Consider the following 56,915-nt stretch of genomic DNA (forward strand, 5'->3'; position numbering starts at 1 on the left):
TCGATACGGTTGCGCCGGCGGAACCGCTCAGATTCGGACAGGTCGTCCGGGAACCGAAGTGCGATATCGACGTCCGATGACTCGTCCGCTGTTCCCCTTGCGTGTGACCCAAACAGCACTGCGAAGATGACCTCGGTTTGAGCGAGGTAGTCTCTGATCTCCTCGAGGTCGATTGTTTCGACAGCGGATCCATCTGGTTTGGGCATAGTGATACTTCACGTTCCTGCTTAATATATCTCCGTAGATTCCTCTACTCTGAGGACTCAAATCATCACCTGTGCCACAGGACCTCGTGAGCAGAGCCCGTCACAGCGATGACGCTCACGGGATCAGTCCTGAAACCTCAGTAACGCCTCCTGTGTGAGGCACCGACTCGGTGAGGATGTCACTCCGGATGGTCTTCCTACGGCCGTAGGTAGGCCCTTGGTTCAGCAAGAGTTGGTCACGTTGAATGCAATGACTTGCGATGAGAGAGCCTGTCTTGAAAAACGAGAGGCGATGACTCGTCGCAGGGTGGGTGTACTCGTGGTAGTGCCGCGATCCGCCAGAATCCGAGCGAGAAGCCCTCGTGGTTGACGTTTCTGGCGTAGTTGGATCGAAACCCGTTCACATTCTCCTGTGGAGGATATCGTTCCGTCTCGGAACGTGGGATATCACTCCGGGTATGCGGGCACTCCTCGATCAGATGGAGTTCGGACAGCACGTACCGCTCGCCGCATTCCGCCCTCCGCGTCGCTCGCGACCGACCATTCCGGGCTGTCGCGGTCTCGTTCCTCCGTCACTCGACCGCGTTCCGGGCTAAAGTGTATGTGCCCTCGACGCCAGCGGGTATCCCCGTCGGTTGCGCCCCTCGCGGGCTTTCGCGTTCCAGCGCTTTGTGCCGCCTGCGCTGTCGCGCGCCACACCGCGGCGCGCGTTCTCGGCGACAGTCGCCCTGGACACGGACCCGCCCATCGGGCCGGACACGAGCGGGCATATCGGTATCGGCACACCTCTGCATTGACTACGTCGCCGGTGGTTCTTTTTGCGCCTGCAATGGGTGCAGGCGCGAAGCGATCGTGCCTGCATAGTAATACAGGTGATTTCTGATGGAACAACGCCACCAGCGACAGGTGTATCGTCAATCAGCGGGGGACTGGCCGGATGTCCGTTGACCTTAACGAGATTGAGCAGGTCGAAGACGAACTGGAAGACTGGCTGGTCGACCAAGCCGAATCCGGCGTTCCCGAAGTCGTCCTCATCGGGCTCCTTCGTGACTACGCTGACGACATCGAGCATCTCGGCTATGTCCCGCGGATGTGGGGCCACAGCGACCGATGATGTGACCCCAAATCGACTTGCTGGTGTTGGTTTTTCGCGCCCGGAACGGGCGGAGGCGCGACGTGATCGTGCCTTCACCAGAGAGGGATTGAAAATGAGACGACGATGCCAGACCAAATCCGACAGTAGTTTTCCGAGAATCGTGCAGTCAACTGGAATCGGCGAAGGCGTGCCCTGGATGCAATATCGTTCAGAGCTCTGAAACGAACGAATACGTTCGATATCGCTCCCGACTCTGATACAACAGAAGAGATCCTTATGCGAGTGTTAGACGCCTCGGCAAGCCTCTGGATTGACATCCTCCCGCGCCTGAAGACGCGGGAATCCCACGGCACCGCACCGCTGAGTTGGGATATTACGGTTCGCGGTTCACAACCTGTTCTCGTGGGGTGAAACGGCCCTCACTACGGTCGAACAGGTGAACCGCTGGCTGTGCCAACCAGCCGTTATCCCTATCACCGCCATCCGTGGCGAGACTTGGGAGTACCTTTTGCCGAATATTCTCCGCACCATTTACATCAGCGTTCGCAACCGTATCGCACTTCTCACACACGTACAGCCCACGTTCAACTCGCTGGTTGTCATCTGTGTGGCCGCACGCCGAACACGACTTCGACGTATCGCGTTCGGACACCAACTCAACGTCAATGCCTTCCGCTTCCGCTTTGTAGTCGAGTAGCGTCGTGAAGCGGTCGAATGCCCACCCGTGCAAGTCGAGATTTCCGTGGTCGCCCCAATTCTGAGGTTCACCGTTCTCGTCGTCCTCACGGATCCCGCCAAGATCGCCAACGACAAGCGTACCGACACCCCGTTCGACACACTCATTCACGATGGATTTCGAGAGCGCGTGCAAGAAGTGTGTCCGCCGACCAGCCCGTTTCCGGTCAAGACGAGTGGCTTCACGGGATGAGGAATCGTCGCATTTGGCTTTCTTTTTCGTGAGGTAGTACTCGTCTTCTTTCAGTGCGCCACCGGGATACAACACAGATTCACCGCTGAACGAGACGGCCGCAAAGTTGCATATCCCGAGGTCAACACCAGCCACGTCGTCGCCCGGTGATTCCGGGTCGATGGTAGTGCGACAGACGAATTGAAGCCGCCACTCGTCCCGTTTGTAGACGGCGCGAACCTGTTGAATGTCCCACTCAGTCAGGTCAATATCCGGGCGAGTCTGGTACTCGCACAGAATGAAATCTGAACGGTGTTCTTTGAGGTTGCGACCTTTCGAGAGGCGAACGCGGGTGAACTGAGCGTCGTGCTTGAAGCCAGCCGCTTTGAACGACACCGTTGAACGCGGGTGGGAGTCTCCGTTTTTGCGGTAGCCGGGCGGTCGAGCACGGTCGTCGCCGTTCCGACGCTTGCCGAACCAGCCGTTGAACGCTTCAGCGAGTTCCTCGAGAACGCGCTGACTGGATTGAGAATGCAAGTCCGTGTAGCGTTCGTGGCCTTTGAGTTCGGCTTTGAGTTCCCCGTCATCGGGGATTTCGCCCGTATCATCCCACTGTTCTTGTGCGTAATAGCGACCGACATTCCAGAGTTTTGAGGCGGCCCATCCGAGTTGGTCGAGGTCGTCACGAACCTGTTGCTGGTTCGTGATGGTGGCCTCGAATGTTCGGACGGTACGACTCATTTTCTGGCTTCATAACTGGTTATGAATGTTATTTTGTTAATAGTGTCGGTTGGCGTGGAATATCCGGCCTTGCTATCGACGGTGGATTGTATAGGAGTTGTCGGATTCATCCTGACTCTAAAGGGTCAGGTATTCTCCTTGCTTGTGTATAAACTCACCTACGACCGCCGCCAGCAGTTCTTCGACGGCGAAAGTGTCTGGGAGTGTGATGGCTACTACGACGAGTACGTCGACGTGCTAAGCGGAGCGACGACCCAACAGATCGCTCGCGTGAACGATACCGCGTGGCGATCCTTCTTCGAGCTTCTCGACGATCCTGAGTACGATCCGAATCCCCCCGGCTACTGGGGTAATCAAGACGATGGCCGAGAACTCCGGACCTACATTCGAAACGACTCGTACACCATTCAGTGGAATAGTCGGTCTCGACTGGAGATTCGCATCGGCATGGACCTCAAGGACCAGTACGGGTTCGGGATGTACGAGCGGCTTCGGCTACCGGTTCGGGGCGATCCAAAATGGAGTGGAGACGCTGGCCGCCTTGAAATCTCGTACGACCCAGTCGAAGAAACGTACCGTGTGCATCAGTCCATAACCGTCGACGACGTCAGAAGAAGCGACTCAGATGGCTCTGAGGCCGCTGCACTCGATCTCGGCGCAAACGTGCTCGTTGCTTGTACGATAACAACCGGTGGGCAGTATCTCTACAGTGGCCACCATCCGTTCGAGCAGTTCCGAGAGACGACTAACGCTATCGCCAACGCCCAAGCGAAACTCCCCGACGGACAACACACGAGTCAGCGAATCAAACGGCTCTATCGCAAACGCTCGCGGCGACGTGACCACGCAGTGAACGCACTCCTTCGGAACTTAGTCGAGCGCTTAGAGGCGGCTGGTGTAACGACGCTCTATCACGGCGATCTCACCGGCGTTCTCGGTGAGTACTGGTCAGTCGAGGCGAACCTCAAAGCACAGACCTTCTGGGCCCATCGCCAGTGTATCGACCGACTCGAATCAGTCTGTGAAGCATACGGCATCAACGTGGAAACGCTCTCGGAGGCGTGGACGTCCCAGACGTGTCCAGACTGCGGTGAGCGAGAACGAACGCGTCGCCATCGAGAGACGCTCACTTGCCCGTGTGGTTTCGACGGCCATGCGGATCTCGTTGCGTCGAGAACATTGCTCGAACGGGCGACGGACAAACCAGTCAGGCCGACGGCACGGCCCGTGCGGTTCCAGTGGGACGACCACCAGTGGTTTCCCGTTGAGGGAAGCACAGTGACGCCCAACGAATAGCGCACAGACCCGCGAGGTGCCGCCGTAGCGTCCTTAACGCTAGCGAGCGGACGCTCCCACGTGTGGAGCGGATGTCGACCCGCTGGTCGCTTGCTTTTCGAACGGATACGCACCGATGAACAGTAAATCAGCTGTTCGGGCAAGCGTGTGTAGTCCATAATCAATAAGCGCCCTACAACAACTTTTCAGAATATGCCCTCCGAACTAGGTACACTTGCCCGAGAATTATCGCGCCCATATTACGAGGACGCCTTCCCGGCGCACGATATTTTCCATGCAAAACGAGTACACGCTATTTCCCAACAGCTTGCGGACAAACACCCCAGGGATGTTGACCGAAGCGTTCTAGCTGCAGCTGCGTGGTTTCACGATATCGGACGGCCGCTCGAACGCGTCGGAGAGATCGATGACCATGACAAATGGGCAGCTAAGGAAGCTACAAGCCTGCTTGAAGCTGAGGACGTGAGAACTGACCAGATTACAGCTATCGAGCACTGTCTCCGAGCGCACAGCATCAGAGCAAACTCTCCTGATCCAGAAACGATTGAGGCAAAGCTTCTCTTCGATGCTGATAAGCTCGATGCGACTGGTGCAGTCGGGCTCATTCGACTCGCCTGTATCGTGGGTGAACGCTCGGGGCGGACTGGTGAACAGTTTGCTGTTATCGATGACGTATCCACACTCAGCATAGACCGGCCTGACTTGCCAGACATCAACGTCCTACGTAAGTGGGCACGCGAGCGACTTGATGCGTTATACACTGAAGAAGGCCGACGCCTTGGAGAATCCCGGTGGGACTTTATGGAGTCGTTCTTAGAACAGTTTTCTCTCGAAACTACCACGACCGCAAACCCGTGAAATAGCTGTATCCAGCACGGAATTCCTCACGATTACTTCGGGATTTCAGAACCAGACCACAAGTTCGGTAAGTGTAGACGCACCTATGCAGACTCCATTTTGAGATTTACGTAACGGTCCACCCGCTACCCGCGGGACGGGGGTGTGTCCGATGTAAACTCGGGATTATTGTACTTGCCCGCCCCGCTCGCCGCAGTCCGCCTGCTGGTGAGCACAGCTCACCGACGTCTCGTTCGCTGCGCTCACGAGACCTCCGCGTCGCTCGCGACCGACCATTCCGGGCGGGCTTCCACTCCAGTGGGTGCGGTTCCTGCCGGGCTGAAATGGATGTGCCTTCGACGCCAGCGCTTCACCCGTTCGGGTCCAAGGACCTCGGCGAAGCCGACCCCGACGGACGTAGTTGCGTCGCGGCGAACGGGGAATGCGCTGGCCGCTTGCTCCAGGCGGGTTGCTGTCGCACTCACTACGTTCCTGCGACAAGCCTCACCTCGCTGCGCTCGGTGAGACGGCGCGCGGTTCTGGTTGGGTGACCTTCCTTTGGCGCTCTCGCTCGCGCCCCAGGGGGCGCTCACGAAGGCGCGAGCGAGAGCGCGTAGATGGTTCTGTCGGGCGTTGTCGTCGAAGAACCGCGATGTATGAGCATCGCGGTGTCGGGCGCGTGAGCGCCTTCGGATCAGTGAGATCCAATGTCAAGTAATAACGCTACCAGTAATGTAGTTTCGGTCGATGAACAGGCATTCGAAAAAGCGGACGAAGCGGCGGTCGACGAAGACGGCTTCGAGGTCGTCGATGAGACGCCGGAGTTCCAGGCGACGGTGCAGATGGAGGTGCAGGCGAAGGTCGACGCGAACCACCCGGACGGGATGGTCGACACCAGCGACGAGCGGATCTACGGTGCGACCCTCGAACAGGAAGAGCGCATTCGGGCGCGGGAAGCTGAACTGGAGCGCATCAGTGCCCAGGCGGAGATGGGGACGCAAGAAGGTCGGGAGAAGCGCACGCGAGACATCGCAGCGAAACGGAGCGCTACGCGGCGTGCAGAGTTCCAAAAGCGGGCGGCGAGCGTGGATCTATGGGCGGACCCAGAGCGGGACGACCCTCGTGCAGAACTCAGGCAGGAGCAGTTGGCGGCGGTGAACAAGCAGTCGATGCGGCTGGCGGAGAAGCTGGATGGCTGGTCGCGAGCAGCGATTGGTCGGCGGCTGGGTGAAGCCGTCGTCGGTGGGAAAGACCTGACGAGTTCAGTTGTCGGGGTGTTCGAGGAGTTGCAGACGGCGCCGGGACAGGTGGTTCCCATCGGGATGCTCGAGAACGTCAATCGCAAAGAGGTGAGCATCGAAGGTACTGTGACGCAATTGTGGGAGCCATCAAGTTCAGCCATTTCCCAAGTGGGACTTATCGAGGACGAGAGCGGTCGTACAAAATTGACGAGCTGGAAGGCATCGGATGCTCCGTGGATCGAAGAGGGCGAGCGTGTTCGCATTCACGGCGCGGCGAAGAACTGGTACAACGGGCGCGTCTCCGTGGCTCTGACCGGGTGGAGCACCGTGCATTTCCCCGAGCGCGGTCAGTGGTGGGAATAGCCAGTCGTCGCAGCTCTCTTTTTTGCTACGTGCCGGACCGACCCTGACCCCGCCTCCCCACCCTCCGCTCCGTGCTCGCTTCGCTGCGCGCGCAGCCACAACCTCGACGACCACCGGTTTATCAGATACGCAGATCACTGAGAGTCGGTCGCCTCTCGAATTTTAAGGAGAGCCTCATCTATAGAGAAATCTCCGGGCAGGTTCGCCTGTTCACGATGCCAACCACTGGGCATTTCCTCTGGAGGATTGAAATTCACACGTTGCGTCTTTCCCATTTTATGAGCAGGCACGTATATCGCCGTACCCTCTTCGTGGATGGCACCAGCGAATATATCGACGGTACCATCGGGGTACCGCTCTGGAGAGATTTCCAACTCGTAACGGTATTTGTCATAATCGCTCGCCGTCTTTACCTGAACTCGTAACAGCCCCCACCCAACGTCGGTTATCAGGTCGTACTTCTGCTCGTGACCATGGGGATAAGCTACACCATACCCATTTCGAAGGATGTCTGCGGCGACTAAGGCTTCGGACGCATCACCCCGCCAACCTCGTTCCAAATCCATACTAACCTACTGATGGTACTACTACAGAAAAGTACGTTCGATTAGGTGACTGCCTCACTCCGTTGTAGAGGACTGCAACACCGTAATCCAATCACGCCAAATCTTAGTAGATGCGCCAGTCCTGCACAGAGTCTTTCATCCCCTCAATGGGTGAGGGGCTCGCTGTACTGGCGAGTTCCCTGTACACGATGAGAACGATGGCAACCAGAGACATCTACGAAACAGGCTTCGACGAGGACGTCCAGACGGAATCGAACGCTAACCAGTGCCCCGAGTGCGACGGGCGTGTCACGACGAACACGGTCGAAACTGTCTGCGAGGACTGTGGCCTGGTAATCGATGAACAGCGAATCGATCACGGGCCGGAGTGGCGGGCGTACGACGACGAGGAATGCGAACGAACGGGCGCCCCGCTCACTGCGGCCCGTCATGACCGAGGGCTCTCGACGGAGATCGGTCGGAGGACCGACGCGAAGGGGAACGAACTCTCAGGGAAGAAGCGGCAGCGGCTGGCTCGAATGCGCCGTGAACAGACTCGTGGTCGGTTCCAATCGAAAGCCGAGCGAAATCTCGCACACGGGCTGGGTGAAGTTCGAAGAATCGCGAGTGTCCTCGAGCTCTCAGGTTCGGTCCGTGATCAGGCGTGTCAACTGTTCCGGAGCGCTCAAACCGAAGATCTGCTTCGAGGCCGATCAATCGAGGCGATAGCGGCAGCAAGCATCTACGGAGCCTGTCGCTGTAACGGTCACTCGCGGTTACTCGACGACGTCGTCGACGCGGCACGCGTTGAACAATCGAGAGTCGCAAACGCGTACAAGACGCTGAATACAGAACTCGGACTGCCGATCCAGCCTGCTCGACCGAGCGAATTCATCCCCCGTCTCGCGTCAGAACTTAACATTTCAGACGCCACCCGGCGTCGAGCAGTGGCACTCTCGAAGCACCATCGAGAAACGGCTATTTCAAACGGATGTCGTCCGAGTGGCGTCGCGGCGGCCTGCATATACAAAGCTGCACAAGAACACGGAAGGTCACTCACACAGCAGAGAGTTGCGGATGCTGCAGGGATGTCACCTGTAACAGTTCGTGCGAGGAGAGACGAACTCAACGCGACGTAAGCCGATTTGCAACGGCATCAACTTCATACGCTGCGAGATGAGTTACCCAATTATGACGCTCACAGAGACGGTCGATTATCTCGCCGAGGAGCTTGATCTGGAGCGGAGTGAACACGTCCGGCAGGTCGGAAAGGCAGTCGCAAGACTACGTGATTGAACAAGACTGGTCCTGCCCCTCTAGTAACCCAACACAGCACCTATTTGCATATATTTGAAGAGCCCGAAGATATATTGAGAGCGGCTGCCTACAGATACGTATGACCGAGTTCGATCCGGCCCCCACGTCCGATGATACTCAGCGCCGGTGGCAGACGGGGACAGACACGTTTGGTCGTGTCTACGACGTCGTCCTCGGCGTTACCGCTCCGACTGCCTACACCGAGATCGCTGAGCTTGCGGACTGCTCTCCGAATGCCGCGAAAAAGCACCTCGACCGCTTGACGGAGATGGGCATCGCCCGAGCCGAGAGAGACAGCCGTCCAGCAACATACGAACGTAACGAGGGGTATCTCGAATGGCAGGACGCCAGTCGAATCGCAACCGAGCTCTCTATTGAAGCGATCATCGACCGCGTGGAGGCGCTTGAAGCCCAGCGAACGGAATACGAAGCCCAATTCGAAACGTCAGACCCAGCGGCTGTCAACGTGTTTGATCACGATAGTCACGAAACCATCCACGAGCGGATGACCGCAGTCAGCGAGTGGCAGGGCGTGATTCGAGACATCCGGCTATACGAACTTGCTCGCCAGCTCTCCCAGAATGATGGGCATCTGATTCCGGCCTAAATGAGTCAGCCACCGGAGGATCCGGCCCCACACTCGACGGGCCCGCCGGATCGACAGACGCTGCGCCTGCTGGAGCGACACCTCTCGTCGGATTCACTCGTCGCCGAGACTGCGTTCGATCCGGATTCATACGAACCTCGACTGCTTCGTGGACTGCTCGACGCTGGACGATATCCTGACACAGTAACAGCGATCCGGATCGACATCCGATGGTTCACGACTGGCGATTTCTCAGTCCACTACGTCGAAGAGCACGAGGACGGGGACTGCTGGGAGTGTCGCTGGGACCGGCATCCGAACACGCACAACACCCGGTTACACTTCCACAAGCCACCGTCTGCCACCGAAATCACCGACCTCGAACTCCCGTCGCGCCATCCACTCGAAGTATACTCCACCATCCTCACGACGATCGAACGGCGCATCGAGACACTGTGGTCCTAGCAGGTGCTGAGAACAGTCGAAAGAGACCTACTGGAGGAGACACCTAAGGATCTCGTACCAGCGTGTCATAGAAAGATCCGCATAGGTGTCTGCGTATTCAGCGTTAGCGGCTCCTAGATCGTCATCTCGGTTCTCACAGCAGTTGTGCGCGCCACGTTGAATCGCCGTTGATATTGATGAAATATCAGTATCAGAGCGTGTTATCTCTGACTGATTCTATAGCCCGTGCACTAAGTGCACGCTCTTGTACACCTGTAACGGCTAGAAACAGTACTCAGTGAGACCAAAGTGTGGGATGGACTCTATGACACGCTGCACGGGGTATGGGAACTCTATAATCGGACGTATTGGCCCTTCATTCGTCCGGATTGACTGGCCCTTTATATTTGGATGTGACTTTGTCCCCCTCTCTCCACTGCCAGTAGTAGTAGCGGTTGTCGTTGATCTCCTTGATCGTGATCGTGGCCTTCGACGGGACGTCGTCCGGAAGGTCGTCCGGCCCCTCGTCGATCTCGTCGTCCTCCGACTGCTCCTCGAGACGGGCTTCACGAGCTTTGTGCTCTGCCAGCTCCTCGGCGTAGCGCGCGACGTGCTGGAGCTGGTCCGGCGAGTGGCCGTTGAGTGTGTTGACGAGATCTGTCGGAAGTTCCGACGGTGGGGTTGGGGGTTCGTAGGACATCAGCGGTCGCCTCGTATTAACCAACAGAGAGCGTATCGGCATAGATTTGTTGGTTAATCAGATATCGTCTCGTCACGGGCTAAAGAGTTCGAATAGCAAACTATTCGGGAATAGAACGGGCCGTTAGACGTCGTCGGGGCGGGGCGCGTTCTCGTACTTGACCATTTTCTCGGGTTTGTCAGAGATGGTGTCGTAGATCTGCTGGAGCGTCTCCTCCGCTGCGAGCAGGTTGTGCTCCTCCAAGAACTCCAGACCACCCTCCGTGAGTCCATAAAACTTCCAGGGGTAACCCTGTCGGCGCTGGTCGTCGTCCAGGGCGACCTCTTTGACGATGCCGGCGTCGGTGAGCTTCTGGATGTGCTTGTAGACGGTCGCATCGCTCACACTGGGATTCAGCTCCTCGAGTTCGTACATCGATGGGAGTTGTTGAGGGTGGGCGAGGATATCGGTGATGAGCGAAAACCGTGTCTGCTGTGTAATGAAGTGGACGAGTTCGCGTGGTGTCGTGTCGTCCTCATCGCCCAAACTGGCGCCCATAGCTTTGTGTTCGACTGAGAGTGACAAAGTAGTTTACCTTAGAGTAAACTACGAATGGTCCAATCTGTTTAACCAACAAACTCGTCCTATCGTATCCTATGTTGGTTAATAGAACTCACCGCCTCCCCACGACTGATAGAGGCGCATTCGCTACGTTGTCTCCCCGCAGATACACTCGTGCCCCTGTCGTGACCGCCCGGTAACGTATGCATGAATCTCGGTGGCGAGTTCGTACATCGCGTCAGCACGTGCTGCTGAGGCGAGCCCATCCTGATAGTACGTTTTTGCTCGGTGGTCACGCCAGAGATCTGCGAGATCAGCCGCCATCGATTCACCGAAAACACCGGCCGCCGCCGCCTCTCGGTAGACACCTGAATGCGTGCCAGGGAGATCGTCCGGTTGCATCGTGCCACGTTCGAGGAGCCGGAATTCCACGGTCCGTTCGATGGCGACGAACGACGCTTCGATGACGAGGGTATAGTAGCTTGCATCCTGAAGTGCCTCGGCGCCGGCGAGCAAGCGACAGGCCTTCCGCAGCTGAAGGAGGGCGGTATCCTCGACATCAAGCCCGGTCTCGATGTCTGTTGGGCGGCGGTCGAACGCAGCTTGCACGTTGTCGATGAGTTGCTCGATTCGCGTACTACTCATCGGCGACGACCTCCTTTCGGAGCGGGTTGAGGTCGTCGCTGCCGTACACCGTAATGCCCTCCGCGAAGATTTCGCGAAGTTTTGTCCCGGCTCTGCGTGCGCTCTCGGCGGATTCAACATACGGCTCGAACGCGAATCGATCACCGTCGAAGCGGTCAGACTGGAGATCTGCAACGACGTCAGTAATCCGCCGGCGGGCTGTCGTCCGGTCGCCATCGACGACGACGAAACAATCGATGTCGCTCTGGCGGTCAGCCTCGCCCCGAGCGACGCTCCCGAAAATAACGATACCGAGGAGGTCGTCGACGTCGTCGGCCTCAGTGAGCGTGGCATGCACGCGCTCAACGAATGCCCGGATCGGTGTATGGAATTCCGACTGCGGAATAGCAAGTATCGGATCGTCCTTCTGGAGTCGGTCGGGGTCGATCCCGATGTAGTTTCGTTGTGGCGTCTCTCGAATTTGAATAGCACCGACACTGTCGAGGAGGTCGACAGCCCGCCAGACCGTCGAGCGGGTGACACCCGTGGCGTCAACGAGTTCGGGGATCGTAAACTCCGTATCGTGGGCGTCGGCGAGCAGTCGAAGGATGTCGTCTGCGGCACCGATACGAAAGATATCGGTATCCGGGTCGGGATACGCATCGATGCAGACTGTTATATCCTGTTTCGCAATTTCAGACACTATCTGATTTTGTGCAACGACATATAAATAGGTGGCGGCATCAGGGAGGCGGGCGCTCTGCTCCGCGAGTGATCCGGTTAGGATTCCGTAGTCGAGCGTGTCATAGAAAACCTCCCAGGGGAGGCCGCAGGGTTTGGAAACTGTGTCCAGCAGTACCAACGCCCTGCAAGACGTAGCTTCGGTAGACGACTTCTTGAATGCGGCGGCTACCGAGACAGTACCGCTGTTCGAACATCTTGAGTTCGAGTTTCTACTGGAATACGACGTGTTCGCCCCCTCGAAGCGGGGGCGAACACGAGTGCATCAGCCACCGGATCTCTTTCGCGGCTTTCTGCACTGCTACTACGAGAATGTCTACGGTACACGTCCAGTTACACGGGAACTTCAGAACGGTCTCGTCTGGTACTACTGCGGACTCGACAAACCGCCATCCAGAGACACGGTTGACCGCTTTCTCACCGACCTCGAACACGTTGTTGACGATATCTTCGACAGGCTCGTCGAGCAGGCCGCCGCCCGCGGCCTGCTCGACTCCACGTATTCTATCGACTCGACCCACGTCGAAGCGATCCAATACAACGACGCTGCCTCGTGGAACTACGATCCAACAGCCGAGGAGTACTACTACGGCTTCGGCTGTACGATTGTCTCAACCGGCGCAAAGATCCCGATAGCGGCTGAATTCACACAGACCAAACAAGCGGATCAAGAGACGGCGATGCGCGTCACGCGTGACGCGCTCGCCGTCGCCAAGCCGATTTGGATGCTTGGAGACAGCGCCTATGACATCCTCGATTGGCACGACCACCTGCTGGCTGCAGGGGTCGTGCCAATCGTTCCGTACAATCCGCGAAACACTGACGACCCGAAAGACATCGAGTACAGAGTTGAAGACCGGATTGAGGAACACAGTGAGGACGTTCAGCTGAAACAATCCATCTTGGAGGAGACGTACAACCACCGGACAGGGGTCGAACGAACCAACGACGCGGTCAAGGACTGCGGCCTCGGGCACGTCCGCGCCCGAGGCCGCGTCCACGCACGAACAGAAGTGTTCCTTGCGCTCTGCCTGCGACTCGTCGTTGCCATCACCAACTACGAGCGAGGGAACGGTCCGGGTTGTGAGATGCTATGAGATGGTTTCTATGACACGCTCTGAGTACCAGTAGATGTGTAGCAGCAGCGCTATGGTGACACAGTAGCCCCTGAAATCCACGACCTTAGTATACATATTCATATACCTACTATACAGAGAAGTCGTGCCGGCGTTCGCATATATACTATTCGCGCTTAATCTTCCACGGGAGAGGTCGCACAGCCCCTACGTATACTCACTATAAAAACAACTATACCAACAGGGACAGATAGTGGTATCACCGAGATGTCCACGAAAGAGCTTCCCGATAGTGCGCCGGGAAAATACGTCCCCTATCATCCGAATCCATACTATTCACCGGAGCCGCTCCCAGTAGAGCCGGAGCTCGAACTCTCCGACCAGGCACACGATCTGGTGGCCGATGCAGCGTATCAAATTGGTCGTGTCGACGGTATCAGCTCGACCGTCGACTTCTCCGCAGTTCTCTACACCTCTCTCATTCGTATCGAGGCCGTCGAATCAGCACGTATCGAAGGGGCAGACGTCGCGTATCAAGACGTCGAAGCATACCACACAAAGCACCCTGCAGGCGGGGCTGGCACGACAATCGAGAAAGACCTGAAAGAGGCCCTCAATTACGAGACTGCGCTCACGTACGGACTCGAGAAAGTCGAGAGCGGAGCATCGATAACGCTCTCACTAATCAAAGAACTCCATTCGATGCTGCTTGAGGATGTCCGAAACGAGGGTGACGTCGTCGGTGACTTCCGCGACCATATGGTTCATCTCACGAGCCCACAGCCAGGACAGCGTCCGTTCGTCCCACCGACTCCGGAGGGGCTCACTGGACTCATGCACTCACTTGAGTCGTACATCCAGATGGGTGGACAGTACCATCCGCTCGTCGACGCCGGCATCATCCACTATTTCTTTGAGACGGTTCATCCCTTCTCGGATGGGAACGGCCGACTCGGTCGATTACTCATCATTCTGTATTTAGCGAGCGAAGGGTACCTCGAAAGTCCATACATCTACCCGAGCGCGTACTTCAATCGGCACAAAGTCGAGTACGTCGAGCGGATGCGTGCGGTGAGTGAGGACGGTGCGTGGGACGAGTGGCTCACGTTCTTCCTCGAAGGACTCCGAAGTCAAGCTGAGATATCGTACGACCGGACGCACCGACTTCGCGATCTCCAAGGGCGCTATGAGAAGGAGTACTCAGGCAGTACGAATACGGACGCGTTCGCTCGGCAGTTACTCCAGTATCCGTATTTTACGGCTCCAGATCTCGTGGAGTATCTCGACGTCTCACGCCGGACCGCCTACAAGGTCGTCGACGACCTCGAATCGGATGGTGTCATTGAGGAAGTGACTGGGAAAGAACGCGGGAAAGAGTACAAAGCAGTCGAAGTCTTCGACATTCTCCAATAACGCGGAGCAAAGCGACAGTGGCGACGTGTACACCAATACGGTGTTCGAGGAGTTACAGATGACGCCCGGACAGGTGGTTCCCACCGGGAAGCTCGAAGATATCGATCGCAACGAGGTGAGAATCGACGGTCGTGTGAAGACTCCCTGAGATCCGTCCAATCCAACCATCACTCAAGTCGGACTCGTTGCCGACGACAGTGGCCAAACCCGTGTGATCGTCAAAAGACTTCGGAGGCATCGTGGATCGAAGAGAGCGAGCGCGTGCGTATTCACGGCGCGGCGAAGAACTGGTACAACGGGCGCGTCTCAGTAGCCGTCACTGGGTAGAGCATCTTGATGCTCCCTGAGCGCGGTCGATGGTGGATATAGCCAGTTGCCGCACCTATATTTTGTGCTACGTGCCGGACCGACCCAGACCCCACCTCCCCACCCTCCGCTCCGTGCTCGCTTCGCTGCGCGCGCAGCCACGACCTTGACAACGGATCCACCTGTGAGTTACTGAGAGTTTATTTGCGCACCGAAGGGTGCGGCGCAATAGTCGCCGCAGCATATAATGGCTATAACCCTACTCAACAGCCTCGAACCAACGAATCGTGTACTCAAACGTGCTCAGTACGAAGCTTTCGAATTTTCTCTTCTAGACGGTGATATCCGTGTTCGGAACGAGAGTCATCAAAATCCAGCAGATCATGAATACCGCGTCACTGTTGTTGACGGCATTCCAGCAGCTTGTGGGTGTCCCGCTGACGCAGTCTACGATGGTCCGTGTAAGCATCGAGTTGCCGTTGCTATTCGACCTCAAATTCTCGATATCACAAAGAAGGTGCGAGCTATAGCCGATAGCGGCGTTGTAGCAGATGGAGAGCAGCAAGGAGACCAATCCGACACCGTAGACACAACGCAGTGCAATTCTGATGGGCTGTCTAACGATTTTCCCTGCTGGGAGTGCGTGCGGACAGATCGCAGAGACCTCCCCAAGTAGCCCAGCAGACATCCTCACACCGCTCTGTCCGCGGCTGTTTATTTCCCCAAAAAGGGGTGCGGGGTGTAGACAATACACCTCACAAACTACCGATGGCAACTAGAGAAATCTATGAAACGGTCTTCGACGAGGACGTCCAGACAAACTCCAGCACCAACCCGTGTCCGGAGTGCGATGGCCGGGTCACTACCAACGCGGTTGAGACCATCTGTGAAGACTGTGGACTCATTATTGACGAACAACGAATCGACCACGGTCCTGAATGGAGAGGTCACGACCAACACGAGCGAAAGTGGACGGGCGCTCCACTGACTACGGCACGATGACCGAGGCCTCTCGACGGAGATCGGTCGCGGGAAAGATGCGAACGGAAACACTCTCTCTGGGCAAAAACACCAGCGTCTATCCCGAATGCGGCGCGAACAGAGTCGCGGTCGGTTCCAGTCGAAAGCCGAGCGCAACCTCGCACACGGCTTGGGCGAAGTTCGAAGAATTGTGAGTGGCCTCGAAATCTCCGAGTCAGTTCGGGGCCAGGCGTGTCAGCTCTTCCGGAGCGCCCAGAACGAGGATCTGCTTCGTGGCAGATCTATCGAAGCCAGCGTGTACGGGGCCTGCCGGTGCAACGGCCGCTCGCGGTTGCTGGACGAGGTCAGCGAAATGGCCCGCGTCGCGGAGTTACGAATCACGAACGCGTACAAGGTGCTGAACGAAGCGCTGGGCCTTCCCGCTGAGCCCGTCTCCCCCAGTATGTTCGTGCCGCGACTCGCCTCGGACCTCGAGTGTCCGGACGAGATCCGTCAACGGGCCCGAACGTTCGCGGAGCAGGCCGAGGAGCGCGGCGTCACGATGGGCGTCCATCCGGCTGGGTTCGCTGCGGCCTGCCTCTACAAGGCCGGTCGCGAAGAAGGCCGATGGCTGACGCAAAGTGACGTCGCCGAGTCCGGGAACGTCACGCCAACGACTGTCCGGACACACCACGAGACGCTAGAGGAACAAGTAGCCTGACGACGCCCCTGTACAGATACTGCCGTTAGATATTTTTCTCAGGAAATTATTTGTTCCTCGGCCGCGTAGCACCCAGTATGACCGAGACGTGGGACGACGTCAACGAGCAGGTCAAAGCGGACTGGAAAGACGATACCACGCCGTTTGAGCGGGTGTACGAAATCGTCGAACAGACCCACGATGGGCAGTCAGCCGCCGAGATCGCCGATCGAGCGCTCGTGAGCGAGCCGACGGCACGTCGCCACTGCAAGACGCTCGTGAACACCGGGTTCGCCGAGACGGAACAGGACGGCCAAACAACGCTGTATAAGCGCAATAGCGACCGGGTTTTGATGTCCCGAATCCGTGAGCTGCGTGAGGAAGTCAATCGGCCAGAGTTGCTCGACAGCATCCAGGAGATGAAGGCTGAGATCCGGCGCTACGAGGATCGCTACGATGTGGTCTCACCCGAGGAACTCGCCCAGCAACTCGACGCTGATGAGACAGAGGGCTGGGACGATCTCACCGCGTGGCGAACGACGCGGCAGAATCTCGCCGTTGCCCAAGCAGCACTCGCCTACGACGAGGCCAGCCACCAGCTCGCTGTATGAGCGATGACGACCGCGCCGGCGAGTTCGGACCGATCTATCTTCCGGCACTCCAGCGGATTCGTGACCTCTGGCTCGACCTCGAACCGCTTGTAGACGAAACAGCGTACGACGACGTCGTCGCCCCCACGGAACTGCAGATCAGTCTCAGCGACGGGCTTGGCAACGCCGAGAGCGCTCGACTCGATATCCAATGGAGCGAATTGGGGATGTACTCGTTCCATTACGTCGATAGCGACGACGTCAATTGGCGCTTCGATCGCCACCCGAATACACACTCTCCCGAGACCCACTTTCATCCCCCGCCCGAGGCTGCCACAACGGCAGCTGAACCGTCCTGTATCGACGTGACCGAGGTGTCACTCGTGACCCGTGCAGTCCATACAATGTGGCGAGCAGCGTACGAGGACAATGATGTCGACCACCTGAATAGCGCATCAAACCCGCCGTGAAGATGACCATAGGAAGTGACCCTCCCGAGAGCATGGAAGAGATGTCCCCTGAAGAAGCGCGGCAGTCTCTCATTCGGTTCCTGGGACAACAAGACCTCGACGAACACGAGGAAATCTACGACGAGCTCGCGACAGAATAGGGCGCAGTCTAGTAGTCTCGGTACGTCTGCTGGTTTTTCGATACAACGCTTGTCTTCCCGAGACTCATCTTTACAGAGAACATCTCACAGAAGTATGAGCACATCCCCGAGGTTCAAATACCATCCCAGTGGAAATCCTGAGCCAATCGATGAGCAATCACTACTCCGACTTTGAGGAACTGCGGCCGACCGGCGAGGCGTCCCACATTCCGGACACGAGGCTGGACGACGGGTGTGAAGGTAACCCCCGACGGCAACGCGTTGCGACGAGCTCTGGTGGCTACCCTGATGCGCCGACGGTAACCGACGGCGAGTGCCGGTCCTGTGGGGCGTCAGTCCCAGACGGCCAGACGAAATGCCGGTTCTGTCTCACCAACCATCTCGGTAGTGACGCGACTAGCACGGACGAGTCAGCGTCGACGTCGTTTCTCGGCATCGTCCACCTGGTCGTCGAGTCGACCACGTTCTACGGCGCCGTGGCGAAGGGCGGCGCCGCGGCGAACCTCCTCTCTGCCAACGAGGCGGAGCCGGCCGTCGACGACTATACGCTCATCTACGATCTCGACGAGTCGCCTGCGCGCCAGCTGGCCGATCAATGGCCCTCACTCCCCGACGCGGTACAGCTGTCGTCAGCGGAGGGAGAGCGGGTGCTCAGTGCCGCCCGTGGCCGGACTGGGTGGCACGGGGAGGAAGCGTCGGAGCGTCAGGAACAGGCCCCGACGCGGCTATACGACCAGCGGGGGAACGGCATCCGCGACGCGTCGCGTCTCGACGCGGTCCTCGACGACGCCGACGACGCGGTATGGCTGGTTCCAGTGATGGCGTTGACCGAATCTACTGGTGAAGCTGCGGCTGATCGGCAGGAGTCGTCGGTACCGACAACTCGGGAACTCGAGTGTCAAACCTGTGGACGGGCGACCGACCATCGGTTCAACACCCACGAGTCGATCCCGGATGAAGCGTGGACGGGACAACCGATCTGGGTGTGCGGGGTGTGTGGCTCGGCTCGCTACGGCCCCAATCTCGAATAAGGCCAGTGCTGGGCATCGATTAACCAACAGACTGCGAGTACCGTCGAGGTTCGTTGGTTAAGGCCGCGAGCTCCTCCAAGCCCGACGCCAATCTCGATGGGGCGTCTTTCCGCGCCGGCGAGCAGTGAGGCGCTTTCGATGGAGCAAGAGTTCAAACAAGGATACCGGATGCATCGTATACTCAGCAATCTCAACCGACTCGACGTCGACCGATTGGACGACGCGGATCGAGAGCGAGTCGAGACCGCGAGAGACCTCCTGGAAGAGGTGAGCCTTCTCACGCGGCCGAGCGACGGAGCCGGGGCGGACGCCCACGCAGATTCCTGACTGGAGTCCCCGGCCACGACCAGGGAGGCAACTCTCGCGTCGGTTTATCGCCCCCGACAGGGGTGCGGGGGCGACCCCGTGAACTCCAGACATGGCGACACTGCAAGCTGCGACGACGTCGACTGGCGCGATCGTATCGGATCCGCAGGCAGTCCGCGAGCTCTGTGAGAGCTACTGCTTCGGGACGCTCGACTGGGAGGTGACCGAAGACGGAGAGCTCACCATCTGGGGGTACGACGACTTTGAGGTGTACGAGGCGCGGGAGAACGGCCTCCCAGACTACGAGGGCGGCATCGTGACCCACGAATTCCTGCGAGAACTCGCCAACCACCTCGAAGCCGACGAAGAGTTCGATATCCAGACGGCGGGGTTCACCAAGTGCCGCTTCCCAGTCCTGGCCAAGCGGTACGTCGTTCGCGACGGCGAAGTCCTCCACGCGGACCTCAGTTCCCTCGACCCGATCGACGAGTAGCGTTGTTCGTCCCCCGGGAGGGGTGCGGGGCGATCCAGTCGCGGTCGCCCTGTGAGGTGATTGCTCGATGGGACATCGCGCACTTGTTGCGTACGAACGCACGGACGGACAGTACACGCTCCACTACAGCCATTGGGGCGCAGCGAACCTGAAGCTCAAGCAACGAATCTCGGCTGAGTCGCCGTTCGGTGGCGACGACACCGACTCCAAGTGGGCGAAACAGCTCGTCGCAGAGCTGGCCGATGGCCTCGAGGCAGATGGCGTCGACGGCTACCTCGCCGGCGAAGACCGCCCGTCGACGGTCGTCGAGCCAAAGCCCCGCGCCACCGACCTCACCCTCGAGGAGATCATCGCTGACCATCTCGACTACCTCCATCACGAGGCGTTCTACGTGGTGTCTCCGACCTTCGAGGTGACCGCCTACCGGACGCTGTGGTTCGGCCTGCAGTACGATTCGGAGACAATCGACCACGGTGAGACGGTCGGGAACGGGGCGCTCGCGACCGTTCGGTGGCACGACGGCGAGCCGGTCGGCGACGGCCATCTGAAGGGGCAGTTCCGGGCGCTGAAGGACGTCGTCGGCGACATGCTCGACAAGGGCGTCTTCACGCCGTCGACGGCTCGCCAGTACCTCAAGCAGAAGCTCGACGAGTGGGTCGGGAAGCGGCAGGAGTTGCGCATCCCGAGCGGTGAAACACCGTCTCCGGACGCGACACTTAGCCGCTCGTAGGCCGATTTGCGTCGACGCAGATGGTGTTTTTCTGGGACAGAAAGGACTGAGCCCCACCATAGGCTCGTGATTGGATGCCCGAGAAACCAGACGACGACCCATTCCACGATTGTGAGTTCGGTCCCGACGCAGTCCTCGGGACGCGCACCTTCCACGATGTCCTGTTCACCGACGACACGGAGACGCCCGTGAACGTGCTAACCGGTGAGACGCCCGCACATTCGCAGGCGACCGTCGAGGAAGCGAAGGCGTTCGCTGCGAGCATCGATACCGACACACCACAAATCGCGCTCCCGGCCTCTGTCGAGACGCAGGTCGAAACCCAGAGCAAGCCCTACACCTCGGCTGCGTTCTTCCACTTCAAGGCGACCGGGTCGCTCGAACTGCACCGTGCCTACCACGCCGCCTACGACTCCGACGCGTTCAGCGTCGATTTCGAGGCCGACTACGAGTCGGGCAATCTGACGATCACTGTCGAGCGGACACGCGACCCCTGAACCCGGTCTCTCGAAGCGAGTTTTTCGAGCGCCGGCGATGGGTGCCGGCGCACCGAGCAGACAAAGCTGAGCAGTGCCCGGTGAGTCGGCGCTCCGAGGTGAACAAAGATGCATATGGTCATCTACGCGTTGGTCGAGGCACCGACACAGCACGATGCCCTGGTCGAAGGGAAAGCGGTCTTCGACCGTCTCGTCGGGGCGAACCCCCACGGCTGCGCCGTGTTTGACTACTACGTCACGTTCGACGAAGACGAGACGACGGTCGCCGGGAAGGATCGCTGGGGAGACCTACCGACGGCAGCACCCATCAATTCAGAGGAGGGCGGTGAACTGCTTGACCGAGCCTGGAACGCCACAAAGGAAGAGTTCCAGCGGAATCTCGATCGCGCGAAGGAGGCGCTCGACGAGCTCAGCGACGAGGCGATCATACGCGACGAGGACCTCGCCCGACACGCCTTCCATCAGGTCGGCGCCTACGAGGGGCCATCAATCCCGATGTACGACCAGCACGCGATGGGGATTCGCCACCGCGATCAGCTCGATCGTGTCCTCGAGGAAGAGGAAGACAGCCAGACACTCTGGATTGTCCCCGCAGACGTCCACTTCTGATTGACAATGCCCAGAATCACAAACTGGTCCCGGGAGAGTCGTACACCAACACTCGCGTATCGAAACACCGAGACTGGAGCGCGAGCCGTTCTACACCGGGCGCCGGATTCATACCGGTACAAGTGGCGCGGGGCGATCCTCGTCGACGGCTACCCAATCTGGTCGCGAGGCTTCGAGACGAAAGAGGCGACAACGTTCCGAGATGCACTTCGAGGGCGGCCAGCGCCCGAACTGAACTGTCCGGAGTGTCCGAACGACGACGTCCTCGTCGGTGAGAAGACAGCTGATGGAGCGAAGGTACAGCGCTGGTACGACTGTCCGGACTGTGGGTACGAAGCCCCCTCGCGCATCGTCTACGGCCCTGAACGCTGAGAACGTACACACGCAGGGTGTTTTTCGGCCGGGGCGGAGAGAGTGACCCGGTCGAACCGGGTCGGTCCAACAATGAGTCTCGAAGTACTCGACCGACACAGCGAGGCACTGTTCGAGTTCCTCTGGTGCCCCGTCTGCGGGCAGGAAGTGTTCACCCACATTCCCTTCGAGGGAGTGTTCTGCAAGAACTGTAACACGCAGGTCGTCCTCCGAGAGTCCCGAGAAAACCGTGGCTACGAGGAGGCTGTGCTCGCGTGCTTCGACACCGACTCGACGTGGAACCTTCACGTCGACGAGAAGCTCCGTCGCGACCTGCCTGACGGCTCGGCACGGGCAAAAATCCTCGGTGCACCGGATGCCTATGAGATCGACTGGTGGAGTCCAGCACCTGGGGAGGATTGGGAGCCGGTCGAGCGTGGTGAATTCGACGACGTGGAGGAACCAGACGAGGTGTCACATCTCGCTTAGCGGATTGCAATCCCGCTACGACTGTGTGGTGTTGTTTCAGCGCCGGCGATGGGTGCCGGCGCACACGCGCCGGCGAGTACCGATGTCGACACGGAGCCAACTCCGATTCGTCCAACGAGTCGAACAGACCGGTGAGACAGATGGCAGCGCCGACCGCGTCGCGCAGGTGTACCGGCATTCGGACGGGTACCCCGGGAGCGTCCTCCGGGATCTCGCACAACTGAAAGAGCTTCTCGATGCGACCCGCGCAGAGCGTGGCCCGGGCTACACGGCGGCGACCTTCGTGTTCCTCGACAAGCTCTCGACGGTCGACCTCTACCTGGATGGCGACCCAGAGCGAACGATCGACGCGGCTCAGCCAGCGGATCTCCTTGAACCGGCCAACATGGAGCATCTCGACCAGCCGCTGTTCCTGCTGGGCCACGGCGTCGAGAATCCGGCCGACGGCATCCACGGCGACGAGGAATACCTCTACGTCGTCGAACTCCCGACGGAGAACCCGTTCGACAAGCCGACCGAGTGGACAGTCAAAGTGAGCGGTCACTCCGCGTTCCCCCGCTGGGACGGCCCGACCGACGAGGCCTTCGAGCAGGCGAGCTGGCAGTTCCACGGGTCGCTCGAGGACGCGCTCGCAGAACTGGTCCGGGACGAAGCAGTCGTCAAGTAAAATCCCAAATCGTATTTATATGGTTCGGGTTTAGAAAGACCCAGATGATTTCGAAGGCCGGACTCGCCGTGCTTGACGCGCTGGGTACCGGCCGTGAAGCAACACCGGCGGAACTCGCGGCCGAAACCGGATATTCACGAGAACATCTGTACGACGTACTCGACGAATTGCTCGCAGCGGGATTGCTCACAGAAACCCGTGGGTCCAGCAATCAGCGTCGTGTCCGCATCGCGGAACATCCAGTTACCGAAGCGTATCGAACGCTGCAGTCGGAGTTCAGCCACGTAGACTGGACGGAACTGCTCTCCCCAGCCACACTCCGCGTGTGTTGGTATCTCGATAGACCACGTTACATCGCTGATATCGCAGACCGGCTCGGAATCACTCGACAAGGTGTCCACAGCGCGTTATCGCCGCTCAAGCACCGATCACTACTCTCCAGAGCCGATTCGAAGTACGCCCACCATGACGAAGTCTCGCCGCTGTTGGCGTTCGCCCGGGCTACCGTAGAGCACGAACATCGAGCACGAGTCCGGGAAATCGCTCCCAGTGCCACGATCGCGTGGTGCGATCCGAAGCGAGCACTCGTTCGCCTGCAGACCGACGAGGATACGGACGCACTCCAAGCAGCTCCGGACTGGGAGATGACCGGACTGGGTCGGTTTGCAGCGTATGGTCTACAGTTTTTCCTCGCCGGCGAGCCTCCGTTCTGGTATGCTCCAGATGAGGAGCTAACGGCTGCTGAAGTCGTATGCCATACGCTCCTTCTGGATAGCGGATCCCGGCGGGTCAGCTATTCGATGCTGCTGATCGAGGCGGAGGACATCGATCAGGAGACACTCGTCGGGACCGCACGGTGGTACGACCTGGAACCCACTGTGAAAGCGTTGTATCGGCCACTTCGGGGCGACTTCGACAGGACAGATGATCTGCCCGTCATCCTCCCAAAGAAGGACGAATATATGGCACTCAAAGAGCAGTACGGAGTCCCCTAACGCTAACCTCGCAGCCTGGCGGAAAATTGCGACTGGTTAGATGATGCCGCCGATCACGAGTAGTCCGACGACGAGCAAAAGCGTCGCAACCACGCTCCCGCCAGCCAGCAGCTTGTTCTCCATCGCCTTCTCGTGAAGGGGCATCTCGGCGTACTCCTTGCGGAACGCGTCGAGGTTCTCCTCGTCGTAGAAGTACTTCGTCTTCAGCGCGAACCCTTCGGTCACCGCACAGCCGGTACAGACCGGCTCCCCTTCGAGCCGTTCGGTCTTGCTGTGGGTGTCGCAGGCGATCGCCCCGCAGTTCGGACAGTAGGTGTACGTCTCGTCGACGCCGCTCGTCTCACAATGGACGCACCGATGAATCCTGTCCTCCAGAGTGACCCGCGAGGGGCCAGCAGCATAGTATTCGTACGGATACGAGTACTCCAGTATCTCTGTCGTCTGCCGAACCTCAGGTAGATACACCGGCTCAATCGATTGCACTGAGATGTCCGAGGGGTTCGGCTCACACGTCTTGTTGTATGTGACGTTATTGTCGCCGGTGTAGGTTACCGTCGTCGTGTGATAGTCCTGAAGGCGGTCGACAGCCCACTCCTTGTACTCCGTTTGGGTCTGGCCGAACCGGCGCTCCTCGACGTCGTCGAATACCTCGGTAAACTGCCCGGTATCGAGGGGCACCGTCGTGTGGAAGTTCTCGGTGACCAGCGTCGCGACATCGTTATCTGCCACCTTCGGATGGCCGCGTTCAGCGTGGACAACGAACTGTGTGCGGTCGTTGATCCGGTGGATGACACCGACCGAGGTCTCGAAGACAGCGTTCGTGTCGGCGGTGATCGCAACCACCGGTCGGAACGTCACTTGCGAGTGCGGCACCGGCAGATCCGCGGCCTCGATGTTCTCGATGTCGCGGAATGCCTCCTGGACAGGTGCGTCGACATCCGCCGCCGGGTCGTACGGCCGCAGGGTCTCGTCACAGAGGATCTCAATGCGGCCGTTGTAGAGATCCAGCCCGATCTCGTCGGCGATCTCCCGAAGGTCCTGCCCGTCCAGTAACTCGATAGGATAGGGATCGTCGTTCTGCTGGAGCTGTTCGGCGTACTCCTGGGCAGGGTTCGTGAACCGGCCGGTCGTGACGACCATCCCGCGTTTGGGACCGTCGAAGTCGAATGTCGCGATCGCCGAGTGCAGTTTCTGGACGACCGGCCGCCCGACGGTCACGGTGTGCTTGCACTCGACGATGATCGCCCGTCGCGTGCCGTCGACGACCTCCTCCATCAGGACGTCTCGACCCTCGTCGCTCGTTTTGGCGGCCTGCCGAACGTTCTCGTAGCCGAGGGTGCGGAACACGTCCTCCATTAGGTCCTCGAACTCGAATCCGGAGAGGTCGTCCAGGACAGCCATCCTAAGGTAATTGGACAGTACGTTGCAACTGTCAAATACGTTGCCGAACGCAGCTCGCCCTGTTTTTCGAGCCCCGAAAAGCGTGAGGGCTCCTCTGAGGGTCCTCACGCAGAGGTGACTTCCAGTGAGTCAACAACAGAATCCGGAAACCGTCTCGATTGATGACATCCCAGTCGATATCGGAAATATGCAATCAGCAGAGATCAATCCTACCAACGTCCCCGACGAAATCGAATCCATCACCCGTGGGCTTGCCGGCGACCAACCGCCGACGAATCCCATTGTGGTTCTCAAAGCAGCGCGCTGGTGGTACCTCCACGGGAAGGGCGGCACGGATCCTGCCTACCGATGGGCGATCGAATGGGCACGTCACCTTGCGGCTGACACGCCCAGCGACAGCAACCTATACGAGGAATTCCTTGCGTACCTCGTCACGGTCGGCATCGCTAAGGAGCCAGCAGCGCTGCGCTGATCAGAACTCGTAGTATACAATCTCGTCAGCGCCACAGCGTGGACACTCCTCGGCGTCCGCAGAGAGGGTCTCGCCACAGTTGCGGCACTCCCACAGCGTCGAGGATTCCCCGTCGATGGCCGTCCGGAGCCTACTCAACAGTCCCATTCTACTAGCGGCGACGTCCGCTTGGGTGGTAATAGCTTCCTTTGATCTTCCGAATCACCTCGGTGTCGTAGAGACGTGTTTTTTGTGCGCCCCAGAGGGGTGCGGCGCGTCCTGATGTGATGCAGTCGCTGCGAACTCGATTTGGTTCAGTGAACACTATGGCTACGACCAGCAATGCGTCGGTCTCCTTCGAGCAGACCGACACACGATCCGACGAGATGAACAGTACGATCGAACAGTGGATTGACGACCTTGCCGCCAGGGTCGACGATGCGCAGTCCAGCGCGGAGTTCCAGGAGTGGCTCGATGTCCAGAGTCGCTTCCACGACTACTCATATCGGAACACGCTCCTCATCAAGCGGCAGTGTCCCGAGGCAACTCGGGTGGCGGGCTACCGGACGTGGCAGGAGGAGTTCGACCGCCACGTCGCGGAAGGCGAGTCGGCCATCTGGATCTGGGCGCCGATCATCACCACGCAGTGCCCGGAGTGCGAGAACTCGCCGAGCTACCACGAGGACAGTGAATGTGAGTACGACGAGACGCCACCCGAGGAGTGGTCGAAAGGATTGGTCGGGTTCAAACCCGCGCCGGTGTTCGACACCTCCCAGACCGAGGGCGAGCCGCTTCCCGACCTGAACACGGAAGCGACCGGGGCCGCCGGCGACCTCGTCGAACAGTTGATTGTCGCCGCTGATGAGCTCGGCGTGACGGTGCGAATCGTTCCAGCCGAGGAGTGGACCCACGGCGAGGCAAAGGGCATCTGCGAGCAGCTAAGCCTCGTCGACGTTCAGCCGCTCGTCGAGGTACGTGATCGGGAGAACGAGGCCGACCTCGCGCGGACGCTGATTCACGAATACGCCCACGCCCTGCTCCACTTCGACGTCGACGACGACACTGAGCGGGTGAAACGCGAAGTCGAGGCCGAAGCCGTCGCGTACGTCGTCGGGCGGTACTGTGGGTTGGATACCAGCGGGTCGGCGTTCTACTTGGCCGCGTGGGAGTCGGACAATCCCGAGATCGTTCGCGACCGTCTCGACCGGATCAGTTCCACAGCAGAAGAGCTCATCGACGGAGTCGAAGACGGCGCTTGAATCCTTAACCAACGCACGGTTCTATACCCGATTTTGTTGGTTAAGTCTGCTCGTCTCCGCCGTCCGCGGCAGTCGCAAGGCTAAAGCAGGCCTATGTTTATACTCTATGTAAGAAACGCAGGTATAAGTACCATAGAGCAAACACAAAATATACGCCAGGGTCTCTCGACTCGAGAAAGTCGACTCCTTGCACGACTCGCTGGCGCGGGTCATCAGATCATCTCCGTCGACGACATCGAGACGACGCTGGAGGTCCCCCCAAACACCGCCCGCGAGATCGCTTCCCGGCTCACCGAGAAGGGCTGGCTTGACAGACTCGTTCCGGGGACGTATCTCATCATCCCACTGGCTGCCGGTGAGGAAGCCGTCTACACAACCCACGAGTACCTCATCGCCGCCCACGTCGCCGAGCCGATGTACATCGGCTACTACAGCGCCCTCAGCCACCACGGGCTAACCGAACAGGTCCCCCGGACGGTGTACGTCGTCACGCCGACCCGAGCGCAAAGCCGAGAGATCCACGGCGTCCCGTACCGCGTCACGACAGTCACCGAGCGGAAATTCTTCGGCTGTGAGCCGACCTCGATCGAGGGTACGACCGTGCAGGTCAGCGACCTAGAAAAGACGCTGGTCGACTGTGCGGACCACCCCGAGTTCTGTGGTGGTCTTCGGAAACTTGCGACCGCGATGCGCACCGCCGACGAACGGGGTTGCGAGTGGAACACTGTCGGCGAGTACCTCGAGCGCCTCGACAACGGCGCTGCGACCAAGCGGATCGTCTACCTCGCCGACCAGCTCGGCATCGACCTCCCCGCCCGCGAAGAACTCGTTGCGTCGTTCACGAGTGGGTACTCCCTGTTGGACCCCACGCGGCCCGACACCGGATCGACCGACAGTACGTATCGCCTCCGAATCAACGTCGAGCCAGCCATGCTGGAGCCGACGGAGTCCTGATTGCGATGATCAGTCAGGACCGGCTCCGGATTCTCGCTCGCGAACTGGGCGTTCGGCAAGGGTACGCCGAAAAGAACTACGTCAATTCGTGGCTCCTCTGGGGCATCTTCACGAACGGCTACGGCGACAACCTCCTGTTCAAAGGCGGGACCGCGCTGTCAAGCTGTATTTCCCGCAATCGTAGCGATTCTCGGAGGACCTCGATTTTGGCGTCGAAGGGGAGTACCAGGGGTCCAAACAGGAGCTCCGAACGGTCCTCGATACGATTGCCGACCGCTCTGGCATCGAATTCGAGATTCGCGAGCATCACGAATCCCAGCAGGACCCATCGGTGTTCGGTTAAGCCCGAGCCGACAGTTCTGGAGGGTTTGAGTATCGCTCGATTCCGCCGTCGATGCCCGGCCCAGGCAGTCTCGAACCCCATAGAATATTACTGGGAGTGTTAACCGAACACGGATGCAGCAAGACCACTACCCGACCCACTACGTCGACATCAGCATTCAGTACCGCGCCGTCCTCAACCACCCCAACACGACCAGCATCGACGTGATGGTCGACGAGCACGTCGCCTTCGACCCTGTTCAGCACACGCACGCGTACGAAGACGTGCCCGAATTCGATCTCCAGGCGTACAGCGTCGAGGAGATCTTCGCCGAAAAGCTCCGAGCGATCTACCAGCGCGGGGCCGCCCGTGACTACTATGATCTCTATCAGCTGCTCGAAACCGATTCGGTCGCGATCAACTTTGCCGACGTGGGGCCCGCCTTCGACGCGAAGTGCAAACACGATGGGCTCACCGTTGATCTGAACAAAGGACTCCCGGACGAACAACAAGAAACGATCCGCCACCAGTGGGAGACCACGCTGCCGGACCTGACCGGTGATCCGCCGGCGTTCGAAATGGTCTGGGAACAGTTGGACACGGTGATCTCCCAACAGGGATCGCCGTAGGCAACGGCCGATGTCGGTGTGGATGACTGATGAGTGTCGCATTTGGAGCTCTGGGGATTAACCAACAATTTGGGATGTCTGGCTGGTGCGTTGGTTAAGTTTTTGAGCGCCCGCCGAGGGGCGGAGGCGCATTCCAGCCTCACCGAATCATCTTTCTACAAGCGGGAAACCCCGCCGTTCACGGCGGGGAGGAACGCGACACGGTGAGAAAACAACCGCCGTTCGGTGGCTGACCGACTCCCCACACCAAACGCAACTTATATGAATGTGAGGTGCTACATATGAAATATGGCGGAGGTGCGTCGCACGGTTGTCGTCAAACTCGATCGCGCTATAGTATTGTGAGACCCTGTCACCGTCTGAATGCTGTTGGGTGCATACCCAACACACTTATGGTGTTGGGAGACAACCCAACGGGTGAGGGATGGGCCACGAACTCACGCACCGCTACACCCACGTCGAGGCCGGACTCGTCGAGAACGTCGTCATCCGACGGACGACCGATACAGACGCCTACCCGTCCGGCTGGAAGTACACACTGCACCTGGGAACGCTGCAAGATCTAACGCTCATCCGCTACGATAACGCCCACGAAGACACCAAAGGTCACGACCTCCACACCGCTGTCGGGGAGGCAGACGTCGAGTTTCCTGGTATGGAAGAACTTATCGTCGAGTTTTGGGCCAGTGCTGACGAATACTGGGACACGATTGGTGGCAACCCACCCCGTCCCTATTGAACTGCAGAGACAATACAGATCCAACACACCCGAATATGACCACGCTTCACATCACCGTCGGCGACCGAGCACAGCTCCGAGAGGATACGCTCCAGTTCATTCAGAGTGCCGAGGCTGATGAACTGGACAAAAGCGATGAGCGTGCAGTACTCCAGTTCGGGACCTATGACGATCTCGTCGACAGCCTCACCCCACTGCGCCTCAATCTCATTCAGGCGATCGCCAAAGAGCACCCATCAAGTATGCGCGAGGCTGCACGACTCGTCGACCGCGACGTCTCTGATGTCCATGCAGATCTGAAACAGCTGGAGGTGCTGGGCATCCTCGAACTCAAAGAAGGAGGTCCTGGGGGAGCGATTCAACCAGTTGTCCCCTTCGATAAAATTGAGATGCACATCGACTATCCTCTTCTCGACGACGTCGACGTAGACAGTACCCCAGCTAGCGCAGACTAGCCACTTGTTTTTCACCCTCTGAAAGGTCGCGAGAGCTGTCAAAGGGCTCTCGTGGAGAGCGAATGTCTGACTCAAATCAACAACCAAGCCGAGCAGTTGAATCGTCGTCCAGTGAAGAGCGCACGAACCGAACCGAGTACGTCGAGCGAAGCGATGTCGGCGTCTCACTCACTGTAAGGACGTGGCGTGGCGACAGTTCATCTTTCTACAAGCGGGAAACCCCGCCGTTCACGGCGGGGAGGAACGCGACACGGTGAGAAAACAACCGCCGTTCGGTGGCTGACCGACTCCCCACACCAAACGCAACTTATATGAATGTGAGATGCTACATATGAAATATGGCGGAGGTGCGTCGCACGGTTGTCGTCAAACTCGATATGGACGACAGCGACGCGACTCTCCTCCACGAAACCGTCGAGGAGTATCTGTGGGCGTGCAACTACGTCGTCCGAGACGCGTGGCGGGACGACTACAAACCTACGTCTAAGAGCAAACTCCACGACCGGACGTACTCCGACGTGCGCGAACAGACACGGCTTCAAGCCAACCTCGTTCAATCCGCACGCAACAAAGCCGCCGAAGCCATCAAGGGCGTCGTCGCCCGCTGGCAGAACGGCAAGAAGGCGTCGCAACCACACTTCACGACGCCATCCGTCAGATACGACAAACGGAGCGCGACGTTCCACAACGACCGCGTATCCCTCTCCACGGTGAACGGACGTATCGAAGCCGAATACGTCCTTCCACCAGAGGGAGACAACCCGCACACGAAGTACCTCCGCGACGACGACTACGAGGTCACGGGTGCGACGCTTCAGTACCGCGACGCGACGGACACCTTTTTCCTCCACATCGGAACGAAGGCCGACGTGGAGTCCGAGATACCGGACGAAGGCGACGCCGAGAACAGCACAGTCCTCGGCGTGGACCTCGGTATCGAACAGATTGCCGTCACGTCAACTGGAATGTTCTGGAGCGGCGACTACCTCAATCACCGCCGTCGGGAGTACGAGCGGGTCCGTGGCGACTTACAACGGACGGGTACGGAATCAGCCCATCGGACCATCGAACGGCTGGGCAACCGAGAGACACGGTGGGTAGAGGACTACCTACACCGTATCTCGAAAGCAATCGTCCAAGAAGCCGTCGCGCACGGGTGCGACCGGATAGCCTTCGAGGAGTTAACGGACATCCGCGACCGGATGCCGGGCGCAAAGAAGTTCCATACGTGGGCGTTCCGCCGCTTGTACGACTACACGGCGTACAAGGCCAAAGCGGAGGGTATCGACGCCACGCAGGTAGACCCGGCGTACACGTCCAAGCGTTGCTCGAAGTGCGGGACGACGCTGGACGAGAACCGTCCGTCGCAAGCGAAGTTCTGTTGCCAGAAGTGCGGCTACGAGGTCAACGCAGACTACAACGCGGCGAAGAACATTGGATTTCGGCTACTCCGTGCGGGGCAAAAGTCTCCGCACGGAGGGGCGACACGTCACCTCGCCCTGAAGTCGGGGACGCTGAACGTGAACGGCGGCTACTCGCCTGCCACCCAGTAGGGTCGGCCAGAACGGGAGTCCACCGACAAGCTCCGCCCTTTAGGGCGGAGAAGGTGACTAACCTGCTCGAATACAAGGCCGACTTGCACGGAACGCACGTCGTTCAGGTCGATGCTCGGGGCACGACGAAAGAGTGTGCGTCGTGCGGTGTAGAGACGGCGAAACCCATCTGGGTTCGTGAGCATTCGTGTCCAGTGTGTGGCTTCGAGTGTGACCGTGACGCAAACGCTTCGTTGAACGTGTTGAAGAGAGGCTTTTCTGAATTAGGGCTGGGATGGCCCGAATCAACGCCTGTGGAGACTGCGCTCCCTACGGATACCACGTCGGTATCTGCAAAGCGCGTCGTGGAAACGGGAAGCCTCGGGGCTTGACCCCGGGGCGATTCACTGGAAATGGTGGTGTGTGGTGGATGGTAATCTCGTCTCATCCGCTCGTCGAACACGAGTAGACGTTGGTGCTACTCACGGTTGGTCATTAACCAACGAGTGAACAGCATTCCTCCTCCACGTTGGTTAACCTACCCAGATTGTCTGACGAGAGTCAGACCCCATTATTTCCACTAATACACTGACACGATGGGAACTAGCGGCTCTAGGCACCTACTCTCCCCCCACTATTTCCAGTAAAGCTAGTGACGAAGGTCTCCCGAACTCTCAAGTTGCTTTCTTTCACTAGAACCAACTGCAACAACAACCGCGCTCTAGCTCTCCTACGGACTATCTCAAACGCTATTAATATAAACTTTTCTAAAGTTTAGAGTTTCTTCTCACTCGGTGGCCCTCTTTCGTGGTGATTTACTGGAAATAGTGGGGAGGGGGTGTTCCGTAATTCTCGTCAACAGAGCCCCTCCGCAGTCTACCGGTTCGTGTTCTGTCCGAGTATACTGGAAACAGTGGGGCCTATCGAGTATATAAAGAAACGTTTACTGGAAATACTGGAACCCTGTGGTCTGTCTCAATCGTGACTCGCTACCTGGAGTTACCGCGAATTACTGGAAACGACGGGGTCGATATCGGATAGTGGAACTCACGCCCCATAGCGGTTATACTGGAAATAGCGGAAACGGTGGTCGAAACAGTTATGCTTCTAGCCTGAATCAGTCGAGGACAATATGACTCCCCGATTTCAGCCAGACGATACGCTGTACAAACAGCGGAACACACTCAAAGTCGAGTACGTTCCAGACGACATCGTTGGGCGTGATAACGAGATCGAGGAGTACGAAGCGGCCCTGCAGCCGATCATCAACGGAGAGTACCCTGACAACATCTTCATCTATGGCAAGACTGGCGTCGGCAAGACCGCTGTGACGAACTTCTTACTGAACGAACTCCAAGAATCAGCCGAACATTTCGAGGTCAACCTTTCTGTCATCTCGCTCAACTGCGACGGTCTCAGCACGAGCTACCAGGCCGCGATTAGTCTGGTGAACAACCTCCGAGAGCCCGAACATCACATCGCCGAAACCGGCCATCCCCAATCTAAGGTCTATCGTCTTCTCTGGGATGAACTCAATAAGCTCTCGGGGACCGTGATCATCGTTCTCGACGAGATCGACCATATCACGGACGACACGTTCCTCTACCAGATTACCCGTGCCGACAACAACGGCTATATCGACAACATTCAGTTGGGTCTCATCGGGATCAGTAACGACTCAACATTCCGAGAGCAACTCGACGCGAAGGTTCAATCATCGCTGTGTGAAACCGAGATTTCGTTCCCGCCGTACGGTACAGAAGAGCTCCAGAAAGTTCTCGAACAGCGGGCAAAAATCGCGTTCCACGAGAGCGCACTCGAAGAGGGGGTGGTTCCGTTGTGTGCCGCTCTCGGTCGTCAGGATGGTGGCGACGCTCGACGGGCAATTACACTTCTCCGGAAGGCGGGAGATCTTGCACGCACCGAGAGTGCGGATTCGGTTACGACCGATCACGTCGAACGCGCCCAGGAAAAACTCGAGGCACAGCAAAGTATGGACATTATGCGCGATCTCACCGAACACGAGCAACTCACGCTCTACGCGCTAACCACACTCGCTGCCGAGGATGCGACGCCGGCCCGTTCGCGGACTGTCTACCAGCGCTACAAAGAACTCTGCGAATTCCAAGGTCGAGATCCTCGTACAGCCCGGCGGATGCGCAGCTTCCTGTCTGATTTCGAGATTCTCAACCTAACACTCTCGCATATGGAACACCGTGGTCAGGACGGCGGAACGTACCGGGAGCATAAGCTCAATCGCGACATCGCGACCGTCGTCGACGCGCTACAGACGATTATCAGCGAATTCGGTGCTCATCGAAGTATCATTGAGTATCTCCCTGATTCTGGTGAGGAGTTTGCTTCGATGTAGTGGCTGTTGGTCCGATATGATGTACAAGGCAGCCAGTACTACAGAAAAATGACGCCCTTACACGGTCGAAAACATATGACCGCGATTTATACGCTGAGCAGGCGCAATACCACGGCCTTCAGGCCGTGGATACGCGCCGTCACTTAGTGACCCATTCCACCGACTCCGACAGGGCCGGGATATTCCACCGTCACCAAACACCACCTTTTACAAGAGACGCGAGTATAAGCAGTTATACAGGCGTTTCACGATGCTGGAAGTCCACCGCACCCATCGAGCGAAAATCCGCAACCACAGTCAGGTAGCGGAGTCACTCGACCGACACGGGTGGAGTGCCAGCAAACTCTGGAACGTCGCTAACTATCACTCCCGAGACGTCTGGGAGGAAACGGGCGAGATTCCCGGCCACGAGGAGTTGAAAGATGAGTTGAAGACCCATAACAAGTGCAAGGGATTGCATTCGCAGTCCAGTCAGCGCGTTCTGGAGGAACTCGCTGAAGCCTTCAACTCGTGGTACGGCTCTGACGATGAACGGGACAATCCGCCCGGCTACCGCAAACGTAACTACTACGACCAACAGGGTCGCCGCGTCCACGAAGAACACCCGCGCTCCACCGTGACGTGGAAACAGAACGGTATCCGCCACGACACCAAGAACAACCGTGTTCGACTCTCCAAGGGCGCGAACCACAAGGAACACCCCCGAGCGCGGGAATACATCCTTGTCGAATACGAGACACGCCCCGGCGTCACCGTTGAGAACCTACAACAGGTTCGCGCTGTCTATGACCAGCAGAACGAGCGGTGGGAACTCCATCTCGTCTGCAAAGACGAGATTGAGACGCCCGACGCTCCCGGTAACGAGACAGCGGGTGTTGACCTTGGCATCAGCAACTTCGCCGCCGTCGCCTACCGCACCGAAGACGCCGACCTGTACCCCGGCAACCGCCTGAAGCAAGACGGGTACTACTTCCCGAAAGAAATCGCCAAGTGCGACGACAGCGGTGGCGACAGGGCCACACGTCTCCACGCGAAGTGGTCAGAACGCCGAACGCACTTCTTCCACAGCCTTGCTAAACACATTGTCCAGCGGTGTGTTGAGAAGGGTGTTGGCCGTATCAACGTCGGAGACTTGCCAGGCGTGCGCGAGGACGAGAACGGCGAGTCGAAAAACTGGGGCAAGCACGGCAACCTCGACCTGCACGGGTGGGCGTTCGACCGCTTCACCAATATCCTCGAATACAAGGCGAAGGTTGAGGGTATCGAGGTCGTGGAAGTGTCCGAGCGAGACACGAGTAAAACGTGTTGTGTGTGCGGTAGAGAAGACGACAGTCAGCGTGTCGAACGCGGCCTGTACGTGTGTGAGTCGTGTGATGCGGCGTTCAACGCGGACGTGAACGGGGCGGAGAATATTCGTCTCAACATCAACAATACAGAAAGTAACTCCGAGTCTTCGACCAGTTTGGGCGGGGATAGGAGTACCGGCTGGTTGGCACAGCCCGGAGTCTACCTGTACGACCTCTCCTGCGGATTCCAACCGCAACGAGAGGTGGTAGACTCCAAACCGTAATATCCCAACCTCGGGATTCCTCCGCCTTCAGGCGGAGGAGGATGTCAATGGACTGCCACCCACGGCACCGTCCGGTTCACGAGTAATGGCTCGGCAGTGACGGTCGCTACCCAGCAGGCCGCCCCCACGACGGCGACCGAACTGCGAACAGGAACCCCCATCGAACCCGGAGCTGAGCGCACGCTTACAGAGCGACTCGTGATCCACGCAGACGGCTCCGGAACCGCTCCAATTTCTAACCCCGCGACAACCACTGAGTCAACTCCTGATCCTACAACGGAGACGAGCGAGCGTCCAAGACTCGACATCGTCGCAATCAACGCTGATGCAGACGGCGACGATGCCGAGAATCTGAACGGCGAGTATGTTACCATTGAGAATATGGGAAGCTCGTCGCTTGATCTCACCGGGTGGGAACTTGCAGACGCGGCCGATCACACATACACAATCCCTGAGGGAACGGTACTTGATGCTGGCGCACAAATTACAGTCCACACGGGCAGTGGCACCAACACCGAAACGGACCTGTACTGGGGACAATCAAGCCCCGTCTGGAACAACAACGGTGACACTGTCATCCTTCGGGATGATACCGGCGCGACCGTGATCAAGGAGACCTACTGAGAATGACCACCCAACAATTCACTGGGGTAATCGACCGCTTCGAGGATGAAATCGCCGTTATCTTGCTTGAAGCAGATGGTGAAGTCGTTGATGAGATCATATTTGACCGTGCGGAACTCCCTGCTGCGGCTTCGCACCCGGATGCCGTGTTGGAGGTGACGCTCACTGACGGAGAGGTTACAGAATTGTCGTATGACTCTGAGGAGACTGCGGATCGAAACGATCGGGCGCAGTCTCGCTTCGATCAACTTGCTGAACGACCACCTAATGACGAGGAGTCCTCGTAGGGCTGTCGTGACTCCAATCTAGCGTTCAGGGAATTCGGCTTGCTGTCTCCTCCAATGGCGTCGACATTCTCATCGAAGATCAGGCTGACTTTGTTTGTGAGTTGTGGCAAGCTTTTGGCCATTTAGTAGCTTGAGGTAACTGTACTCTGACAATTATTCATAGCGTAGAGACACTCCGAGCGTCCGTCGCTTACGAGAACGCGAATCAGCAGCGCATCCAGATCTTCCGCCGACTTGACCAGCGGGCCAGCGAAATCCGATCACAGGACGACTAACGGAACATTCGTGGATGTCTGTCAGAGTCTTAGTAGATGAAGGATTGAATGATTGACCCACCGTATTAGGGATTAGAATATTATAGTCCAGACTATTATAGTCTGAATTCTAACTTTGGAGCACATATGTATCTCCCGCCACGACCTGGAGGTATCGACCAGTTCGTCAATCGTATCGATGAACTCGATCGGGTGCAGACCCTCTATGAGAGTGGCACTGCAGAACTCGCAATCATCTATGGGCGCCGCCAGATCGGCAAGAGCGAACTCGTCCGCCAATCGATTGCCGACCGCGACGATGCCGTGTACTATCAGGCAGTCCAAGGGACAGCGACGACACAGCTCAGGCGATTCGTCGAGGCAGCAGCGTCGACTTATCCAGACATCACGGCCGTCAAAGAGGAGTGGGAACCGCTCTTAACATACCTCACCGACAGAGACGCCGTCATCGTCATCGACGAATTTCCGTACCTCATCGAATCGAACGAGGGACTTCCCTCGGACATTCAACATCTGTGAGATACAGCTATCGACGAGAGTCAGGCGACGCTCGTACTCACAGGCTCTGCAATCGGTATGATCCATACCCACGTCCTCGATGGCGGTGCGCCACTCTACAGACGGGTGTCCCAGACACCAAATGGCCGCCTCGAACTCACCCAGCTGCCGTTTCGCTCCATCCAAGAGTTCGTGCCGACGTACGATCCCGAAGAACGGGTGTTCGTCTATGGCGTCTTCGGCGGCACACCCCGATATCTCAGCCCGCTTGATCCATCACAGAGGCTCGGAGAGAACATCACGCGGCTACTGTGCGACCCGGATGGGCCACTCCACGACGAGCCCGAAACCGTCCTCCAGATGGAGCTCACCGAGGTGAGAACGTATTTTTCGGTTCTGGAGTCGATGGCCAGCGGGAACCGGAGTCGAAACGAGATCGCTCAGCGAGCCGGCATCGAGAGCACCAACACGTCGTACTACTTCGACCGGCTGGAAACCCTCCAGATCATCGAGAAACATCATCTGGCACTCGCCGATCCGGCGCGCAGTAAGCGGACTCGATACAAGATTCGAGATCCCGTATTCCGGTTTTACCTGATTGAGGCGCTAAGGCCCCTCCCTCAGCGAGCGACCAACGGGATCGAGCAGGGAGGGGATACAGCGTTCACGCGCACGCAAAAAAGAGAAACAGCCCGTTATGACCGGCTACTCGCCGGAATTCGTCAGGTACAGCCCTCCGACGAGTGCCAGAACGACGATAATAATGCCGGCAATGAGCAGCGGGCCAGCCCCGCCATCATCACTGGGCGGCGACGTCGTCGTCGCTTGGGTCGCCGGTTCTGTCGTCTCATCCGGCTGGGCAGCCGTATCGGCCGCCGTCGTCGTCACCTGCGCTTGCTCCTGCGTCGTGACCGCGAACGGCGAGAAGCCGGTCGTCTCTGCGCTCAGGACGATCTCGCCGTTCTGGCTCTCGACGCTCGTTTCGAGCGTCTCCCACGCACCGTCGCGGTAGTGCTGGATGACCAGTTGCTCGGCGCTCACGCCCAGTTCGTCTAGGTGTGATTGCGAGATGCTGATCGAGACTGTTGCGGACTCGCCTTCAGCCGGATCCGGCGCGGCGATGTCGACCACGCTCACGTACTGACCCGGAGGAGCGGGAACGTCAGCGGGCAGCTCAGGCAGTTCTTCGACGGTCGCTTGGCCGCTCACACCCGGAACGGTCACAGAGACGCTCGTTGCGCCCGTGACGCCCGAAAGCTGGACCTGCGCGGCGCCGTCCTGGTCGAGGTCGGCCGTCTCCGAAACCGGTTCGGGCGTGTCTCCGTCGCTCGGCGTATCGGCCGGGCTGTCGGCCTGGCCGCCAGTACTGCCGCCAGTGTTACCACCAGTATTGCCACCAGTGTCGCCACCGTCACTGGGCGACTCGGTTTGCTGCTGGTCAAGTTGGAAGTTGACTTCCGTTGCTTCAGCAGTGTTTACGTCGCGGGACTTGGATTTGTCCCCAACAGAGATGGTGACCTGTTTAGACGTATCAACCTGTGTGGTATTGACGTCAACTGAATACTCTCCGTTAGAGTCGGTCGTGGCGGTGACCTCGTAGTCGGTATTGGCTTGTGTGACTGTTACGGTCACGCCAGAGATCGCGTTCCCGTTGGTCCCCGTCACTGTCCCATAGAAGTTATGAGGTGCTGATGGTGGACCCGATTGTGCAACCGCGGCCGGGGCCGCCGCTCCCAAGACCGCCGAAAGGGCGATGAGGGCGACCACCAGCCGCGTGAGATGTTTTTTCTGTGTCATTTATTTGATCTTGTAAGTGTATCGTTTGTTATAAAAAGCGGTTGGAAGTTAGTTAGCGAGCTGTTCTTACTCGACAGTCAGCGTGCCGGATTCGGTAGCTTGCGAGCCACCGTTTTCGTTAGCGTCCGTTGCGCTGACAGTGACGGACTGGTCACCGTCGCTGGTGTTTGTGCCGTCAACCGTGATCGTCTTGGTGTAGGTGCCGTCACCGCTAGTCTGGTCGGCACCCGAGCCGTCATCAACGAGGGTAACGCTACCGGCACCGAAGCCGCTCGCATCAGCAGTCACACTGCTGACCGGGCTCGCGTCGGAGACGTCTGCGGTGATCGTCACCGAATCACCGTCAGCCACGACACCGTTTTGATCTTTGTCGTCACTGATCTGGACGTTACTCACGGACGGTGCCGTGTTGTCGACGCTAACCGTCTTCGTCACGTACTGCGTGTTACCGTAGATGTCAGTGACCGCGATCGTCACTGCTGCCTCTCCATTAGAGAGTGCTTCGGGGGTCGGCTGACCGACGGTCACGGGCGCGTCGGCGCCAGTGCTGTCATAAGACGTCGCATCGGACGCAAACGTCAGTTGCGTGTCGATATTGAGGTCACTCGAAATAACGCGGACCTCCTCAATCGGCTGGTCGTGGCTCACCTCGAACGCCATATCAAGGTTGTAGCCGTCGTAGACAGCCGTTCCGTCTCCGATCTGGGTGTTGAAGACTTCTGGCTGTTCGCTCTGCGGACCGTCGTAGCTGACAGGGGCGTGGAGCGCGTCCTGGTTGACGTTCATCCAGTAGCCCTGTTCGAGGGCGAGACTCTGTGGCTGCTCACCCGTGTAACCGTCTTCAACGGACCAGACGCCCGTCAGACCAATGAAGGCCTGATCGACGTCTTGGCTTCCTTCCTGGTAGTGGCCAATCAGATTCCAACCAGTTTCGAGGGACTCACTGTTGCGTTCGACGCCCGGAACAGGCGTGTTCTGGACTTCGTAGTCGACTTCGGTGTCCTCGTCCGCAGTGATGACGTATCCGAGACCGCCATTGAGCTCGGTGAGCGAGCCGTCACCCGTTGCGACGACGTGCTTCGCCCATTCGCCGTCGTCGTACTCCCAGATGGAGTTGACGCCGTCGAGGTTGAGCGAGTCAATCGGGACCGCTCCCGTCTCAGCCGGAACGGACACAACGTTCGTTCCTTCCGAGAGGTCGAGCGAGAATGTCAGGTCCGCGCCCGTGGAGTCGGTCGTATCCGTGCCGAACTCTTCAGTGAGGTCAGTGATGGTTAGCATCTTGTCGCCGCCGGTTTGGGCCATTCCTTGAATCGTGTAGTTGACGACGCCATCACGTTTCGCCGGTTCGTCACTCTGGACGATGACGTTGTGACCACCGAAGCTCTCGGGAGCCACATCGGACGCGACCGGTTCGCTGAAGCGAACGCGAACGTCGAGCTGATCTTTGTCAGCGCTGACGACGTCAGCGTCCGTGACAGTGACATCTTCGGTATCGATGGCTGCAGAGTCTGTAGCAGCCGTCTCGAGGTACTGCTCACCGACACTCGCATTCTGGAACGTCGCCGTGAACTGACCGTCACGCACGATCGAGTCTAGGTCACTCACCTGGTCGCTCGTTGCGACATACGTGAACCCACTCTCTGACTCTGTCTGCGTGAAGTCACCATCGTCGAGTTCGAGGAGATCCGAACTCTGCATCCGGAACTCATCGCTCGTTGCGACGCTGACATTCAGACGGTCGAGCTCAACGTCAGTCGTAACGCTGACCGTCAGGGTATCCCCGTCCGCGCTAATATCGAACGCGTCGAGGCTGAGCTTCTTCCCCTCAATACCGACGGTGGTCAACTCGTCAGTGTTGTCTGCCTCGAAGCCAACGTCACTAGCTATCACGCGGAACTTGTAGGTCCCTTCTCCAAGGTCGTTGATATTGATAGTACCATCCGTGGCCGTCGTCCAGCTATTCCCTCCATCGGTGCTGTACTCGTAGGTGAATGAATCACCGTAGTCAGCGCCGTTCACCGTGAGGAATTCACTGAGATCGACCTCTCCGGTCAGGACCGCATCCTGGTTGTAGGAGAGCGACGGTTCGTTGTTGTCGATCGTGAGCGTCTTATTATTGTACACTTCGTTGCTCGCGTTGTCGGTCGCAGTGACAACGAGCGTGTGCGAGCCATCTGGCAGGTCGGTCGTGTCGATGTTTTTCGGCTCAGAGACAGCAACCGCGTCATCCTGGCTGACGCCTGCCGGAATGGCTCCAGCGCCGCCAGGAATCAGGTAGTAGTTGACGGACTCGACGTCGTCAACAGCGGGGCTGGTATCGACGGTGACGCCACCAGTGATGTTCGCGTATCCGCTGATGACATCGTTGTCTCCGATCTCGCTGAAGGAAATGGTCGGCGTTTGCGTGTCGATCGAGAACGTCGTATTCGCCGTGTTCTGCAGCGCGTTCCCGACACTATCCGACGCCCTATCAACGGTCACAATGCCAGAATCGTTCGTCGCCGTGTAGGCGCTGACATCAAAGCGGAGATCAACGACCGTGTTATCGTCGTTTGATCCAACGGTGTCGCTGAGACGGACCGTCGTTCCGTCGACGCTGACGACTGCTTCCACAGTGCCGGGCTGTACCGGCTCGTCGAAGGTGGCAGTCAGCGTTTCCGAGCCTGCATTGTTCTTGGTGTTGACCTCAGCTGATGAGAGGTTGACATCCGTGACGTGGGGTTTGATGTTGTCCACCTCAAACGAATAGGACGCTTCGGCGTAGTTACCGGCCGCGTCCGTCGCATTCACGTCAATCGTGATCGTCCCGTTCGGAAGCTCCGCAGAGGTATCGGTTCCAGGGATAACGGAGAACGTACCGCTGGAACTCCGCGTGAACGTTTCGGAGTATTCACCTGATTCGTTAGTGATTGTTAGGTTCGCACTGTCGACATTACTGTCAAAGACCTCAACCGAGATCTCTTGTGCGGTATCGCCAACAACAGCGCCGTCGGTCGGACTGTTGAGGCTGAACGTCGGTGCGCCCGTGTCCACAGTGAACGTGAGCGTGGTTGAATTACGGTTGCCCGCCTTATCTGCCGCCGAGAGGGTAGCAGTGTAGTCGCCATCGACCAGTTCAGGGACTTCACCATCCCCAGGACTGATCGTGATGTAATTATCTTCATAGCGGACACCGTCGTTGACGGTCTGCGCCCCGATCTCATAGGAGTAGTACTTGTCTCCGTTTCGTCGGAGCGTCACCTGCACTGTATGATCGTCCACACCAGAGATCGCGTCAGTGACGTTCTGATTGATCTCAGGCGTGTGAGTGGTGTACAGACCGTCCTCTGGGATGTCGTCATCGTTGAACGACACTGGCGTGTCATCAACGATGAGCGTCCCAACGGACTCATCAGCGGCGCTCGAGTACGAAGCGCCGTCACTAAGGCTGGAATTCGACTGATGAACATACACAGTCGTTCCACTGGTCGTCGTTTCTGCGCTGGGACTGATAGTGGTTTCAAATGTACCCTCAGAGATCTCTCCAGCGTCAACCACAGCGGCGGACTCTCCACTATCGTAGGTCCCATTGTTGTTTGCGTCTATATACACCCGTACGTCTGTATTGTCCGTGGTGACATCACCGTTCACAGTGATGTCGTCGGACGTTTGAACGATAACTTCTGATTGACCGTCGAAGTCAACGCCGTTCGCAGTCGCGGCAGCAGTCCCGGCAAAGGCAATGGTCCCTCCGAAGACGGAGACGACCATCAGCGCAGCCAGGATTACTGCGCGTGTTTTATTTCGTATGTCGTGTGTCATTGCGTAGTCTTGAATGTGTCATCGCGATTCGTTAGCGAGCGATCCAACTGCTTGATCGTCCGCCGAGGAACTCCTGCGGGCACTTGCCTCCAGTCGGAGTCGAAGACTGAGCTTATCGTCCGCGTAGTGACGATCGTGCCATTGACCGACCCCGTATTGTTGACGCACACACCCGTGTGTACACCAGCGTCACCAAACGCGACGCCGGTGGGGCCGAGTGCACCTAGTGCCTTTCGTCGTGAGACCTCGGCTGGATCTGTCATAGTGCTCTTTCCCCCGCGTGGGGGACGCCCACCAACGGAATCGAACCGCCGCTGCAGCTGCGGTTGAGATGCCAGCCGCAGACCCAGTGTAGGTGAGGCCACACTTCGTCACAAAGATGCTGTACCATTTGTTAATGACAAGCTAATGCAACTAACTGGCCTGTTTTAGGATGTGGCTAACATTAACTCATACCTGGTTGACTTCCGACAAAACCACGGAATTAGCGTAGTCTTATCCCGGACATAGACCGTGTATATGCAGTAAGAAGATTGTAAGTCCACTTCGTTTGGCAGCGTCGCTTGACTCCATCATAATTGGCCAGAAGTTACAGACAAAGTGAGGCGCCACCACTCGTCTATGCAATATGAACTACCCCACCCTGCTCGCGCTGAAGCGCTCGCTGAGGTGGGGCTTCCTGCTCCCACGACACGCTTTGCAGGAACAACTGCAGTTCTCACAGGGAGCGCAGTCTCCACAGGTGTTGATTCGGAGTGAACTACTCCTAATTCGGTGAGTCCGCGAAGAAGAATGTTCCACGTTGCGTTTGCGTCTCTGTCTGCCCCGAAGCCACAGGCAAGAGTATTCTCGAACCAAACAACATTGGGAGAGCACGCGGGCGATCCCGTCTTGGCTCACGTCGTTCTTTACTGCTTTCGCCTCGAAGAAGATTACAGCACGATCTACAAGTCCTTCGACCGGCTGAAAAAAGTGGGATATCGGCTAGCTGGCAACGTTCCAGATCCGCCGCCGGCGTAGCCGACGCGGGTTGCTGTCGACGAGACTGCTATCCAGATTAATGGCGAGTTGTCTTGGGTGTATAATGCAATATACCCGATTCAAAGTTGCTTTCGACGTCGGTCTCTTCAAACGGCGAGAAACTGATCCAGCAGCTGAGATTCTTGAGCAATCTTCCGGGAAACACGAGGTATCGAACGCTGAATTTCTGGTTTATCGATTTGGGTACCTGACTACCCTCCGTTGAGTAGATCTGAGCGGTTATGTCGACTACGCTGATCGAAAACTCTCGAAAAGTGGTTTTAAATCCTCAAAATTCGTATTGACCTATTCGATCACTCGTGGGTCGACAGTCGGCCGGTAGTCGTTCAGTAGATTGTACAGTGTGCGTACCATCCGTGTTCGGTTAACACTCCCAGTAATATTCTATGGGGTTCGAGATTGCCTGAGCCGGGCGTAGACGGCGGAACCGACCGATGCTCAAACCCTCCAGAACCGTCGGCTCGGGCTTAACCGAACACCGATGGTGTGCGTACTATTATAACTTCCCACGACCGCATCAAGCGCTATAAGATCGAACGACAGCTGAAGCTGTTAACTAGACTGTGTCTTCGGGCGGTATTAGTCTACATCCAAGGTTCCATAACAAACGTACGCCCGTTAGATTGATCAGTCACATCGCGTCGTAACTCTGCTATAGATTTACGCGTACGAAACCGTCAGTTCGAACTCTTTGACAGCTCCCGTCACTAGTTCAGGAAGATTGGATTCAAATCGCTCTCCTCGCATCCGATGAATAGGCCCGGCGACGACGAGGCTGCCGATAACGTTGTTATCCGGATCAAACGCAGGTGCAGCAACAGCCCGCAATCCATCAGTGTACTCTTCGTGCGCGTATGCGTATCCACGTTCACGGATCGTTTCGAGGTTCTCAACGAGTTCCGTTCTGTCAGTCAGCGTCTGTTGGGTACGAGGTGGGAGCCCGTATTGTTCAAGAATCTGCTTACGCCGGTCGGCTGGAAGATGAGCTAAAATGGCTTTGCCTGCTGCCGACTGGTTGAGGAGGAGATTCTGCCCAACCTTCGCCTCCGAGGGGACGCCTTCGGTTCCCATCTCACAGTAAATGAACGTCCCAATTCCCTGTTCTTCGACGAGAAATCCGACGAACTCGCCAGTTTGGTCGGCTACTTGCTGAACGATGGCTTTTGATTGACGATGGAATGGATAGCGCTCTCGAGCTGCCCCACCGAAGCGGAGAAACTCCAGTCCGATCTCATACGTATCGTCTTCTTTCGAGACGAGTCGGTGGGCCCGAAGTGTTTCCAGATGTCGATGCACAGTACTCTTTGAGACATCAACTTTCTCTGCAATTGCTGTCAACGAGGGCTCTTCGAGCGTGTACAGTGCTTCAAGTATTTCGAGGAGCGTTTCGTCGGATTTGATCGTGTCGCGCGTTGGTGTTTGCATTCATGTATCTCGTATGAATTTCTCTCACAAATTTGTTCCGTCTCGTGCAATGGCACGCAAATTCTTCATCATTATCCCTAGATCTCCCCGGACTGTTGCACAGAATGGAATTTCATTTCAAATCTCGATATAGCTCTGTATGTTTTCCCACCTATTACTAAAGGTCTATTTTGTCGTGAAAAACTTTGAAAAGTAGTTATATTGTATATTTTTCGTGCGATAATTCCGACCGTATTCTTATTGACCTGATTGCACATCGTGATCCTATGTACCGTTTGTCTGCAACGTGCTGTGACGTGCGTGGAACAGCCGGATCAGCAAGAGAGGCATCTAGCTGCTGTCGCTACTGGAGAATCGGAGTGAGAAGAGAACGCCCTACGACTCGGAGCGAGTTGAGTCGGATTCCTGAATCAGTTCCACGATTCTGTCCTCAAGTGCTTTCTTTTCGATCTTCCCAACTTCTGCCGTGTTGAATAGATGCTGAGTCACGGTTAGAGTGGCTCACAGAGCGGTTCTATGTTGGAGATGGCGAACATCAGGACGATTTCACGGAACTGTCGATACCAGCCGAGCGCTCGCACGGCATCGCCGAGCGAGCGCTTCGTTGTCGAATACGAAGTTTCGGCCATCCAGCGCTGAGAGTAGCCTTTTGCCCGGATGAGTGCGTTGTGTCCTAGCGTCAACGGCCTCGACCCACGCTGGAGGATGAGTGGTTCGACGCCAAGTGCGTAGAACTCGTATTTCGTGATCCAGTTGTGGAACGCTTTATCGGCGGCGACAGATAGCAGGTCGTCCGCGTTCCGGCGGACGACCTGCGGCCCAGTCTTTGTATCGTGTTTCCACCGGGCAGAAATATGTACGTCAAGGACGGCAAGAGACTCTCTATCGGTTAGCGTCGTCACTTTCAGTGTTTGAACGTTACTTCCCGACCGCTGGCGGTAGTACGACGAGGCCGAGCGACGGTCGAAAAACGTGCTATCGAGTGCCGCGTGTCCTGACTGCGGGTGCTGCTGCGCTGAAACGCGCAGCAGCGCCCGCCACACCCACATTTTCAGCCGGTCGAACGATTTGTAGATCGTGCTGTAGTCCGGCAGATCGTCTCGATCTAAGCCGAGGACGTCACGAATCTCAGCCATGTACTTCAGCCGATTCGGCGTTTCTCGGTAGCTATGGCCGTCTTCGAGGCGAAGACAGTGTAGCACGACGTGCTTCCAGCGGGCGAACCCGCCGCTGGCGGGCTCGCCCGCGTGCTTTCCCAACGCTTGTTTGACTAGGTGCCGACACTGCTCAACGAAGTCGAGGAGATCGACTTCCATGGACAGAATCGATTTCCTCGGCTTCGTCCTTCTACTCCGTGATATTAGCCGATCAGACCGCTATTCAACACGGCACCAACTTCAGTTCGTGGAAGTGAGGGCAAAATCGCGAGCCGTTCTGGTCGTTTGAATACCGCCATCCCGCGGTCGTCTAAGAACGACGAAATCTCCCCGAGAGAAATATTATCTGCACCGTCTGCTAGTTCCACAACTGCAGCAGGGCGTTCTCCAAGCCGGTCGTCCGGAACACCAACGACAGCCGCATTCGCGATTTTCGGGTGTTCAATGAGTTCGTCCTCTACTCCCGGCGCATATATGTTCTCACCACCCCGGATGATCGTGTCTTTAATCCGTCCGTAGACCTCGAGATTTCCATCAGGTCGCCGTGCAAGGACGTCTTCAGTGAAGAACCACCCATCTTCAGAAAAGTTCTCGTCGTTTTCCTCCTCATTGCGGAAATACCCCGTAAAGAAGCCTGGCCCTCGAACAGCGAGCTCACCTGCTTCGCCATTGTCAATCTCCTCCTCACGGTCAGTATCGACGATTCGGACCTCATCAGCCTCTGGGGCAATTGGACGACCGACAGTGTGGGCTTGGATCTCGAGATCATCTTCGGGCCGGGAACAGATGAGCGGTCCTTCTGCCATTCCGAAGATGTTGCAAAAGCCAACCCCCCACCGCTCTACCGATCGTTCGACAACTGCAGGAGGAACCTTTTGACCACCACTGACAAGCACTTCTAGGGAACTGAGATTGTATTCGTCAACCTCTGGATGGTCCAAGATATCGAGAATTTGGGTTGGCATTGGGAGCGTGTAGCTACCACCAACTCGTTCAATGAACTCCATCAGTCGGTCGGGCTTGAGGACCGGTTCAACGGCGACATACTCTCTCAAGGGGACGCACCACTAGATGACCGGATGGAACTCCCCGTCGCTGTCGTTGAAGCCGTCTCTGATATGTGGCCGGCTTCCAAACCCCTCGGTGTGTCACTACCGGTTGTGGATGCTAATTCCGGCGGTCTCAAACTTAACACGGCATTTGAGGTCGTATCTCAGCTTGAAACGGCTGGTTGCGACGTCGTTGTACCCATTGATGCCGCCACCGGCTCGCGTGCCGTCGATCAGAAGGGCGCGAGTGACTTCAGCGACGATATCCGAAACGAGACGGGCGTACAGACGATTGCGACAGCTGCCACATCATCTCTTGATAAAATAAATACGCTCGTTGCGACGGGACGTGCCGATCTCTCTACATTCACGCGAATGCCACCTGAGATGTAGATTATCTGTCGGCATCTCTTACCCATCCGTAGGCAGAAAACTGGTCGTAAATATGAAGAGCCATCCTGTATTGGCTCCCGCGACGAACTTTTGTTAACACCCATTGACGCGGCTTCAAGCGGTTCCTGAATACGGGACCTGTTAATTTTCGCCAGCGCCACCTATAGAAGATCATCCTAAGTTGCATCCAGGTCTCCGAGACTAGCAGAGCATCTGTATATCAGTATATGGTTCAAACTATTTGCTCAGAACGTACTCTCAGTATCACCAGACTACAAGGGGACTTCCCGTTTTGCTGACCGATATTAATGCAGATCGTACAGCGATAGTTCACGATCTCTCCGGGACGTAGTGAACTACCTCATTCACAACGTCCGTGCGTCATCATCAACAACGCTTGCGAATGAAACGTTGTCCCGAACTTGATCAATCTTGACAGTAACTTCCTCACCGGGCTGCGCACCGGGGATGATCACAACATATCCGTGCTCAACTTTAGCAATACCATCTCCTTGATCGCCGATCGACTCAACTGATACGGTGCGGATTTCGTTTTCTGTTACTGGAGGCTTTGACTGAGTCGATGTTTTCCCGTCAGGTGTGCCTGAGTTCTGAGAAGTCTCGCCGCTCGAACCAATAGTTGGTGTAGTGAGTAACGCGACTCGATACGTTTGTTCGGGGCTGAGGTCGCCACGTTCGATTTCGGATGCAGGGACGGACACAACGTACTTTTCGTCTTGCTCCTCGATATGAGCGCTGTATACCGTGTTGAGCGAGTCTGAAATTTCGACCATAACTAGTCTTTATGCTCTATGTAATTAATTCCCACACACTGCTCTCCAACCGTTTGATATATGATATGATCTGTATGAGTAAACAGCCTCGGGCGCGGTGGCCCGAGGCTTTTGTTGGTTCCCTCAGCCGTGCGCTAGCACTCCCTGCTCGGCAAGCGAGCGGGATGAGGTTGGGCGGCTTACGCGCCCCGACCCGGACAGACGCACCAACCTGACCTGCGGTTGGGTTTTGTGAGTCCGGTGATTCTCATTGTTTCCGTCGAGTTTCGCCGTCTCGCGCCACGCGATATTCACCGACGCATTCCGGTCAGCGTGGTCTTGCACCACGTCACATTCGACATTCGTACACCGGAACCGCCGTCCCTGCCGATACCCACGCTCACCACAGCACGAACACGTCTTCGAGTTGTAGTACGCGTCCACCGTATCCGTAGGAATCTCCCGCCACGTCGCCTTGTACGAGACGAATTTCTCGAACTTGTGGAATGGGAGTTTGTGCAACCGGCGGTTCATGTACGAACCGTATTGCATTTGGTCACGGATACCGCTCATATCCTCGAACACGATGACCGGGTTCGGGAACTGCTCTGCGAACTCCACGACAGCACGAGAGAGTCGGTGGAGTACCCATTCGGTGAATCGCTCTTCCCTGTCACCGAGCCTGTGGTGGATGCTCGTCTTACCGTGTTCTTGACAGCGAGTGGTGATGGTGTGGTAGCGTTGGCGTTCCTGTTTGACTCGTCCGTAGTCGAGGACGAGTGTACCTTTCGTCCGCATCGTGTCGCGGTCAAGGGCGGTGAGTGCGACGTTGCGCTCGTTAATGTCTACAGCGACTACGGTATCAGCGGTGTCGGGTTCGGGCACGTCGAACCCGCGTGTGACCGTGGCGTGTAGGATAGTACGTGAGAGATGTTTTGGAGTTTGAGTGTGAAATAAGAACGATGAGCAACGATCGCCGAAAAGAGGTCGTTCGCCACTTGACCGATGAAGAACTCGATCGATTGCTCTCCGAGGCGGACGATCCGAAGGTCGTCCGCCGTCTCGTCTTCATCAAGAATCTGTACAAAGGGGACACGCTCAAGCAAGCTGCTGACCGGGTCGGGAAGTCAGAAGGAACAGCTACGCGCTGGGCACGTCGCTGGAATGAAGGTGGACTTGGCCAATTGACGCCGAACTTCGGGGACGGACGTCCCCCGAAGCTCGGCGAAGACGAGCAAGAACAACTGCTTAAAATCCTTCGTGACGGTCAGCCCTGGAAACCACAGGAGATTCAGCACATCCTCAACGAGGAATTCGACGTCGAATACCACCCTGATTATCTGAGTTCGTTCTTGCGCGATCTCGGGTTATCGTATTCGATTCCCCGGACGAGACGTCCTTCACGACCAGATGACGCTGAAGACATCCTCGACGAGCGCCTGGACCAGGCGCTCGCCGAGGACCAAGGCGAAGAGCCACACAACAAGGAAGAAGGCGATGAGGACGGCGGCTGGACGGTGGACGACGATGTCTGTACGGATGGTGGTACTGTCGTCGGATTTTTCGACGCATCACATCCCCAACCGTGGGACAATTCCCACCGGATGTGGTACGTCGATGATCCGCATATCGACCGACCGCTGGTTCGGATCGATGAACCAGCGGTCGGGTTCTATGCACTCAACGGCCAGAGCGTGGTCAGTTTCCCTGAAGATCAGACGAAAGAACGGATTTGCGAGTGTCTCGAAGGGATACGCGAGCAGAATCCCGGCAAGCGGATTCTGCTCGTGTTAGATAATCTGTTCTCGCACACGTGCGAGCACACGCGCAAGCGTGCCCATCAACTTGGAATCGACCTCGTGTTCCTGCCGGTTGGGTCGCCTGATCTCAATCCAATCGAGCAGGTCTGGAAACAGTTGAAATGGGAACTCTCACCGCTAATTGTCGAGAGTGCGGAGGAGTTCCGCACTCTCTTGAGTGATGTTTTCGAGCAGCTGACTAACCGCGTGAGCTTTGCGAAAAACTGGGTCGCAGAGTTCCTTAATCTCCAGAAATTATCCTGAGTACTAGGTCAGGTGTTCGGAATGTGCATCAGCGAGCGATGAGCGTCAATTTACTACACCGATGGGTGAAATGAAAAGTGAGAGCTGTCTGTTCAACTCCGCACTCGAAGACCGCTATCGTTCATTCCTGGTGTGATTCACTCGAAAATAGAATGGGTGAGCAGAGATATCTCTCACAAGTCGGCGTTCCGCCGCCGCGGAACGCCTACGTCACAGGTGCCTCCTTGCGGACGACATTCAGGAATGTCCGCGCAGGCACGCGTGGTTTCAGTCGCTGGTCAATGTCGAGGCTGACCTGCACCAGCAGGTCAACGAGCAACCACATATCGTACAGAATCACTGCAAAGCCGAAGTAGAACACTCGAACGGCGGTGTTTCGTGAAGTCGTCCACGCGAGGAAGTCCTTGATCGACTTGTAGCTGTTCTCTATTCCCCATCGGCGGGCGTACCGCCGCATCACGCGGCGGGTACGCCCCCGCGCCTTCTTTGTCGCGTCACTTACCGAGAGGTTCGTCACGAACGTCACCGTTGCATCTTCCTTCCGATCCGAGGGAACCCCGACCAGCGTCGGGGTGACCGTTACACTGCCACCCACGATGGTTCCTTCCATCTCGTGATTCTGTTTAACGCCGACGTCGTGGTCTATGTCCTGTACAAACCGCTTGACTGGGTCATCCGAGGATTTTCGGATGAGATAGCAGAGGCCCGCCTCTTCGACCGCGTGGATCACGCCGACGCCGTCGAATTCGGCGTCGGCGTAGACCGTCCCAATCGAAACAGAGTCACTCGCTATTTCGAGCAGTTGCTCAACGAGAACTCGCCGAGGGATGTAGCCGCGGAGCGGCCGCATCCCGAGCGTGAACTTCACTTCTTCCCCAACGATCGAGACAGTCGCCATTTTGTAACACCACGAGTACGATTTGCTCGGTGGTGCGCCTGTACTCATCTGGAACTCGTCACGATCACCGTAGTAGGCGATATAGGTGATATCGATCGCCACATCGACGTGGCGATCGATCGAATAGTATTGCTCAGCAGCCCACATCATCGTTCCAATCGCTCCGTTGACCATCGAGGCGATCTCGATCGCCTCGAGTTGCTTGATGTAGTGGAGATGCGTATCACCGTCAGGACCGCCGTTTTCGCGGGTTGTTTCCTCGTCGAAGATCCGGCTTCCCTGGTTGGCAGCAGTCCCGGTCAATCCGAGGTAGCTCTGGAGATCGAGGAACGCGGTATCATCATACCGCGTTCCGTCGTCCGGTCGATCGAGGTCAATCGCTGGAAACACGATCTGACAGAGGGCCTCCGTAACGTCCTTTGCTTTGCCTGTGACGTAGCGTTGTTCCGAGCGGTTGGAAAGGTCGCTCTTGTCTTCAGGGGTAAGCGCACGCAGTCCGAGCGGGTTGCCCATCTCGTGGGCAACCACGAGGATACATTCAGCAGATGTTCGGATAAAAGCTTGAAGCCGGTTGGGGAACCGGTCGCGCCAGGCGCGACCGAGTGTGGTCCGAGCCGGTGCAGCTTTGTCCCCAGCGAAGTGGTCGGGATCAAAGCCGAGCGTGCTGGCACGCTCGGCAGTCGCGAGGTAGTCGTGGAGTTCTGTCGTCGTGAAGCCGGCGAGCTCCTTGCAATAGAACGCTCGTACCATCGACTCGTAGCTGTAGTGAGCGTTCCATTCGGTTTTCCCAACTTCGTAGACTGCAGTCTCACTGAAGTCAAACCCACGGACCACAGTCAGAAGGTCCGTGTCTTTGTGAATCAATTCCTCGGCCTGTTGTTCGAGTCTGCTGATCGCAGACTCGAACTGGGATGTCGTTTGAGACATCGCTTTACAGTTGGCCAGCAATCGGAGTCAGTCACCCGCCTCGTGCACAGAATCTGTCGTTCCGAACTCCTGACTAGGTACACGCCATCGCAGTACAGGAGTTCGGCCTGCCCCACATCCACCTCATCCGACGTGAGGGCGTCCCGAAGTTCGTCCATTGCGTCTGGTTCACCACGCAGGTGTCCTTTCACCTTCTTGTAGGGTTGCGGGCTGATGCGGACGTGGACGCGGTTCGTATCGTCGTCCACGGTGAGGCGTAGCCTTCCGTGTGCGCCATCACGAGTGGGTACGCACCAGATTTGTCCGTACTTGGCGGCGTCGGCTTGCCGCCATCAGGGTCATCTTGTTCGCGCCACCACTCTTTGAGTGACTGGTAGGAGTCCCACGTTTGGAGGGCTTTGCCGACAACCGCGCACTTGTTGTTCCGCAAGAAGTCGTCGCGGTCAACCTCGTTCTGTATCTCGGTGCGATTGTACCCGCGTTGTTTGAGGCGGGTGGTGTCGTTGAATATCTCGCGTGAGGCGAGGCGGGCGTCGTGAAGCCACGACCATTCACCAGACGCTACGTGAAGGCGCGTCTGAATCGTCTTCGTGGCTTTTTCACCCATACTTTGACAATCGTTCCAGACCATCATAAATATTAGGTATTAGGGATGGAAGAGTACCGCTGTCACGCGTATTCGGTTAGTTCTTGCAAGTATCACTTCGTGTGGTGTCCCAAGTACCGCCACCCGGTTCTCAACGTGGTTGAAGATGATGTGCGAGAGTTGTTTGGTGAGACTGCCGACCACTTGGGGCACAAGGTTCTCGCCTTGGAGATTGCGGACGACCACGTACACCTGTTCGTGCAAACGGACCCGAAGCACAGTCCCGCAGAAATCGCTCGGCAATTCAAGTCGTACTCTGGCAAGCACCTACTGGAACGGTATCCCGAGGTTCGGGAGGCGTATTTCTGGGGTGGTGGATTCTGAAAGGTTGGGTACTACGTGGGGACGACGGGTGCGGTGTCGGAAGAAGTGTTGAACGGTATATCGAGGAGACAGAACACTAGGCCGAGTGTCGGGCTTCACCCCCGACCCCGGTGGGTCGGAGAACTCGCCCTCGTAGGTGTTTAGACTGAAAAAGCCGCCAATCAACAGTCGTATTTCGGGTTCCAGTTAAGACGTCTCCAGCGCATAGAGTCGCCGTCGAGCATCTGCTGGGTCTGGACGTGATACGAGAAGGTCCGCTTGAGAAAGGTGTCCTAATGCATATCGTGTTGTTGATTCGGCCAAGTCCGTCTGCTCACAGATTGACTGTAGGGTTAAGGGGCTGCTCTCATCAAGTGCTTGGTATACGTGTTGGGCACTAGGTGGCAGGTCTGCTGGCTGCGACACGTCACTCTAGACCCCCGTTAGCAACATCAAACACAGAAGCGAGAGATTCTCGCATCGCTTGGCGCCGATGCTGACGCCGATGGGACTCCGAAAGGTAGTTTTCCCGGACGACCGCTGCAGACGCTGATCCCTGTTCGTCGGCGATATCCTCGAGTTGTCCTAACAGTTCGGAGACCGCGCTCTGATAGCTTGCATACCAGAAGCGTCGGCCCATCTTCGCTTTGGGGAGCTGGCCGTGAACAGAAACATTAGCGTCAGCTGCGAGACGTTTGAATCGCCGGCGTACTGTGTCCACGTGGATGTGTCCTGATGCAGAGCGATTAGATGGAAAGAGATAGCCATCCCATCCCTCGCGCTGTGTGAGCTCGTCGATACGGCTGGCTAGGGCCTCAACACCAACGAGTAGTGCGACTGTCCCAGGGCCGTTCTTTCGGCTGTCATCAAAGTTGAGGTGGGGGTCATTGGCTTCGAGATTGATTTGGGAAGTATGTAGCTCAGCGACTTCACTGGGGCGTAGTCCCCAGCCGGCAAGTGCGATTGTGATGAGTCGCTCTTCAGCTGTGTCGGCAACCTGGTAGATTGCGTGCACTTGTTCAGCTGTCAGCGCTGCATTGTCTGGTTCTTCTCGTTCCCAGCCGAATTCCTCGGTGGCTCCCTCCAGTGGGTTATACTGCGCTCGGCCACGGCGCATTAGGAAGTTATACCAGTCCTGGGCGACGCGAAGATACTCCAGTTTGCTGCGATCAGTGCCGAGGTCTGCATCGAAAACGTCCAACACAGCAAGCGCGCGTTCGATTTCGGCAACGCGTTCACTGGGGGCAGCTACTGCTTCGAGTAAGTCCTCGCGACCGTGAAGGCGCTGATACACGCGCACGTACTTTTTGAGGCGGTGCCGACGTGTTTCAACCGTGCTATCGGCCATCCGACCCCTGGTCCGGAGACTCTGAAGATAGCTTTCGGCTGCATCAACAGTCGCATCTGCAGCTCCTCCCCACGTATCTGTGGGGTCTGTGTCCGATTCGAGGTGAAGTACCTCAGTACAGAACTCGTTGAGGGTCCGATCGTGATGCTCACGTAGCGCGTAGGTAATCCCTGAGTAGCCCAGCTCTGTCAATTGCTGATAGGTGGGTACGACATCAGGATCGTGTTCTAATTGGCGGCGGAGGTCAGGGGCGATCTCAGTCCAGTAGAACTCTGCAAGCTCTTGCTCGGACATCTGACTCCAATTTATTTGCTCAGACACGGCTCTCACACCACAGAAGGCTGGTTCCTTCATTTGGGGGTGATTTTAGCGCTGGCATTCTGATGTGATAGCGTCTTTCTTCTGCCTACTTTATATTTTTGCTAATGCCAGTGTGTCGTCCACACACTCGCAATAAGTAATATATCGCCAATACAGAGGGACTAGGCTATAAATCATATAGTGATATATCAAATATGTCCGTTTTTGCGTCTCCTGAGACCGCAGAAACGTTGCCCGAAGCTTTCGTCGTCTGCTTCAATCAGCTAATCTGAACAATGCCCAACTTGTGTTGGTACGAGACAGTCGTTGTCGACTCATCGTCGGTTTCCCCGAAGTTTGTCGCGTCTGGTCCCACAGACTACTGTTCGGCTAATCGATCCCAGAGTATGTATCCGACTGCAAATCCAACCACCCCGAGTACCGCGAGGACGCCCGAGAATAGATCACGAGACGGGGAGACTGGAGGCGCTGGTGTCTCTGGCGTCCCCGTCACATATCTGTGCGCGTGCGTCTCCTTGACTTCGATCATCATTCTGACGCCTTCGGTTTCCTTTGCCATCTCGGGGTGGCCGACCGGCCAATATACGACCTCAGCATAGAGGGGGTGCTCGCCGGTGCGCCTGCTGTAAACCGTCATCGAGCGCGACTCATTTTACCCGAGCTTGATCACGAACCGCTCACTGATGGGCCCCTCTGGAGTGTTGTTGCTCTGCTCGAACCATCCGTGTTCGGTTAAGACGGCAAATCAAGAGACTGGGCTCGATTGATATGGCTATCGTTGTAGACCGCGTGGGGAAAGAATGTGTTCAAGACGCTCTCCCCGGATCTCATACGACGGCGGCTGACTTCCCTGTTTCCTGCCGGGCTTATCGAAGACATCGCGCGCTAGTACCTAGCGTAACTTCTGGAGGTATCCGCCGAGACACTCGTCGATCCACGAGGCTGCGAAACTCAGCCGAATTGTAAGTTGCTCAAAGAGCTCAGTGAGGAGAGCGCGGTATTCTGCCGCGCGCTCCACAATTGGCGGTGAGGCTTCCCATTTCAGCTGTTTCCAGACCTGCTCGATTGGGTCGAGATCCGGAGAGCCAACTGGGAGAAACACGAGATCGATGCCGAGTTGGTGGGCTCGCCTACGCGTGTACTCGCACACGTGCGAAGAGAAGTTGTCCAAGACGAGCAGAATCCGCTGACCCGGATTCTGCTCGCGGACCCCTTCGAGACACTCGCAAATCCGCTCTTTCGTCTGATCTTCAGGGAAGCTGACGACGCTCCTCGGAGCGTTAATTTTCGCCAGTCCAAAGCGTCGCATCGAGTGCCTGGTTCAACTGTTTCACCCGATCTAGCGCGGCGTCGTCGTTCGATTCGGCATACTTGTACAGACCAAGCGATGACTGGTAGACTGCGTGTCGATCGTGATGGCCCACCGTGCCAGCGTGCTCACGACTGTCCCTGCTTGATCCTGTGTTATCAACGGAAACCGCGTACAGGGCTCCGTCGTCGTTCCCGATGTACGCAACGCCATCAGTAACCGTCGGCGAGGATCGGAACTGCTTGGCGCCCTCCGGCTTGAATACCCACTGTCGTTCCCCGGAGTCG

The 56,915-nt window shown here is 57.4% G+C and carries 54 protein-coding genes and 13 pseudogenes (2 of these 67 only partly in view); 43 read left to right on the plus strand and 24 right to left on the minus strand.

Going from position 1 to position 56,915, the window contains the following annotated elements; translation table 11 throughout:
• Positions 1–206 carry the 5' end (the start) of a type VII toxin-antitoxin system MntA family adenylyltransferase antitoxin gene (mntA, locus tag NO362_RS13690; protein WP_256546834.1) on the minus strand. The gene continues 229 nt to the left of window position 1, outside the view, so 206 of the gene's 435 nt are visible here — the first part of the coding sequence; it begins with the start codon at positions 204–206; its stop codon lies beyond the left edge, outside the window.
• A 937-nt stretch (positions 207–1,143) separates the two neighbouring features.
• Here mntA and NO362_RS13695 point away from each other — a divergent pair.
• Positions 1,144–1,320: a hypothetical protein gene (locus tag NO362_RS13695; protein WP_256546835.1), complete on the plus strand. Its 177-nt coding sequence runs from the start codon at positions 1,144–1,146 to the stop codon at positions 1,318–1,320.
• A 355-nt stretch (positions 1,321–1,675) separates the two neighbouring features.
• Here NO362_RS13695 and NO362_RS13700 read toward each other — a convergent pair whose 3' ends face one another.
• On the minus strand, positions 1,676–2,950 hold the full coding sequence (locus tag NO362_RS13700) for an RNA-guided endonuclease InsQ/TnpB family protein (protein WP_256546836.1): 1,275 nt from the start codon (positions 2,948–2,950) through the stop codon (positions 1,676–1,678).
• Positions 2,951–3,094: 144 nt separating this feature from the next.
• Between NO362_RS13700 and NO362_RS13705 the strand changes: the two genes are divergently transcribed.
• From NO362_RS13705 to NO362_RS13715, 3 genes are all read left to right on the plus strand, one after another.
• Entirely contained in the window at positions 3,095–4,246 is a 1,152-nt protein-coding gene (locus NO362_RS13705; RefSeq protein WP_256546837.1) for an RNA-guided endonuclease TnpB family protein, read from the plus strand.
• 192 nt (positions 4,247–4,438) lie between these two features.
• Entirely contained in the window at positions 4,439–5,104 is a 666-nt protein-coding gene (locus NO362_RS13710; RefSeq protein WP_256546838.1) for an HD domain-containing protein, read from the plus strand.
• A 686-nt stretch (positions 5,105–5,790) separates the two neighbouring features.
• Positions 5,791–6,687, plus strand: coding sequence for a DNA-binding protein (locus tag NO362_RS13715; RefSeq protein ID WP_256546839.1), 897 nt, complete (start codon positions 5,791–5,793; stop codon positions 6,685–6,687).
• Between the two features lie 134 nt (positions 6,688–6,821).
• Here the strand turns inward: NO362_RS13715 and NO362_RS13720 are convergent, their stop codons facing one another.
• A complete protein-coding gene (locus tag NO362_RS13720) occupies positions 6,822–7,253 on the minus strand; it encodes a group I intron-associated PD-(D/E)XK endonuclease (RefSeq protein ID WP_256546840.1) in 432 nt (143 codons plus the stop codon).
• Positions 7,254–7,399: 146 nt separating this feature from the next.
• On the opposite strand from NO362_RS13720, the gene NO362_RS13725 reads away from it, so the two are divergent.
• The 3 genes from NO362_RS13725 to NO362_RS13735 all read left to right on the plus strand — a co-directional run bounded on the left by NO362_RS13725 (position 7,400) and on the right by NO362_RS13735 (position 9,600).
• The gene (locus NO362_RS13725) at positions 7,400–8,371 is read left to right on the plus strand and encodes a transcription initiation factor IIB (protein WP_256546877.1); all 972 of its coding nucleotides are present in this window, start codon (positions 7,400–7,402) and stop codon (positions 8,369–8,371) included.
• Between the two features lie 257 nt (positions 8,372–8,628).
• Entirely contained in the window at positions 8,629–9,156 is a 528-nt protein-coding gene (locus tag NO362_RS13730; protein ID WP_256546841.1) for a DUF7342 family protein, read from the plus strand.
• The gene (locus tag NO362_RS13735) at positions 9,157–9,600 is read left to right on the plus strand and encodes a toxin-antitoxin system TumE family protein (protein ID WP_256546842.1); all 444 of its coding nucleotides are present in this window, start codon (positions 9,157–9,159) and stop codon (positions 9,598–9,600) included.
• 355 nt (positions 9,601–9,955) lie between these two features.
• On the opposite strand, the gene NO362_RS13740 is transcribed toward NO362_RS13735, so the two are convergent.
• The 4 genes from NO362_RS13740 to NO362_RS13755 form a co-directional block, all read right to left on the minus strand.
• Entirely contained in the window at positions 9,956–10,279 is a 324-nt protein-coding gene (locus tag NO362_RS13740) for a DUF6788 family protein (protein WP_256546843.1), read from the minus strand.
• Between the two features lie 123 nt (positions 10,280–10,402).
• Entirely contained in the window at positions 10,403–10,816 is a 414-nt protein-coding gene (locus NO362_RS13745; RefSeq protein ID WP_256546844.1) for a MarR family transcriptional regulator, read from the minus strand.
• Between the two features lie 150 nt (positions 10,817–10,966).
• Positions 10,967–11,464 carry a DUF8154 family protein gene (locus NO362_RS13750; protein WP_256546845.1) on the minus strand — a complete coding sequence of 166 codons (498 nt, stop codon included), beginning with the start codon at positions 11,462–11,464 and terminating at the stop codon, positions 10,967–10,969.
• The gene (locus tag NO362_RS13755; RefSeq protein ID WP_439331181.1) at positions 11,457–12,146 is read right to left on the minus strand and encodes a nucleotidyltransferase domain-containing protein; all 690 of its coding nucleotides are present in this window, start codon (positions 12,144–12,146) and stop codon (positions 11,457–11,459) included. The genes NO362_RS13750 and NO362_RS13755 overlap by 8 nt, the downstream gene beginning before the upstream one ends.
• Before the next feature lie 142 nt (positions 12,147–12,288).
• Here NO362_RS13755 and NO362_RS13760 point away from each other — a divergent pair, with 142 nt between their 5' ends.
• The 17 genes and pseudogenes from NO362_RS13760 to NO362_RS13840 all read left to right on the plus strand — a co-directional run bounded on the left by NO362_RS13760 (position 12,289) and on the right by NO362_RS13840 (position 24,007).
• Positions 12,289–13,281 carry a transposase gene (locus tag NO362_RS13760; RefSeq protein ID WP_256546846.1) on the plus strand — a complete coding sequence of 331 codons (993 nt, stop codon included), beginning with the start codon at positions 12,289–12,291 and terminating at the stop codon, positions 13,279–13,281.
• A 246-nt stretch (positions 13,282–13,527) separates the two neighbouring features.
• On the plus strand, positions 13,528–14,673 hold the full coding sequence (locus NO362_RS13765) for a Fic family protein (RefSeq protein WP_256546847.1): 1,146 nt from the start codon (positions 13,528–13,530) through the stop codon (positions 14,671–14,673).
• Positions 14,674–14,713: 40 nt separating this feature from the next.
• Positions 14,714–15,000 (plus strand): annotated as a pseudogene (locus NO362_RS13770) (DNA-binding protein); the annotation flags it as partial.
• 226 nt (positions 15,001–15,226) lie between these two features.
• Positions 15,227–15,655, plus strand: coding sequence for an SWIM zinc finger family protein (locus tag NO362_RS13775; protein WP_256546848.1), 429 nt, complete (start codon positions 15,227–15,229; stop codon positions 15,653–15,655).
• Between the two features lie 92 nt (positions 15,656–15,747).
• A pseudogene (locus NO362_RS13780) lies at positions 15,748–16,660 on the plus strand (transcription initiation factor IIB).
• 77 nt (positions 16,661–16,737) lie between these two features.
• Positions 16,738–17,250: a winged helix-turn-helix domain-containing protein gene (locus NO362_RS13785; RefSeq protein ID WP_256546849.1), complete on the plus strand. Its 513-nt coding sequence runs from the start codon at positions 16,738–16,740 to the stop codon at positions 17,248–17,250.
• Positions 17,247–17,699 carry a toxin-antitoxin system TumE family protein gene (locus tag NO362_RS13790; protein ID WP_256546850.1) on the plus strand — a complete coding sequence of 151 codons (453 nt, stop codon included), beginning with the start codon at positions 17,247–17,249 and terminating at the stop codon, positions 17,697–17,699. The genes NO362_RS13785 and NO362_RS13790 overlap by 4 nt, the downstream gene beginning before the upstream one ends.
• 289 nt (positions 17,700–17,988) lie before the next feature.
• Positions 17,989–18,870 (plus strand): biosurfactant protein 1, encoded by an 882-nt coding sequence (locus NO362_RS13795; RefSeq protein WP_256546851.1) that lies wholly within the window; start codon positions 17,989–17,991, stop codon positions 18,868–18,870.
• 138 nt (positions 18,871–19,008) lie between these two features.
• On the plus strand, positions 19,009–19,197 hold the full coding sequence (locus tag NO362_RS13800) for a DUF8012 family protein (protein ID WP_006183366.1): 189 nt from the start codon (positions 19,009–19,011) through the stop codon (positions 19,195–19,197).
• A 91-nt stretch (positions 19,198–19,288) separates the two neighbouring features.
• Entirely contained in the window at positions 19,289–19,669 is a 381-nt protein-coding gene (locus tag NO362_RS13805) for a hypothetical protein (protein ID WP_220619783.1), read from the plus strand.
• 67 nt (positions 19,670–19,736) lie between these two features.
• Complete coding sequence (locus tag NO362_RS13810; RefSeq protein ID WP_256546852.1) at positions 19,737–20,399, plus strand: DUF6735 family protein; 663 nt, start codon at positions 19,737–19,739, stop codon at positions 20,397–20,399.
• A gap of 74 nt (positions 20,400–20,473) precedes the next feature.
• Positions 20,474–20,896, plus strand: a complete 423-nt coding sequence (locus NO362_RS13815; protein WP_256546853.1) for a DUF8025 family protein — start codon at positions 20,474–20,476, stop codon at positions 20,894–20,896.
• Between the two features lie 108 nt (positions 20,897–21,004).
• Positions 21,005–21,505 (plus strand): DUF7995 family protein, encoded by a 501-nt coding sequence (locus NO362_RS13820; protein WP_256546854.1) that lies wholly within the window; start codon positions 21,005–21,007, stop codon positions 21,503–21,505.
• A gap of 6 nt (positions 21,506–21,511) precedes the next feature.
• The gene (locus NO362_RS13825; RefSeq protein WP_256546855.1) at positions 21,512–21,877 is read left to right on the plus strand and encodes a DUF7568 family protein; all 366 of its coding nucleotides are present in this window, start codon (positions 21,512–21,514) and stop codon (positions 21,875–21,877) included.
• A gap of 72 nt (positions 21,878–21,949) precedes the next feature.
• A complete protein-coding gene (locus NO362_RS13830) occupies positions 21,950–22,345 on the plus strand; it encodes a DUF7567 family protein (RefSeq protein ID WP_256546856.1) in 396 nt (131 codons plus the stop codon).
• Positions 22,346–22,427: 82 nt separating this feature from the next.
• Positions 22,428–23,012, plus strand: coding sequence for a hypothetical protein (locus NO362_RS13835; RefSeq protein WP_256546857.1), 585 nt, complete (start codon positions 22,428–22,430; stop codon positions 23,010–23,012).
• Between the two features lie 44 nt (positions 23,013–23,056).
• Entirely contained in the window at positions 23,057–24,007 is a 951-nt protein-coding gene (locus tag NO362_RS13840; protein ID WP_256546858.1) for a winged helix DNA-binding protein, read from the plus strand.
• A 36-nt stretch (positions 24,008–24,043) separates the two neighbouring features.
• Here the strand turns inward: NO362_RS13840 and NO362_RS13845 are convergent, their stop codons facing one another.
• Positions 24,044–25,408 (minus strand): restriction endonuclease, encoded by a 1,365-nt coding sequence (locus NO362_RS13845; protein WP_256546859.1) that lies wholly within the window; start codon positions 25,406–25,408, stop codon positions 24,044–24,046.
• Between the two features lie 124 nt (positions 25,409–25,532).
• Here NO362_RS13845 and NO362_RS13850 point away from each other — a divergent pair, with 124 nt between their 5' ends.
• A complete protein-coding gene (locus NO362_RS13850; protein ID WP_256546860.1) occupies positions 25,533–25,880 on the plus strand; it encodes a DUF8013 domain-containing protein in 348 nt (115 codons plus the stop codon).
• On the opposite strand, the gene NO362_RS13855 is transcribed toward NO362_RS13850, so the two are convergent.
• The gene (locus NO362_RS13855; protein WP_256546861.1) at positions 25,881–26,027 is read right to left on the minus strand and encodes a zinc-ribbon domain-containing protein; all 147 of its coding nucleotides are present in this window, start codon (positions 26,025–26,027) and stop codon (positions 25,881–25,883) included. It lies immediately after the preceding gene.
• 158 nt (positions 26,028–26,185) lie between these two features.
• On the opposite strand from NO362_RS13855, the gene NO362_RS13860 reads away from it, so the two are divergent.
• The 15 genes and pseudogenes from NO362_RS13860 to NO362_RS13920 all read left to right on the plus strand — a co-directional run.
• Entirely contained in the window at positions 26,186–27,118 is a 933-nt protein-coding gene (locus NO362_RS13860; RefSeq protein WP_256546862.1) for an ArdC-like ssDNA-binding domain-containing protein, read from the plus strand.
• Between the two features lie 123 nt (positions 27,119–27,241).
• On the plus strand, positions 27,242–28,072 hold the full coding sequence (locus NO362_RS13865; protein WP_256546879.1) for a type IV toxin-antitoxin system AbiEi family antitoxin domain-containing protein: 831 nt from the start codon (positions 27,242–27,244) through the stop codon (positions 28,070–28,072).
• A 5-nt stretch (positions 28,073–28,077) separates the two neighbouring features.
• A pseudogene (locus NO362_RS13870) lies at positions 28,078–28,394 on the plus strand (nucleotidyl transferase AbiEii/AbiGii toxin family protein); the annotation flags it as partial.
• A 137-nt stretch (positions 28,395–28,531) separates the two neighbouring features.
• Positions 28,532–29,023 (plus strand): annotated as a pseudogene (locus NO362_RS13875) (nucleotidyl transferase AbiEii/AbiGii toxin family protein); the annotation flags it as partial.
• A gap of 424 nt (positions 29,024–29,447) precedes the next feature.
• Positions 29,448–29,762 (plus strand): toxin-antitoxin system TumE family protein, encoded by a 315-nt coding sequence (locus NO362_RS13880; protein WP_256546863.1) that lies wholly within the window; start codon positions 29,448–29,450, stop codon positions 29,760–29,762.
• Positions 29,763–29,797: 35 nt separating this feature from the next.
• Complete coding sequence (locus NO362_RS13885; protein WP_256546864.1) at positions 29,798–30,217, plus strand: HVO_A0114 family putative DNA-binding protein; 420 nt, start codon at positions 29,798–29,800, stop codon at positions 30,215–30,217.
• A 62-nt stretch (positions 30,218–30,279) separates the two neighbouring features.
• A pseudogene (locus NO362_RS14670) lies at positions 30,280–30,408 on the plus strand (DUF7389 domain-containing protein); the annotation flags it as partial.
• A gap of 147 nt (positions 30,409–30,555) precedes the next feature.
• A complete protein-coding gene (locus NO362_RS13890) occupies positions 30,556–31,770 on the plus strand; it encodes an RNA-guided endonuclease InsQ/TnpB family protein (RefSeq protein ID WP_256546865.1) in 1,215 nt (404 codons plus the stop codon).
• Positions 31,771–31,832: 62 nt separating this feature from the next.
• Positions 31,833–32,141, plus strand: a pseudogene (locus NO362_RS13895) (zinc ribbon domain-containing protein); the annotation flags it as partial.
• Between the two features lie 740 nt (positions 32,142–32,881).
• Entirely contained in the window at positions 32,882–34,120 is a 1,239-nt protein-coding gene (locus NO362_RS13900; RefSeq protein ID WP_256546866.1) for an orc1/cdc6 family replication initiation protein, read from the plus strand.
• Between the two features lie 250 nt (positions 34,121–34,370).
• Positions 34,371–35,690: an RNA-guided endonuclease InsQ/TnpB family protein gene (locus NO362_RS13905; protein WP_256546867.1), complete on the plus strand. Its 1,320-nt coding sequence runs from the start codon at positions 34,371–34,373 to the stop codon at positions 35,688–35,690.
• 96 nt (positions 35,691–35,786) lie between these two features.
• Positions 35,787–36,314: a lamin tail domain-containing protein gene (locus NO362_RS13910; protein WP_256546868.1), complete on the plus strand. Its 528-nt coding sequence runs from the start codon at positions 35,787–35,789 to the stop codon at positions 36,312–36,314.
• A gap of 2 nt (positions 36,315–36,316) precedes the next feature.
• Positions 36,317–36,601 carry a DUF3006 domain-containing protein gene (locus NO362_RS13915; protein WP_256546869.1) on the plus strand — a complete coding sequence of 95 codons (285 nt, stop codon included), beginning with the start codon at positions 36,317–36,319 and terminating at the stop codon, positions 36,599–36,601.
• A 155-nt stretch (positions 36,602–36,756) separates the two neighbouring features.
• A pseudogene (locus tag NO362_RS14715) lies at positions 36,757–36,876 on the plus strand (DUF8129 domain-containing protein); the annotation flags it as partial.
• 153 nt (positions 36,877–37,029) lie between these two features.
• Positions 37,030–37,968 (plus strand): annotated as a pseudogene (locus NO362_RS13920) (AAA family ATPase); the annotation flags it as partial.
• A 111-nt stretch (positions 37,969–38,079) separates the two neighbouring features.
• Here NO362_RS13920 and NO362_RS13925 read toward each other — a convergent pair.
• The 6 genes and pseudogenes from NO362_RS13925 to NO362_RS13945 form a co-directional block, all read right to left on the minus strand.
• Entirely contained in the window at positions 38,080–39,039 is a 960-nt protein-coding gene (locus tag NO362_RS13925) for a PGF-pre-PGF domain-containing protein (RefSeq protein WP_256546880.1), read from the minus strand.
• Positions 39,040–39,237: 198 nt separating this feature from the next.
• A complete protein-coding gene (locus tag NO362_RS13930) occupies positions 39,238–42,975 on the minus strand; it encodes a beta strand repeat-containing protein (protein ID WP_256546870.1) in 3,738 nt (1,245 codons plus the stop codon).
• Between the two features lie 572 nt (positions 42,976–43,547).
• Positions 43,548–43,814: pseudogene (locus NO362_RS14675) on the minus strand (hypothetical protein); the annotation flags it as partial.
• Positions 43,815–44,676: 862 nt separating this feature from the next.
• On the minus strand, positions 44,677–45,441 hold the full coding sequence (locus NO362_RS13935) for an IclR family transcriptional regulator (protein WP_256546871.1): 765 nt from the start codon (positions 45,439–45,441) through the stop codon (positions 44,677–44,679).
• A gap of 491 nt (positions 45,442–45,932) precedes the next feature.
• Positions 45,933–46,757, minus strand: a complete 825-nt coding sequence (locus tag NO362_RS13940; RefSeq protein WP_256545920.1) for an IS5 family transposase — start codon at positions 46,755–46,757, stop codon at positions 45,933–45,935.
• Positions 46,758–46,801: 44 nt separating this feature from the next.
• Entirely contained in the window at positions 46,802–47,653 is an 852-nt protein-coding gene (locus tag NO362_RS13945) for an AMP-binding protein (RefSeq protein ID WP_256546675.1), read from the minus strand.
• A gap of 24 nt (positions 47,654–47,677) precedes the next feature.
• On the opposite strand from NO362_RS13945, the gene NO362_RS13950 reads away from it, so the two are divergent.
• Complete coding sequence (locus NO362_RS13950) at positions 47,678–48,040, plus strand: hypothetical protein (protein ID WP_256546676.1); 363 nt, start codon at positions 47,678–47,680, stop codon at positions 48,038–48,040.
• 365 nt (positions 48,041–48,405) lie between these two features.
• Here NO362_RS13950 and NO362_RS13955 read toward each other — a convergent pair whose 3' ends face one another.
• Together NO362_RS13955 and NO362_RS13960 are read right to left on the minus strand one after the other, a co-directional pair.
• Positions 48,406–48,834 carry a TRAM domain-containing protein gene (locus tag NO362_RS13955; protein ID WP_256546677.1) on the minus strand — a complete coding sequence of 143 codons (429 nt, stop codon included), beginning with the start codon at positions 48,832–48,834 and terminating at the stop codon, positions 48,406–48,408.
• Positions 48,835–48,957: 123 nt separating this feature from the next.
• Positions 48,958–49,728: pseudogene (locus tag NO362_RS13960) on the minus strand (RNA-guided endonuclease TnpB family protein); the annotation flags it as partial.
• A 47-nt stretch (positions 49,729–49,775) separates the two neighbouring features.
• Between NO362_RS13960 and NO362_RS13965 the strand changes: the two are divergent.
• Positions 49,776–50,876, plus strand: coding sequence for an IS630 family transposase (locus tag NO362_RS13965; protein ID WP_256546678.1), 1,101 nt, complete (start codon positions 49,776–49,778; stop codon positions 50,874–50,876).
• A 205-nt stretch (positions 50,877–51,081) separates the two neighbouring features.
• On the opposite strand, the gene NO362_RS13970 is transcribed toward NO362_RS13965, so the two are convergent.
• The gene (locus NO362_RS13970; protein WP_256545667.1) at positions 51,082–52,701 is read right to left on the minus strand and encodes a transposase; all 1,620 of its coding nucleotides are present in this window, start codon (positions 52,699–52,701) and stop codon (positions 51,082–51,084) included.
• Between the two features lie 77 nt (positions 52,702–52,778).
• A pseudogene (locus NO362_RS13975) lies at positions 52,779–53,308 on the minus strand (RNA-guided endonuclease TnpB family protein); the annotation flags it as partial.
• 45 nt (positions 53,309–53,353) lie between these two features.
• On the opposite strand from NO362_RS13975, the pseudogene tnpA reads away from it, so the two are divergent.
• Positions 53,354–53,751, plus strand: a pseudogene (gene tnpA, locus NO362_RS13980) (IS200/IS605 family transposase).
• A 106-nt stretch (positions 53,752–53,857) separates the two neighbouring features.
• On the opposite strand, the gene NO362_RS14625 reads toward tnpA, so the two are convergent.
• The 5 genes and pseudogenes from NO362_RS14625 to NO362_RS14000 form a co-directional block, all read right to left on the minus strand.
• Entirely contained in the window at positions 53,858–54,076 is a 219-nt protein-coding gene (locus tag NO362_RS14625; RefSeq protein ID WP_369335108.1) for a winged helix DNA-binding protein, read from the minus strand.
• A gap of 1 nt (position 54,077) precedes the next feature.
• Positions 54,078–55,292, minus strand: a complete 1,215-nt coding sequence (locus tag NO362_RS13985) for a tyrosine-type recombinase/integrase (RefSeq protein ID WP_256546680.1) — start codon at positions 55,290–55,292, stop codon at positions 54,078–54,080.
• A gap of 385 nt (positions 55,293–55,677) precedes the next feature.
• Positions 55,678–55,956: a hypothetical protein gene (locus NO362_RS13990; RefSeq protein WP_256546681.1), complete on the minus strand. Its 279-nt coding sequence runs from the start codon at positions 55,954–55,956 to the stop codon at positions 55,678–55,680.
• 255 nt (positions 55,957–56,211) lie between these two features.
• Positions 56,212–56,589, minus strand: a pseudogene (locus NO362_RS13995) (IS630 family transposase); the annotation flags it as partial.
• A gap of 10 nt (positions 56,590–56,599) precedes the next feature.
• Positions 56,600–56,915 carry the end of a beta-alanine-activating enzyme beta-propeller domain-containing protein gene (locus NO362_RS14000; RefSeq protein ID WP_256546682.1) on the minus strand. 881 nt of this gene lie beyond the right edge of the window, so 316 of the gene's 1,197 nt are visible here — the last part of the coding sequence; its start codon lies beyond the right edge, outside the window — the gene reads right to left on this strand; its stop codon occupies positions 56,600–56,602.

The sequence above is a fragment of the Halobellus inordinatus genome (genome assembly GCF_024498335.1).
Taxonomy (GTDB): domain Archaea; phylum Halobacteriota; class Halobacteria; order Halobacteriales; family Haloferacaceae; genus Haloquadratum; species Haloquadratum inordinatus.

Excerpts from the sequence above, each read along its gene's own strand:
- NO362_RS13695 (WP_256546835.1), top strand. The coding sequence starts at position 1,144 with ATGTCCGTTGACCTTAACGAGATTGAGCAGGTCGAAGACGAACTGGAA.
- NO362_RS13700 (WP_256546836.1), bottom strand. The coding sequence starts at position 2,950 with ATGAGTCGTACCGTCCGAACATTCGAGGCCACCATCACGAACCAGCAA.
- NO362_RS13710 (WP_256546838.1), top strand. The coding sequence starts at position 4,439 with ATGCCCTCCGAACTAGGTACACTTGCCCGAGAATTATCGCGCCCATAT.
- NO362_RS13715 (WP_256546839.1), top strand. The coding sequence starts at position 5,791 with ATGTCAAGTAATAACGCTACCAGTAATGTAGTTTCGGTCGATGAACAG.
- NO362_RS13720 (WP_256546840.1), bottom strand. The coding sequence starts at position 7,253 with ATGGATTTGGAACGAGGTTGGCGGGGTGATGCGTCCGAAGCCTTAGTC.
- NO362_RS13725 (WP_256546877.1), top strand. The coding sequence starts at position 7,400 with ATGGGTGAGGGGCTCGCTGTACTGGCGAGTTCCCTGTACACGATGAGA.
- NO362_RS13730 (WP_256546841.1), top strand. The coding sequence starts at position 8,629 with ATGACCGAGTTCGATCCGGCCCCCACGTCCGATGATACTCAGCGCCGG.
- NO362_RS13735 (WP_256546842.1), top strand. The coding sequence starts at position 9,157 with ATGAGTCAGCCACCGGAGGATCCGGCCCCACACTCGACGGGCCCGCCG.
- NO362_RS13740 (WP_256546843.1), bottom strand. The coding sequence starts at position 10,279 with ATGTCCTACGAACCCCCAACCCCACCGTCGGAACTTCCGACAGATCTC.
- NO362_RS13745 (WP_256546844.1), bottom strand. The coding sequence starts at position 10,816 with ATGGGCGCCAGTTTGGGCGATGAGGACGACACGACACCACGCGAACTC.
- NO362_RS13750 (WP_256546845.1), bottom strand. The coding sequence starts at position 11,464 with ATGAGTAGTACGCGAATCGAGCAACTCATCGACAACGTGCAAGCTGCG.
- NO362_RS13765 (WP_256546847.1), top strand. The coding sequence starts at position 13,528 with ATGTCCACGAAAGAGCTTCCCGATAGTGCGCCGGGAAAATACGTCCCC.
- NO362_RS13775 (WP_256546848.1), top strand. The coding sequence starts at position 15,227 with ATGGCTATAACCCTACTCAACAGCCTCGAACCAACGAATCGTGTACTC.
- NO362_RS13785 (WP_256546849.1), top strand. The coding sequence starts at position 16,738 with ATGACCGAGACGTGGGACGACGTCAACGAGCAGGTCAAAGCGGACTGG.
- NO362_RS13790 (WP_256546850.1), top strand. The coding sequence starts at position 17,247 with ATGAGCGATGACGACCGCGCCGGCGAGTTCGGACCGATCTATCTTCCG.
- NO362_RS13795 (WP_256546851.1), top strand. The coding sequence starts at position 17,989 with ATGAGCAATCACTACTCCGACTTTGAGGAACTGCGGCCGACCGGCGAG.
- NO362_RS13800 (WP_006183366.1), top strand. The coding sequence starts at position 19,009 with ATGGAGCAAGAGTTCAAACAAGGATACCGGATGCATCGTATACTCAGC.
- NO362_RS13805 (WP_220619783.1), top strand. The coding sequence starts at position 19,289 with ATGGCGACACTGCAAGCTGCGACGACGTCGACTGGCGCGATCGTATCG.
- NO362_RS13810 (WP_256546852.1), top strand. The coding sequence starts at position 19,737 with ATGGGACATCGCGCACTTGTTGCGTACGAACGCACGGACGGACAGTAC.
- NO362_RS13815 (WP_256546853.1), top strand. The coding sequence starts at position 20,474 with ATGCCCGAGAAACCAGACGACGACCCATTCCACGATTGTGAGTTCGGT.
- NO362_RS13820 (WP_256546854.1), top strand. The coding sequence starts at position 21,005 with ATGCATATGGTCATCTACGCGTTGGTCGAGGCACCGACACAGCACGAT.
- NO362_RS13825 (WP_256546855.1), top strand. The coding sequence starts at position 21,512 with ATGCCCAGAATCACAAACTGGTCCCGGGAGAGTCGTACACCAACACTC.
- NO362_RS13830 (WP_256546856.1), top strand. The coding sequence starts at position 21,950 with ATGAGTCTCGAAGTACTCGACCGACACAGCGAGGCACTGTTCGAGTTC.
- NO362_RS13835 (WP_256546857.1), top strand. The coding sequence starts at position 22,428 with ATGTCGACACGGAGCCAACTCCGATTCGTCCAACGAGTCGAACAGACC.
- NO362_RS13840 (WP_256546858.1), top strand. The coding sequence starts at position 23,057 with ATGATTTCGAAGGCCGGACTCGCCGTGCTTGACGCGCTGGGTACCGGC.
- NO362_RS13845 (WP_256546859.1), bottom strand. The coding sequence starts at position 25,408 with ATGGCTGTCCTGGACGACCTCTCCGGATTCGAGTTCGAGGACCTAATG.
- NO362_RS13855 (WP_256546861.1), bottom strand. The coding sequence starts at position 26,027 with ATGGGACTGTTGAGTAGGCTCCGGACGGCCATCGACGGGGAATCCTCG.
- NO362_RS13860 (WP_256546862.1), top strand. The coding sequence starts at position 26,186 with ATGGCTACGACCAGCAATGCGTCGGTCTCCTTCGAGCAGACCGACACA.
- NO362_RS13880 (WP_256546863.1), top strand. The coding sequence starts at position 29,448 with ATGGGCCACGAACTCACGCACCGCTACACCCACGTCGAGGCCGGACTC.
- NO362_RS13885 (WP_256546864.1), top strand. The coding sequence starts at position 29,798 with ATGACCACGCTTCACATCACCGTCGGCGACCGAGCACAGCTCCGAGAG.
- NO362_RS13890 (WP_256546865.1), top strand. The coding sequence starts at position 30,556 with ATGGCGGAGGTGCGTCGCACGGTTGTCGTCAAACTCGATATGGACGAC.
- NO362_RS13900 (WP_256546866.1), top strand. The coding sequence starts at position 32,882 with ATGACTCCCCGATTTCAGCCAGACGATACGCTGTACAAACAGCGGAAC.
- NO362_RS13905 (WP_256546867.1), top strand. The coding sequence starts at position 34,371 with ATGCTGGAAGTCCACCGCACCCATCGAGCGAAAATCCGCAACCACAGT.
- NO362_RS13915 (WP_256546869.1), top strand. The coding sequence starts at position 36,317 with ATGACCACCCAACAATTCACTGGGGTAATCGACCGCTTCGAGGATGAA.
- NO362_RS13930 (WP_256546870.1), bottom strand. The coding sequence starts at position 42,975 with ATGACACACGACATACGAAATAAAACACGCGCAGTAATCCTGGCTGCG.
- NO362_RS13935 (WP_256546871.1), bottom strand. The coding sequence starts at position 45,441 with ATGCAAACACCAACGCGCGACACGATCAAATCCGACGAAACGCTCCTC.
- NO362_RS13940 (WP_256545920.1), bottom strand. The coding sequence starts at position 46,757 with ATGGAAGTCGATCTCCTCGACTTCGTTGAGCAGTGTCGGCACCTAGTC.
- NO362_RS13950 (WP_256546676.1), top strand. The coding sequence starts at position 47,678 with ATGGAACTCCCCGTCGCTGTCGTTGAAGCCGTCTCTGATATGTGGCCG.
- NO362_RS13955 (WP_256546677.1), bottom strand. The coding sequence starts at position 48,834 with ATGGTCGAAATTTCAGACTCGCTCAACACGGTATACAGCGCTCATATC.
- NO362_RS13965 (WP_256546678.1), top strand. The coding sequence starts at position 49,776 with ATGAGCAACGATCGCCGAAAAGAGGTCGTTCGCCACTTGACCGATGAA.
- NO362_RS13970 (WP_256545667.1), bottom strand. The coding sequence starts at position 52,701 with ATGTCTCAAACGACATCCCAGTTCGAGTCTGCGATCAGCAGACTCGAA.
- NO362_RS13985 (WP_256546680.1), bottom strand. The coding sequence starts at position 55,292 with ATGTCCGAGCAAGAGCTTGCAGAGTTCTACTGGACTGAGATCGCCCCT.
- NO362_RS13990 (WP_256546681.1), bottom strand. The coding sequence starts at position 55,956 with ATGACGGTTTACAGCAGGCGCACCGGCGAGCACCCCCTCTATGCTGAG.